The organism is Azospirillum formosense (assembly GCF_013340925.1).
Classification (GTDB): Bacteria; Pseudomonadota; Alphaproteobacteria; order Azospirillales; family Azospirillaceae; genus Azospirillum; species Azospirillum formosense.
Window position 1 is genome coordinate 1 of sequence record NZ_WHOR01000008.1, and the last position, 50,270, is coordinate 50,270.

Genomic DNA, 50,270 nt, shown 5'->3' on the forward strand with positions numbered 1-50,270 from the left:
AGCAGCCCGACGACCGCCTCCCGCCCCTCGCGGTCGAGATCGTTGGTCGGCTCGTCCAGCAGCAGGACATCGGGCTCCGGAAAGATCGCCGCCGCCAGGGCGGCGCGCGTGCGCTGACCGCCGGACAGGCGCGTCAGCGGCGTCTCGGGCTCCGCCTCCAGCCCCACCCGGCCGAGCGCCGACCGGATGCGGCCTTCCAGCGTCCAATCCACCTCGGCCAGCGCGTCGGCGTCCGCGTCGCCCCGCTCGGCGCGGCGCAGAAGGTCCAGCACGGCGGTCGCGCCGAACAGGCCGGCGACCGTGTCGTCCGGTGTCACCGACAGGTTTTGATTCAGGATTCCCAGGCTGCCGCGGACCGACACCGTCCCGGATTGCGGACGCAGCGCGCCCGTCATCAGCTTGAGAAGGGTCGATTTCCCGGTGCCGTTGCGTCCGACGAGCCCGGTCCGTTCAAGGCCGAACCCCAGGCTGATGTCGGATAGGACGGAACGCCCGTCAGGCGTGGACCAGGACAGGTTCGCCAGGGTGATGGCGGGCGGTGTGATGGAAGCAGGCATGGACGCGGATTTCCCCGAAGACGAAACGAACGGACGTTGCGGTCGGGTTGAAATCCATCGGTCTGCGCTTCCTGCCGTGGTGAGACGCCGGCCATCCTAAGGCCAGCCGGGCCGCCGATCAAGGCGGGTGAGGAAAAGCGCCGCGGGGGACCGCCCCGCGGCGCCGTAGGAGGGCTTACAGAATGAACTTCGACAGGTCGGCGTTCTTGGCGAGGCCACCCACCTGGGCGCGGACGGTTTCCGCGTCGATGGTGACGGTCTGGCCGGCCTTGTCGCTGGCGGTGAAGCTGATGTCCTCCAGCAGCCGTTCCAGGACGGTGTGCAGGCGCCGCGCCCCGATGTTCTCCACCGTCGCGTTGATCTCGGTGGCGAGGCGGGCCAGCTCGTCGATGGCGTCGTCGGTGAAGACGAGATCGACCTCCTCGGTCTTCAGCAGCGCCTTGTACTGCTTGATCAGGCTGGCTTCCGGCTCGGTCAGGATGCGGCGGAAATCCTCCCGCTCCAGCGCCTTCAGCTCGACGCGGATCGGCAGGCGGCCCTGCAGCTCCGGCAGCAGGTCCGACGGCTTGGACAGGTGGAAGGCGCCCGAGGCGATGAACAGGATGTGGTCGGTCTTCACCGCGCCATGCTTGGTGCTGACGGTCGTGCCCTCGATCAGCGGCAGCAGGTCGCGCTGCACGCCCTCGCGGCTGACGTCGGCGCCGCCCTTGTAGTCGGAGCGGGCGGAGATCTTGTCGATCTCGTCGAGGAAGACGATGCCGTTCTGCTCCACCGCCTGGATCGCTTCCGAAACGACCTTTTCCTGATCAAGCAGCTTGTCCGACTCTTCCGCCATCAGAACGGTGTAGCTCTCGGCAACGGACATGCGCCGGGACTTGGTGCGCCCGCCCATCGCCTTGCCGAAGATGTCGTTCAGGTTCAGCATGCCCATCTGGGCGCCCGGCATGCCGGGGATGTCGAAGGTCGGCAGGCCGCCGGCGGTGTCGGCCACCTGGATCTCGATCTCGCGGTCGTTCAGCGTGCCCTCGCGCAGCATCTTGCGGAACTTCTGCCGCGTTTCCGGGCTGGCGTTCTCGCCGCACAGCGCGTCGACCACGCGCTCCTCGGCGCGCAGCTCGGCCTTGGCGGCGACCTCCTTGCGCAGCCGCTCCTTGGTCAGGCCGATGGCCGCCTCCACCAGGTCGCGGACGATCTGCTCGACGTCGCGGCCGACATAGCCGACCTCGGTGAACTTGGTCGCCTCGACCTTCAGGAAGGGCGCCTGCGCCAGCTTCGCCAGACGGCGGGCGATCTCCGTCTTGCCGACGCCGGTCGGGCCGATCATCAGGATGTTCTTGGGCAGAACCTCCTCGCGCAGCCCCTCGGGGAGCTGCTGGCGGCGCCAGCGGTTGCGCAGCGCGATGGCGACCGCGCGCTTGGCCTCGTGCTGGCCGACGATGTAGCGGTCGAGCTCGGAGACGATCTCGCGCGGGCTGAAGGCGGCGGTGGCGGCGGCGATGCTGGGGGCGGACATGGCGTGGGACCCGGTCTGAGGGTTAGAGCTTTTCAAGCGTGACGTTCTCGTTGGTGTAGACGCAGATGCCGGCGGCGATCTTCATCGCCTTGCGGGCCACGGCCTCCGCGTCCAGACCATCGACGTCGACCAGCGCGCGCGCCGCCGACAGGGCGTAGGCGCCGCCGGAGCCGATGCCGATCAGCCCGTCCTCCGGCTCCAGCACGTCGCCGTTGCCGGTCAGGATCAGGCTGACGTTGCGGTCGGCCACGGCCATCATGGCCTCCAGCCGGCGCAGGTAGCGGTCGGTGCGCCAGTCCTTGGCCATCTCCACGCAGGCGCGCAGCAGCTGGCCGGGGTGCTTCTCCAGCTTGGTCTCCAGCCGCTCGAACAGGGTCAGCGCGTCGGCGGTGGCGCCGGCGAAGCCGCCCATCACCGTGCCGCCGGCGAGCCAGCGCACCTTGCGGGCGTTCGATTTCATGACCGTCTGGCCGACGGACACCTGGCCGTCGCCGGCAATGACCACCTGCCCGTTCTTGCGGACCGAGAGGATGGTGGTGCCGTGCCACTGGATGGGATCGTGGGAAGTCATCGGGACCGTGTTCGGAGAAAGAAGCGCCCGTGCCCGAACGGCCCGGCGCGAACCCGGCCGATATAGGCACATCGGAACACGGGTCTATGTGGGGGGACGGCGGGTCCCGTCAAGTCTGGCGTCATGGGGCGGCCTACCATGTGGTGGAAATGGCCGGGGAGCGAGCTGCGTCACCTCCACCCCCAGGCGGGCCAGCGCCTCCATCACCGGGACGAAGGCGGACAGGCCGTGCGCGCCACCCGGCGGCGGACCCGGACGGGCGACGCCCAGCAGGTTGCCCGCCTCGTCCACCAGCGGGTCGCCCGGCGCCGGCGCCGGCCCGGTCAGGTCGGCCTGGAGCAGCGTCGCCTCCACCCCCGGTGCGGCGTGCGGATCGGGGCGCCGGGCCGCCAGGATGCCCGGCGCCGTGTCGTCGCCCCGCTCCAGAACCGCCATCACCGGCTCGCTGATTGCCGGGTCGCCGAGCCGCAGCGGCGCCGCGCGCAGCCGGGCCGGCACGCGGACCAGGGCGATTCCGCCCGGAACGTCGCGCGCCATCACCGTTCCGTCCAGCGATACCCCGCGCGACGGCGCGACGGTGACGGTCACGTCCAGCCCGGCGTCGAGCGTCAGCAGAAGCGACTGGCCGTCCAGTTCCCCCAGCACGATCCCCCGGCCCTTGCGCTCCTCCGGTCCGACGCGAACCGTGGCGGCGGACACGCGGGCGGCGGGATCGTCGGCGTAGCCCTGGAGCGGGTCGGCGATGCGCAGAATCAGGGTCGGGGGACGGGTGTCCTCCAGGACGGGCGCCGGTCCGGCGGAGGCGCCGCCGGGATCGACCGTCACCGTTTCGACCGCCGCGGTTGACACCATGGATGGCCCGGTTGACACATCCGGGGCGGCACTTGACACTCCTGCCGCCCCACTTGACACTACCGGGGCCGCACTTGACGCTCCCGAAGGCGCGGTTGACACTCCTCCCCGGCCACTTGACACTATGGCGGGGCCACTTGACACTATCGCCCCGCCCCGTGACACCGTGGCGCGGAAGCCGGGGTCTGCGCCCAGCGCCTCCACCGCCGTGCCGAAGGCCTCTTCGATCAGCAGGACGTCGCCCTGCGGCACGCCGCTGTCCTTGCGGGCCACCCCCGTGGTGGTGACGCGGTGGACGAGCCGCCCCGTCACGGCGTCGTAGACCGCCCAATCCACCCGCAGGCTGCCGACACCCGACACGCCCTCGCCGCCACCCGTCAGCCAGCTCCGGCGGCGGCACAGGTCGCTGTTCACCGCGCGCAGGTCGCCGCGCAGGATGTAGCGGGCGCGCTTGCGGTCGAACTCCGCCTCGTAGTCGCTGCCCTGGACGCCCGCCACGTCGTAGCCGGCGTCGGCCAGAACCTCGGCGAAGCGTTCCTGGAAGGTGGAATTCTCGTGCAGGCTGCGCCCGCTGGTCCAATAGACGTCCTCGTAGGGCGGCCAGCATTCCAGCGCCCAGACATAGCGCCCCGTCACCATGCCCCGCCGCATCGAGCCCAGCGACAGGCCGTCGAAGCGGATCGGCTCCGTCGAACCGCGGGCTACGGGCGGGGATTTGCGGGTCTGCGGCAGCTCCCCGCCCATGCAGCCGGCCAGCGCCAGCAGGGCCGCGAAGGGCAGAAGAAGACGTCCGGGCTTCGGCATGTCCGGTGGCATATCCCATTATGCGCGTTGAGCGTGCACACAACCATGCACACACACGCATTATGCGGCATCGCGACCGACGGTCATAGGCGTTTTCGGAGGCTGCGCCTCTGGCGCGCCCGTGCGCTTCCTGATAAAACCCGGACTCATGGACCAGAGCCTTGCCAATGGCGTCCGCCGCGCCTCGATCGAGCGGAACACCACCGAAACCCGGATCCGGGTCGCCGTGAATCTGGACGGCACCGGCGTCTATGACGTGAAGACCGGCGTCGGCTTCCTCGACCACATGCTGGAGCAGCTGTCGCGCCACAGCCTGATGGACCTGTCGGTGGCGGCGGAGGGCGATCTGCACATCGACGCCCACCACACGACCGAGGACAGCGGCATCGCCATCGGCCAGGCGGTGGCGAAGGCGCTCGGCGACCGCAAGGGCATCCAGCGCTACGGCCACGCCTACGTTCCGATGGACGAGACGCTGACCCGCGTCGCGCTGGATTTCTCCAACCGGCCCTACCTGATCTGGAAGGTGTCCTTCAGCCGCGACAAGATCGGCGACATGGACACCGAGCTGTTCCGCGAGTGGTTCCAGGCCTTCGCCATGGCCGCGGGCGTGACGCTGCACGTCGAATGCCTCTATGGCGAGAACAACCACCACATCGTGGAAAGCTGCTACAAGGCGCTTGCCCGCGCGCTGCGGGCCGGGATCGAAATCGACCCGCGCAAGCGCGACGCCGTGCCCTCGACCAAGGGGACGCTGGGCGGCTCCCTCTGAAAAAACCGGCGGCTTCGAACTCTGAAATACCGGCTGCGCCGAAAAGGCCGGGTCTCTGCTGAAGGCTTTCGTTTCATGGAAACCGTTGCGCTGATCGATTACGGCTCCGGCAACCTGCGTTCCGCCGCCAAGGCTCTGGAGCGCGCGGCGGCGGAGTGCCACGCCTCCTTCCAGGTCCTGGTGACCTCCGACGCCGACGCCGTGCGCAAGGCCGACCGCGTCGTCCTGCCGGGCGTCGGCGCCTTCGCCGACTGCAAGCGCGGCCTGTCGGAGGTTCCCGGCATGCTCGACGCGCTGGAGGAGGTGGTGCACGGCAAGGGCCGCCCCTTCCTGGGCATCTGCGTCGGCATGCAGCTGATGGCGGAGCGTGGGCGCGAGTACGGCGTGACCGAGGGGCTGGGCTGGATCAAGGGCGAGGTGGTGAAGCTGGAGCCCGCCGACCCGACGCTGAAGATCCCGCACATGGGCTGGAACGAGCTGGACATCCGCCGGGAGCACCCGGTGCTGGCCGGCCTGCCGGAGCGGGCGCACGCCTACTTCGTCCACTCCTACCGCTTCGCCGTGGAGCGGCCGGAGGACGTGATCGCCAGCGCCGATTACGGCGGGCCTTTCGCAGCGGTGGTCGGACGCGACAATCTGGTCGGCACCCAGTTCCATCCGGAAAAGAGCCAGGAGACCGGCCTCGCCCTGGTCGCCAACTTCCTGACCTGGCGGGTCTGACGATGACCGACGTCACGGTCGAGCGCATCGACACGCTGAAGACCGGCGATCTGCACGACCTGTGCGACGCCGCCGACGACGCCGTCAAGGCGGGGGGCGGCTTCGGCTGGGTGGCGCCGCCCGCCCGCGAAATCATGGAACGCTATTGGAAGGGCGTTCTGGTGGTGCCGGAACGCATCCTGTTCGTCGGCCGGCTGGATGGCGTCATCGCCGGCTCCGCCCAGCTGGTGAAGCCGGCCCGCAACAACGAGGCGCAGGCCCACGCCGCCACCCTGACCACCAGCTTCGTCGCCCCCTGGGCGCGGGGCCACGGGCTGGCCCGCCGCCTGACCGTGGCGGTGGAGGAGGAGGCGCGGGCGTCCGGCTTCCGCGTGCTGAACCTCGATGTGCGCGAAACCCAGAGCGCGGCCATCACGCTGTACGAGGATCTGGGCTTCCGCCGTTGGGGCACGCATCCCTTCTATGCGCTGGTGGACGGCAAAAGGCTGGCCGGACATTTCTATGTGAAAGACCTCACCCCCGACACGCTTCACGACACGCCATAGGACGAGACACCGCGATGATCATCTATCCCGCCATCGACCTCAAAGACGGTGCCTGCGTTCGGCTGCTGCGCGGCGAGATGAGCCAGGCGACCGTCTTCAACACCGAACCCGCCGACCAGGCCCGCCTGTTCGAAAGCCAGGGCTTCGAATGGCTGCATCTGGTCGATCTGAACGGCGCCTTCGAGGGCAAGCCGGTCAACGGCAAGGCGGTCGAGAGCATCCTGGGCGCCGTGACCATTCCGGTGCAGCTGGGCGGCGGCATCCGCGACCTGAAGACCATCGCCATGTGGCTGGAGAAGGGCGTCAGCCGCGTCATCCTGGGCACCGTTGCCCTGCGCGAGCCGGAACTGGTCCGCGAAGCCTGCCGGGAGTTCCCCGGCAAGGTGGCGGTGGGCATCGACGCGCGGGAAGGCTACGTGGCCGTCGCCGGCTGGGCCGAGACCTCGACCATCAAGGCGCTGGATCTGGCGCTGAAGTTCGAGGACAGCGGCGTCGCCGCCATCATCTACACCGACATCAACCGCGACGGCGCCATGGGCGGCGTGAACGTCGAGGCGACCTCCGACCTCGCCTTCCACCTGACCACCCCGGTGATCGCGTCGGGTGGCGTCTCCTCCATCGACGACCTCATCGCGTTGAAGAAGGAGGAGGACACCGGCATCCAGGGCGTCATCTGCGGCCGCGCGCTCTACGACGGGCGCATCGACCCGAAGACGGCGCTTGATCTCCTCTCCGCCACCCCCGTCACCGGAAAGGCCGGCTGATGCTCAAGATGCGCGTCATCCCCTGCCTGGACGTCAAGGACGGGCGGGTCGTCAAGGGGGTCAACTTCGTCGATCTGATCGACGCCGGCGACCCCGTGGAGCAGGCCCGCGTCTATGACCGGGAGGGGGCGGACGAGCTGACCTTCCTCGACATCACGGCCAGCCACGAGAACCGCGACACCATCTACGACGTGGTGCGCCGCACCGCCGAGCAGGTGTTCATGCCGCTGACCGTCGGCGGCGGCGTGCGCACGGTCGAGGACATCCGCAAGCTGCTGCTGGCCGGCGCGGACAAGGTGTCCATCAACACCGCGGCCATCCACCGTCCGGAGTTCGTGCAGGAGGCGGCGGAGAAGTTCGGCGCCCAGTGCATCGTCGTCGCTATCGACGCCAAGCAGGTCGAGCCGGGCCGCTGGGAGATCTTCACCCACGGCGGGCGCAAGGCCACGGGCATCGACGCCATCGAATGGGCCAAGCGCATGGAGTCCTACGGGGCGGGCGAGATCCTGCTGACCTCGATGGACCGCGACGGCACCAAGAGCGGTTTCGACCTCGCCCTGACCCGCAAGGTGGCCGACGGGCTGCGCATCCCGGTGATCGCGTCGGGCGGCGTCGGCACGCTGGACCATCTGGTGGAGGGCATCCGCGAGGGCCACGCCACGGCGGTTCTGGCGGCCTCCATCTTCCATTTCGGCACCTACACCATCGGGCAGGCCAAGGCGGCGCTGGCCGAGGCCGGCATTCCGGTGCGCCCGGCCCGCATGGCGGAGGCCGCACATGGCTGAGGACAAGATCTCCGCCGCGGTTCTGGACCGGCTCTACGCCACCGTCCAGGCGCGCAAGGGCGCCGATCCGGAGACCTCCTACACCGCCAAGCTGTTCCACCGCGGCACCGCCAAGATCGCCCAGAAGGTCGGCGAGGAGGCGGTGGAGACGGTCATCGAGGCGGTGCGCGGCGACAAGGCGGCGGTGGCCTCGGAATCGGCGGATCTGCTCTATCACCTGATGGTGCTGTGGGCCGACGCCGGTCTGGAGCCCGCCGAGGTCTGGGAGAAGCTGGCCCAGCGCGAGGGCACCAGCGGCATCGCCGAGAAGAAGGCGCGCAAGGCTTAACAAAGTTCAAGGCGGAAGGGGAAACGACGCGATGGCCAAGACCTACGATCCGAACAACGTCTTCGCCCGCATCCTGCGCGGCGAGATCCCGTGCAAGAAGGTCATGGAGACCGAGCACGCTCTGGCCTTCCACGACATCAACCCGCAGGCCCCGACGCACATCCTGGTGATCCCGAAGGGCGCCTATGTCGACATGGACGATTTCAGCGCCCGTGCGACGGAGGCGGAGATCGCCGGCCTGGTCCGCGCGGTCGGCGAGGTGGCGCGCGGCGCCGGAGCCGCCGAGCCCGGCTACCGCATCCTGTCCAACTGCGGCGAGGACGCGAACCAGGAGGTTCCGCACCTGCACATCCACGTCTTCGCCGGCCGCCGCCTCGGCCCGATGATCACCAAGGGGTGAGCCCACCTTTCGGTGTGACGCGACGATCCACGTGAAACATCGTCGTGAAGGGAAAGGGCGCCGGGGAAACCCTCGGCGCCCTTCTTCTTTTGGACCGGTTCTTTTGCCCGGCAGCGCGCTCACACCATGGCGCGGATCTGCCGCTCCGCCGCTTCGCCGTCGATCCGGCAGTAGACGGCCTGGATGACGCTGAAGGCACCGAAGGCGAACAGGCCGGCGGCCACAACGCCGAGCAGCCAGGGGCCATAGGGTTGCTGCTGGAGGAACTGCAGCGCCTTGAGCAGCCCGCCGGACTCCGACGAGTCCGACTGCCACGCCGCCACCATGAAGAAGCTTCCGACCACCGCGAAGACGAGACCCTTGGCGGCGAATCCGAAGCGGCCGATCGGGCAGATCACCTTCATGGTGTTCGGATCGGCGTCCAACTCACGGCGGAAGCTGGCCTTGTAGGCCTTGACGGCGTGGGCGACGGCCGCACCGATGATGGCGACCCCCACCGCGGCGACTAGGACGCGCCCCATCGGTTTGGCGAGCAGCCACGCCGTCCAGTCGTGCGCCGCTGTCTCGCCGTCGCCGCGCCCGCCGCCCTGACCGGCCAGCAGCTTGATGGCGAAGACCGCCAGACCGGCGTGGATCACCCCGGCGACGACGAAGCCGGCGCGGACCACCAGCCCCTTGGGCGAGGTCCCGACATGGTTGACGTCCAGCACCGCCTGCATGACCCGCCACAGCGCGTATCCGGCCAGACCGAGCGCGGTCAGCGCCAGCAGGACCGAGCCGAAGGGGTTCTGGAACAGCTCGACCAGCGCGCCCTTGGTGTCGGTCGGCCGGTTGCTGCCATAGGCCGCCGTGACGGCGAACCAGCCGACGATCAGATAAACGAGGCCGCGCGCGGCGTAGCCGAGCCGCGCCAGCCCTTCGATTTCGTTGAGCCTGTCGATTTGCCGTTGCAGCGGGGTCATGGCCCCCTCCCCCCGTGTGTCAACCAGAGCCGCCGTCATCGGCGGTGGTTGACACAACCGAAGCCGCTGCGCTTCGGTTCCTCGGCGGGGGGAAACAAGCGGCGGTCAGCTGGCGGGCGCGACGGTCTTCGGCAGCAGGACGTAATACTCCCCGGCGCTCTTCATCACGCCGGCCTTCGCCTCCGCCTCCGGACCGTGGCCCCAGAAGACATCGCCGCGGACCGGGCCGCGGATGGCCCCGCCGGTGTCCTGGGCGATCAGCAGGCGGCGCAGCCGCGCCTGGGCGTCCAGCGGATCCTCGGCGTCCAGCCAGACCGGCACGCCATAGGGCAGGAACTTGGAATCGATGGCGAGGCTGCGCCCCGGCGTCAGGGCGACGTTCTGGGCGCCGTTCGGCCCCTCCCCCTTCAGCTCCTGGAAGAAGACGTAGGAAGGGTTCTTGTTCATCAGCGCCGCCGCCTCGCCGGGGTTGGCCCGGAGCCAGGCGCGGATGGTCTGGAGCGACACCTCCTCGCGCTTCAGGGCGCCGCGGTCGATCAGCTCCCGCCCGATGGCCACGTATTTGTGGCCGTTCTGGGCGGCGTAGCCGACACGCGTCTCGGTCCCGTCGGGAAAGCTGACCCGGCCCGACCCCTGGATGTGCAGGAAGAAGGTGGCGATGGGGTCCTGAAGCCAGACCAGCTCCAGCCCCTTCCCGTTCAGCGCGCCGGCCTCGATGGCCGCGCGGTCCTCGAAGGGCTTCAGCCGGCCGGCGGTGACGCGCCCGGCGATGCGCTCACCCTTCCAGCGGTCGGCAAACTCGCCGAGGTCGACCATCACCAGATCGGCGGGGCGCTTGTAGAGCGGCACCGGAAAGGCCGGGTCCGGCGACCGGCTGCCCTTCAGCTCGACCTCGTAATAGCCGGTGAAGAGGCCGCGCCGCTCGGCGTTGTTGGCCGCTGCGTAGGGGGTGAACCACGTCTCGAAATAGGCCCGCGCCGCCGCGTCGTCGCCGGGCGGCAGCTTGGCCAGCTCGGCGCAAGGGGCCTGCCAGTCCGCCGCCTTGCCGCCGACCCCGTCCGGGCCGATGGAGCGGTCGGCGGCCAGCGCCTTGACCTTCGCGCAGGAACGCTGGAAGGCCGGGACGGCCTCCGCCACGCGGTCGGCGCTCCAGCCGGGCAGCGCCGTGAAGGCGACCGGGGTGAGGACCAGCTTTTCGGGCGGCGGGGGCGGCGGCGCCTTGGCCTCCTCCTCCTTGCGCTCGCAGCCAATGAGAAACGCCGCGGCAAGGACTGCCGCGGCGCTGAGACGAACAACCGGAAGAGAGAGCATCAGAACCGATCGGTCATTGAGGGGTGCGGGTTTCGACGAGCGCCCAGTTCGGGTCGCCGGCGCGGGTGTTGCGGGCGAAGGTCCAGACGTCCACGGCCTCGACCACGGCGTCGGGATCGCCATCCACCACGGCACCGGCGCTGTTGCGCACGACGTTCATCTGCTCCGACACGAACTTCACGGTGACCAGCGCGGTGCGGCCGTCCATGCGGGCCTCCACCACGTCGGCGTCGGTGATCGTCTCGATGCGGGTCTCCAGCGTCTCGCCGGCCGCCTGGCGCTCGCGCACCGCACGGGCGAAATTGTCATAGACCTCGTCGGAGAGCAGCGGGCGCAGGGTGGCCGTGTCGCCCTTGGCGAAGGCCTCCACGATCATCTGGAAGGCGCCGCGGGCGCCCTGCAGGAAATACTTCTCGTCGAAGCTGGGGTCGGCAGCCTTGATCTGCTCCAGCGCGGTGGCCAGCGACACCGGCTCGTCCGGCGACGGGGCGGCGTTCGGCAGGGGCCGCTCGCGGTTGGGCATCGCCACCACATTGTCGGGCTGGTTGTTGGGGCGGGCCGTGAAGGGGTTCGGCCGCTGACGTTCCTCACCGGTGCGGCGGCCGAGCACGCTGCGCAGCCGGTACACGAGAAACGCCGCGATCATCGCGAAGATCAGGATCTCGACGAACACAAACCCATCTCCCATCATCCATCCTTCCGGGTGACTGAAGGCCGGCCCCGAAATCACCGGCCCCGCTTGATCCACTACTGGACCCTCCGGCGGGTGAGCATTAAGTGTACCGGAACGGTGCCGGGACCAAGTCCCTGCTCGCTCTCTCCGCCGAGGATTCCACCCGATGACCCGTGCCGGAGCTGTTCTTCCAACCAAAGATCGGGTGCGTACCCTGGTGTAGATAGGCCCTTGGGGTTGAAAGAGCAAGGACGGCCATGAATCCACTGTTGCTGTTGTTCCTTCTGCTGCCGATCGCGGAAATCGCCACCTTCATCGAGGTCGGCGACTGGATCGGCGCCGGTCCGACGGTCGGGCTGGTGATCCTGTCCGCCATCCTCGGGTCCGTCCTGATCCGCTGGCAGGGCCTGTCCGTGCTGAAGCGCGCGCAGCAGGCGGCGGAGCGCGGCGAGAGCCCGGTCGGCGCCGTGTTCGAGGGCTTCTGCGTCGTCGTCGCCGGCCTGCTGCTGATCATTCCCGGATTCCTGACGGACGTCGTCGGAATCCTTCTGTTCGTGCGCCCGATCCGCAACGCTCTGGGCCGCTGGCTGTTCGACCGTATGAAGGGGGTCGCGTCCTACCAGATGGGGGGCCGCATGGGGGGCCGGAGCTGGAGCAGCAGCGGCCCCGCCGGGTCGGACGGTCACCCGCGCAACCGCCCGCCGCCAGGGGTGATCGACGTCGATTACCAGGAGGTCGACCCCGACGGCGGCCGTCCGGGAAACGGCGGTCCGGCGGACCGCGACGGGCCCGACGACATGCCCAAGCTCGGCGACTCCCGCTGGGCGCCGCCCGGTTCGCCCCACCGCAACGACCGCGGGTGAAACGCAGCGGTTTCACTTTGTGGAGCCAGCGTTTCCGTGCTAGCCAGCGGGTCTTGAAGACCTTTCCATCGTGATGCCGCCCAGCGGCCAGGAGTTGTCCATGTCCGATCAGCAGATCAACGGTCAAGATCAGGAAGCCGCCTCGTCGCTGCCGATGCATGTGCTGGCGCAGTATGTGAAGGACCTGTCCTTCGAGAACCCCAACGCCCCGCAGAGCCTGCTGCCCGGCCAGCCGCAGCCGCAGGTCAACATCGGCGTGGACGTGCAGGTTCAGCCGATGGGCGAGGACGTCTACGAGGTCGTTCTGAAGCTCCACTGCGAGGCCAAGCAGGCCGAGGCGACCGCCTTCCTGGTCGAGGTCGCCTATGGCGGCCTGTTCCAGCTTCCGGGCCTGCCGCAGGAGCATCACCGCCCGGTTCTGCTGATCGAGGCGCCGCGGATGCTGTTCCCCTTCGCCCGCGCCATCGTCGCCGGCTGCACCCAGGACGGCGGTTTCCCGCCGCTGATGATCAACCCGATCGACTTCGTCGACCTGTACCGCCGCCAGACCGCCGGCCAGCAGGCCCAGGCCGAAGAGGCGCCGCAGTCGCCGTTCTGATCCGATCCGGTCGCGAGGCGCTGAAAAGAAAAGGCGGGAGGCTCCACTGGGGCCTCCCGCCTTTTTTCGTGCCCTCCCCCGCCCTTGGATCGGACGGGGGAAGAGACAACCGTAGACTACTGATTCATGGAGTCGAAGAATTCCGAGTTCGACTTGGTGTGCTTCAGCTTGTCGACCAGGAAGTCCACCGCGTCGGTCACGCCCATCGGCATCAGGATGCGGCGCAGGATCCACATCTTGGAGATGGTGCCCTTGTCGACCAGCAGCTCCTCCTTGCGGGTGCCCGACTTGGAGATGTCGATGGCCGGGAAGGTGCGCTTGTCGGAGAGCTTGCGGTCCAGCACGATCTCCGAGTTGCCGGTGCCCTTGAACTCTTCGAAGATCACCTCGTCCATGCGGCTGCCGGTGTCGATCAGCGCGGTCGCGATGATGGTCAGCGAGCCGCCCTCCTCGATGTTGCGGGCCGCACCGAAGAAGCGCTTCGGGCGCTGCAGCGCGTTGGCGTCGACGCCGCCGGTCAGCACCTTGCCCGAGGAGGGAACGACGGTGTTGTAGGCGCGGGCCAGACGGGTGATGGAGTCCAGCAGGATGACCACGTCGCGCTTGTGCTCGACCAGCCGCTTGGCCTTCTCGATGACCATCTCGGCGACCTGGACGTGGCGCGTCGCCGGCTCGTCGAAGGTGGAGCTGATGACCTCGCCCTGCACGGAGCGGGCCATGTCGGTCACCTCTTCCGGGCGCTCGTCGATCAGCAGGACGATCAGATAGGCTTCCGGATGGTTGGTCGCGATGGAATGGGCGATGTTCTGCAGCATCACCGTCTTGCCGGTGCGCGGCGGGGCGACGATCAGCCCGCGCTGGCCCTTGCCCAGCGGCGCCACGAGGTCGATGATGCGGCCCGTGTAGTTCTTCTTGGTCGGGTCGTCGACTTCCATGCGCAGCCGCTCTTCCGGGTAGAGCGGGGTCAGGTTGTCGAAGTTGATGCGGTGGCGGACCTTGTCCGGCGCATCGAAGTTGATCGTGTTGACCTTGAGAAGGGCGAAGTAACGCTCGCCGTCCTTGGGCGCGCGGATCTGCCCTTCGACCGTGTCGCCGGTGCGCAGGCTGAAGCGGCGCACCTGGCTGGGGCTGACGTAGATGTCGTCGGGGCCGGGAAGATAGTTGGCCTCCGGCGAGCGCAGGAACCCGAAACCGTCCTGAAGAACCTCAAGCACGCCGTCGCCGTAGATCGGAACGTCGTTTTCCGCCAGCTGCTTGAGGATGGCGAACATCATGTCCTGCTTGCGCAGCGTGCTGGCGTTCTCGATCTGCAGTTCCTCGGCGAACGCCAGCAGTTCGGCGGGGCTCTTGCACTTCAGCTCTTGGAGATGCATGGGGGTGCCTTAAGGGAATCGGTCATGCGAGGGGGAGTGCCAGAGGTCCCGGGCCGGCGCAGGGTGCGTCGGTTGAGCGTCGGACGGCGCTGAAGGCTGGGAATGCCTGTCGGACGTCGCGCCCAGATCGTTGGGGAGGGACGGAACGGCGGATGTGGGATGGGTACCCGCGAGGCTTGCCGCCCCGTGGTGGGAAAGATGGTTAGCGGAACGCCGTCTGCAAGTCAAATGAAAGCGAATTCTTGGAAACGGGCTGGATTCTTGCGCGTCTTCGTCCGGGTCACGATGCCGCATCCCCTGTTATCCAGACCACCGGGGCACGACCTGGGCGTTTAGGACAGAAACGGTTTGGTTGACATCATGAGCCCGCATGACCGTTCCGGACCCGGAACCATCGTTGCTCCCGAAGCCTCCGCCAATCCCCTGCCCTGGCACGCCCAGCCCCCGGACAAAGCCTTGGCCGTGCTGGACAGCCCCGACGACGGGCTGACGCCGGATGAGGCGGCGGAGCGCCGGCGGCGGTACGGCCCCAACCGGCTGACCCCACCGCCCCGCCGATCGGCGCTGATGCGCTTCCTGGCGCAATTCGACAATCTGCTGATCTACGTGCTGATCGGCGCGGGAGTCGTCACGGTCCTGCTGGGCGAGTACGTGGACGCCGCGGTGATCGCCGGCGTCGTGCTGATCAACGCCGCCATCGGCTATGTCCAGGAGGGCAAGGCGGAGCAGGCGCTCGACGCCATCCGCAGCATGCTGTCGCCGCAGGCGGTGGTTCTGCGCGGCGGCCATCAGGTGACCGTCCCGGCGGAGGAGCTGGTGCCCGGCGACCGTGTCCTTCTGGCCTCGGGCGACAAGGTGCCGGCGGATCTGCGGCTGGTCCGCGTCAAGGGCCTGCGCGTGCAGGAGGCGGCGCTGACCGGGGAATCCGTGCCGGTCGCCAAGAGCGCCGACGCGGTGGCCGTGGACGCTCCCCTGGCGGAGCGCGGCGGCATGGCCTATTCCGGCACGCTGGTGGCCCAGGGACAGGCCATGGGCGTCGTGGTGGCCACGGGGGACAAGACGGAGCTGGGCCGCATCGGCACGCTCCTGGCGGGCGTGGAGGAGCTGACCACGCCGCTGCTCGCCCAGATGGCCGTCTTCGGGCGCTGGCTGACCATCGGCATCCTGGCGCTGACCGCGCTGACCTTCCTCTACGGCTCCCTGGTCCAGGGGGAGCCCTGGCCGGACATGGTCATGGCCGCGGTCGGTCTGGCGGTGGCGGCGATTCCGGAAGGGATGCCGGCGGTGATGACGATCACGCTGGCCATCGGAGTCACCCGCATGGCCCGGCGCAACGCCATCATCCGCCGCCTGCCGGCGGTGGAGACGCTGGGCTCGGTCGGGATCATCTGCTCCGACAAGACCGGCACGCTGACCCGCAACGAGCTGGTCGTGCAGACCGTGGTGACCGCGGCGGGCGACTGCTCGGTGACCGGCACCGGCTACCGCCCCGAAGGCGAGTTCCGCCGCGACGGCAAGGCCCTGGACCCCGCCGCCGATCCCGTGCTGACCGAACTGGCCCGCGCCGCCCTGCTGTGCAACGACGCGGAGCTTCAGCGTGGCGAGGAGGGCTGGACGGTGGCCGGCGATCCGACCGACGGCGCCCTGCTGGCGCTGGGCATCAAGGCCGGGCTGGACGTGCGGGAAGAGGCCGCCCGCCGCCCGCGTACGGACGTGATCCCCTTCGAATCCGAACACAAGTACATGGCCACCCTGCACCACGACCATGAGGGGCACGGGCGGCTGTACGTCAAGGGCGCGCCGGAACGGGTGCTGTCCATGTGCACACACGTACGGGCCGCGGACGGCGGCAGCGCACCGCTCGACACCGGCCATTGGCTGGCGCGGGTGGAGGACCTGGCGGCGCGCGGCCAGCGCGTGCTGGCTCTCGCCGGCCGGCCCGCTTTGCCCGGCCAGACCGTGCTGGACATGGACGACGTGCGGGAGGGGTTGACCCTGCTCGGCCTGTGCGGCTTCATCGACCCGGCGCGCGAGGAGGCGGTGGCGGCGGTGGCCGAGTGTCAGGCGGCGGGAATCCGGGTGAAGATGATCACCGGCGACCACGCCGGCACCGCCCAGGCCATTGGGCGGCAGTTCAACCTGTCGGGCGACGCGGTGTCGGGGAGCGAACTGGACCGGCTGGACGACGCGACGCTGGTCGCCGTGGCGCGCGACGCCGACGTCTTCGCCCGCACCACGCCGGAGCACAAGCTGCGCCTCGTCCGTGCGCTCCAGACGGCCGGCTACACCGTCGCCATGACCGGCGACGGGGTGAACGACGCCCCCGCCCTGAAGCGCGCCGACGTCGGCGTCGCCATGGGCTGCAAGGGGACGGAGGCCGCGAAGGAGGCCGCCAGCATGGTGCTGGCCGACGACAACTTCGCCTCCATCGCCCACGCCGTGGAGGAAGGACGCACCGTCTACGACAATCTGCGCAAGACGATCCTGTTCATGCTGCCGACCAACGGCGCCCAGGCGCTGGTGATCCTGGTCGCCGTGCTGGCCGGCTACACGCTGCCGATCACGCCCGTCCAGATTCTCTGGGTCAACATGGTGACGGCGGTGACGCTGGGCCTGGCGCTGGCCTTCGAGCCACCGGAAGCGGCCGTGATGAAGCGCCCGCCCCGCCCGCAGGACGAGCCGATCCTGCCGGGCTTCCTGATCGGGCGCATGGTGCTGGTGATGGCGCTCCTGGTCGCCACCAGCTTCGGATTCTTCCTGCTGCACGAGGGGCACGGCGACCCGGCGCCGGTCGCCCGCACCATGGCCGTCAACGCCCTGGTGATGGGGGAGATCTTCTTCCTGCTGAACGCGCGGGCGGTCACCGCCTCGGTGCTGAACCGGCGGGGGCTGTTCGGCAGCCGCCCGGTGTGGATCTCCATCGGGCTGATGCTGGTCTTCCAGCTCGCCTTCACCTACGCCCCGCCCCTGCAGAGCCTGTTCGGCACGGCGGCGGTGGACTGGACCCAGTGGGTGGCCATGACGGCGGCCGGTCTGGCGATCTTCCTGGCGGTGGAGGCCGAGAAGGCGGTCACCCGCCGGGTGATGGGACGGCGGGGTTGACCGCCGCCCCGTCCCGTCAGAACGGCTTCACGATCACAAAGATGACGATGCCGATCATCAGCAGGGTCGGCGCCTCGTTCCACATGCGGAAGAAGCGCTGCGGGCGGGTGTTGCGGTCCGCCTCGAAGTCCTTGCGCCAGCGCGCCATCATCATGTGCGTGCCGGTGAGCGCCAGGACGAACAGCAGCTTCGCGTGCAGCCAGCCCTGCTTCATCCAGGCCGGTTCCATCACGATCATCGCGATTCCGAAGAGATAGGCGGCGCCCATCGCCGGATTCATGATGGCGCGCAGCAGGCGGCGCTCCATCACCTTGAACCGCTCCGAGGATTCGGAGCCCGGCGCCGTCTCGCAGTGGTAGACGAACAGCCGCGGCAGATAGAGAAGCCCGGCCATCCAGGCGATGATGCTGATGACGTGCAGAGCCTTGACCCAGAGATACAGCACTGGAATCCCCTTCCCTTCCCGTTGCGCGCTTTTTTGACCCTCCGGTGCCTCAGCCCCGGTTCGGCCAGTCCTTGATCAGACGGGCCAGCTCGGCAACATGCTCCGGCGGGGTGGTCTGGATCACGCCGTGGCCCAGGTTGAAGACGAAGGGCTTGCCGGCGAGCGTCTCCAGAATCTCCGAGGCGGCGGTGCGCAGGGCCTCGCCACCGGCGGCGAGCATGATCGGGTCGAGGTTGCCCTGCACCGGCAATCTGGATTGCAGATTCCCGGCCGCCCAAGCCACCGGGACGGTGGTGTCGAGCCCGACGGCATCCACCCCACTGCCCGTGACGTAAGCCTCATAGGAGAGGCCCGCACCGCGCGGGAAACCGATGACCGGAATCGCGGGGTGGCGCGCCTTGATGAGATCCACGATCCGCCGCGTCGGCTCGATCACCCAGCGGCGGAATTCGCCCGCCGGCAGGACGCCCGCCCAGCTGTCGAACAGCTGGACCACCTCGGCCCCGGCCTCGATCTGGGTGCACAGGTAGTCGGCCGTCACCTCGACCAGCAGGTCCATCAGCGCGCCGAACCCGGCGGGATCGCCGTAGGCCCAGCGCTTGACATGCGCGTACTCCTTGGAACCCGCCCCTTCGACCATGTAGCAGGCGATGGTCCAGGGCGCCCCGGCAAAGCCGATCAGCGTGGTGTGCGCCGGAATCGCGCGGGAGAGGCGGCGGACCGTCTCGTAGACCGGCTCCAGCCGTTCGTGGAAGCGGTCGCGCGACAAGCGCTTGAGGTCTTCCACGCTTCTCACAGGGTCCAGCTTCGGCCCCTCGCCCTCCAGGAAGGCCAGCGGCTGGCCCAGGGCGTGCGGCACCACCAGGATGTCGGAGAACAGAATCGCGGCGTCCATGTCGTAGCGGCGCAACGGCTGCAGGGTCACCTCGACCGCGTGGTCGGGGTTGTAGCACATGTCCAGGAAGCTGCCGGCCTTGGCGCGCAATTCCCGATATTCCGGCAGGTAACGGCCGGCCTGGCGCATGAGCCAGAAGGGCGGGCGCGGACGCACCTCGCCGGCAAGGGCGGCAAGCATCGGCTTGGCAATCTTGGACACGGCCTCGGACACGGCGGATCGTTCCCCTGTAGGTGAATCAGGTCTGCGGGTTCTCACCCCCTACTCAGTATTCTTTTTAAAGAGAGAAAGGAAGAAGGGGTGGTGGGAGCCTGTGGAAAACGGGAATCCCCGCTTTGCGCGGAATCGTCCACAGGCCGGACGGCGCGCTGTGGACGAAAATCGGATTCTGTGGACGACTCCGGACGCTTTCGCCGGAAACGGCGGAAATGCTATATCGGGAAGCCTGGGAATCCCGTGGATAACATGGTCCGCGGGAGTCATTGTACCCATGTTCCGGAGAGGGCGCGCGGATTGTCCCGAAGGGGGCGCCAGCGGGGGCGACGAGTCCCGCCCGGAGGGACAGAATCCAGGAGATCCCCGTTGTCCACAGATTCGGACGGGTTCTCCACAACACGTTGGGGACGGATGAGACAGTTCCACCTGCATCTTGTGTCGGACGCGACCGGCGAGACGATCAACAGCGTCGCCCGCGCCTGCGTCATCCAGTTCGACGATGTTCGCCCGGTCGAGCATTTCTGGAATCTCGTGCGGACCGAGCGACAGCTCGACATGGTTCTGGAGGGCGTCCAGGAGAATCGCGGCCTCGTCATGTTCACGCTGGTGGACGAGAAGCTGCGCCGCCGCCTCCAGGATTTCTGCCGCGAGGTGCAGGTGCCCTGCATCCCGGTGCTCGACCCGCTGATCAACGCGCTGGCCGCCTTCCTCGGCGTGGAATCGCAGCGCCAGCCCGGCCGCCAGCACGCCTTGGACGCCGAGTATTTCGGGCGCATGGACGCGATGGACTTCGCGCTGGCCCACGACGACGGCCAGTCGAGCTGGGACCTGCACGAGGCTGACGTGATCCTGATGGGCGTGTCGCGCACGTCGAAGACGCCGACCTGCATCTATCTGGCGAACCGCGGCATCAAGGCGGCGAACATCCCGATCGTCCCCGGTTGCCCGATGCCGCCGGAGATCGAGAAGCTGACCCGGCCGCTGGTCGTCGGCCTGACCAAGGACCCGGACCGCCTGGTGCAGATCCGCCGCAACCGGCTGAAGCTGCTGAACCAGAACGAGTCCTCGACCTACGTAGACCCCGAGGTGGTGCGCGCCGAGGTCACCGACGCGCGGCGCATGTTCACCCGGCGCGGCTGGCCGGTGATCGACGTGTCGCGCCGCTCCATCGAGGAGACGGCGGCGGAGATCATGATGCTGCTCGCCCGCCGCCAGAGCGGCGGCCTGCACGGCGTCGTCCCCGAGGGACCCCTGACGTGAGCGGAGCGGTTCCCACCGTCGTCCTCGCCTCCGGCTCCCGCACCCGGGCGGAGATGCTGGAGCGCGCCGGGGTGCGGGTCACCCTCGCCCCCGCCGCGGTGGACGAGGAGGAGATCAAGCTGGCCGCCCGCGCCGAGGGCGCCCCGGTCGAGGATGTGGCCGAGGCTCTGGCCGAGCTGAAGGCGCAGCGCGTCACCCGCAAGCATCCCGGCGCCCTGGTGATTGGCGCCGACCAGATGCTGGAGTGCGAGGGCCGCTGGTTCGACAAGCCGGCCGACCGCGACGCCGCTCGGGCTCAGCTTCAAGACCTGCGCGGCAAGACGCACCGGCTGGTGAGCTGTGCCGTGGTGAGCCGCGACGGCGAGCGGCTGTGGCACCATGTCGACCGCGCCCGCCTGACCATGCGCCCCTTCAGCGACGCCTTTCTCGACTCCTACCTGAACGCGGCGGGCGACGACGTGCTGGGGTCGGTCGGCGCCTATCACCTCGAAGGCTTGGGCGCGCAGCTCTTCCACCGGGTGGACGGCGACTTCTTCACGATCCTCGGGCTGCCGCTGCTGCCGCTGCTCGGGTTCCTGCGGGTGCATGGGGTGATTGCGGAATGACGATCAGCGGCAAGGCAAGGCTGGCCGGGGTGATGGGCTGGCCGATCGGCCATTCGCGCTCGCCCCGGCTGCACGGCTATTGGCTGGAACAGTACGGCATCGACGGCGCCTATGTGCCGCTGGCCGCGCCGCCCGACCGCATCGAGCAGGCCATCCGCGCCCTGCCCGCACTCGGCTTCCGCGGCTGCAACGTGACGGTGCCGCACAAGGAGGCCGCCTACCGCGCGGTCGACCGGCTGGACGCCACCGCCAAGCGGATGGGCGCCGTCAACACCATCGTGGTGGGCGAGGACGGGTCGCTGGAAGGCCGCAACACCGACGGCTTCGGTTTCATCGAGAATTTGAGGAGCGGCGCGCCGGGCTGGAAGGCCACGGACGGTCCGGCGCTGGTCATCGGTGCCGGTGGTGCCGCGCGGGCCGTCGTTGCCTCCCTCCTCGACGAGGGTGCTCCGCGCGTCTGGCTGGTCAACCGCACGCGGGCGCGGGCGGACGAGCTGGCGACGGATATTGGCGGCAACATCGAGACCGCCGACTGGGTTTCACGTGAAACGCTCCTGGAAGGGGCGGCGCTGGTGGTGAACACGACGACCCAGGGCATGGCCGGCCAGCCGCCGCTGGAGCTGGACCTGCGCGCCCTGCCCGGTTCGGCGGTCGTCACCGACATCGTCTATACGCCCCTGATGACCCCGCTTCTGGCCGCCGCGCAGGCCCGCGGCAACCGCGTTGTGGACGGCGTCGGCATGCTGCTCCATCAGGCCCGCCCCGGCTTCGCCGCCTGGTTCGGCCGGGAGCCGGAGGTGACCGAGGGGCTGAAGGCCGCCGTTCTCCAGGGCTGAGGTCGCGTGATGATCGTCTTGGGACTGACCGGCTCCATCGGCATGGGCAAGAGCACGGCGGCGCGCATGCTGAAGCGCATGGGCGCCCCGGTGTGCGACAGCGACGCCGTGGTGCACGGCCTGCTGGGGCGCCACGGCGCCGCCGTGCCAGCCATCGAGGCGGCCTTTCCTGGCGTGGTCGTGGATGGCGCGGTGGACCGGCGGGCGCTGGGTGCCGCGGTCTTCGGCAACCCAGCGGCGCTGAAGCGGCTGGAGGCGATCCTCCACCCGGCGGTGCAAGCCGCGCAGCGGCGCTTCCTGAGGCAGGCGGCACGCCGCCGCGTGCGCGTGGCGGTGCTGGACATCCCCCTGCTGTTCGAGATCGGTGGGGAGCGCAAGGTGGACCGCACCGTGGTGGTCACCGCCCCCTTCCTGGTGCAGAAGTCACGGGTCCTGGCGCGGCCGGGCATGACGCCGGACAAGTTCGCCGCTATTCTGGCCCGGCAGATGCCCGACGCGGAGAAGCGGCGGCGCGCCGACCACGTCGTCAACACCGGCGATGGGCGGCGGGCCACCCGGCGGGCGCTGCGCAACATCCTCGCCGACGTGAAGCGGCGCCGCGGATGGCAGTGGCCGCCGCGGGGATACCAGCCCGGACAGGTGGTTCATGCGTGAGATCGTCCTCGATACGGAAACGACCGGCTTCAAGCCCGAGGAAGGGCACCGGCTGATCGAAATCGGCTGCGTCGAGCTGCACAACCACGTCGCCACCGGCAAGACCTTCCATTGCTACGTCAACCCGGAGCGCGACGTGCCGCCGGACGCGGTGGCGGTGCACGGGCTGACGACGGAGTTCCTGTCGGACAAGCCGCTGTTCAACGACGTGGTGGCGGAGTTCGTGGCCTTCATCGGCGACGCGCCGCTGGTGATCCACAACGCGGCCTTCGACATGCACTTCCTGAACTGGGAACTGCGGATCGCCGGCTATCCGGTGATGCCGAAGGACCGGGCCATCGACACGCTGCTGATGGCGCGGCAGAAGTTTCCCGGCGCGCCGGCCACCTTGGACGCGCTCTGCAAGCGCTTCGGCGTCGACAATTCCAGCCGCACCTACCACGGCGCGCTTCTCGACGCCCAGCTTCTGGCCGAGGTGTATCTGGAGCTGCGCGGCGGGCGTCAGGCCGGTCTGGCGCTGGCCTCCGGCCCGGCGGCGGGCGGCCCCGCGGCGATCCGCATCGACCGCCCCTACCGCGCCCCGCGCGCCCACGCGCCGAGCGAGGAGGAGCTGGCGGCCCATGCGGAGCTTCTCAAGAAGCTGAAGAACCCGCTCTGGGCCGCCGAGTGAGTTGTTATTCCCTCTCCCGCCCCGGGAGAGGGCTCTGAACCTTACGGCAGCAGCACCGTCGACCCGGTCGTGGCGCGGGACTCCAGCGCCCGGTGGGCCTCGGCTGCGTCGCGCAGCGCGAAGGTCTGGCCGACGTTGATGGTCACGCCGCCGGTGTGCACCACCTCGAACAGGTCGGCGGCGCTGGCCATCAGGTCGTCGCGCTTGGCGACGTAGCTGAACAAGGTCGGGCGCGTGACGTAGAGCGAGCCCTTGACCGCCAGGACCTGCAGGTCCAGCGGCGGGACCGGCCCCGACGCCGCGCCGAACAGCACCATGAAGCCGCGGGGACGCAGGCAGTCGAGGCTGTCCATGAAGGTCGTCTTGCCGACGCCGTCATAGACCACCGGCACGCCCTGCCCGTCCGTCAGGTCCTTCACGCGGTTCACGAAATTCTCGCGTGTGTAGACGATGGGATGGTCGCAGCCGGCGGCGCGGGCCAGCTCCGCCTTCTCGTCGCTGCTGACCGTGCCGATCACGGTGGCTCCCAGATGCTTCGCCCATTGGCAGAGGATCTGGCCGACGCCGCCCGCGGCGGCCTGGACCAGGATGGTGTCGCCCGGCTGCACCGCGTAGGTGGAGCGCAGGAGGAATTGCGCGGTCATGCCCTGGAGCAGCATGGCGGCGGCCTGCCGGTCTTCGATCCAGCTCGGCAGCGGAATCAGCCGGTCGGCGGGGGCGAGGCGGGATTCGGCGTAGGCGCCGATCAGCGGCGCGTAGCCGACCCGGTCGCCGGGCTTCAGCGTCGTCACGTCCGGCCCCACGGCCTCGACCACGCCGGCGCCCTCGGTCCCGATGATGGCGGGAAGCTGCGGCAGCTTGTAGGCGCCGGAGCGGTGATAGGTGTCGATGTAGTTCAGCCCGACCGCGGTCTGGCGCAGCCGCACCTGACCGGGGCCGGGGTCGCCCACCTCGATCTCGTCCCAGCGCAGCGCTTCGGGTCCGCCGTAGTCGTGGATGCGGATCGCGTGAACCATGGTGGTCGGTCCCTTCCCTTTTTTACAGAAGCTGAAGCTCCAGCGTATCGCCGGCCTGGTCCGCTGTCACCCGGTACCGCCGCTCGTGGCGGAGCAGCCAATCCTTGGTCCGCAGGCCGCCCAGGCCGGAATAGCCGCCGGGCGCCCCGCCGCCCCCGACGATGCGGTGGCAGGGGATGATCAAAGGAATCGGGTTCGCCCCGCAGGCCCCGCCCACGGCCCGCGGCGCCGTCTCCAGCAGCCGCGCGACGTCTCCGTAGGTCAGGACGCCGCCGTAGGGGATGGCCCGCATCGCCGCCCAGACCTTCTGCCGGAAGGCCGTCCCGCGGGGAGACAGCGGCAAGTCGAACTCCAACCGCGTCCCGGCGAAATAGTCGCGGAGCTGGCGGGCCGCCTCCTCCAGCACGGGGTCCGGCTGGTCGTCTCCCAGCCGTCCCCAGTCGAGCGCCACGATGGCGCCGGCGGCGCTGGTCAGGGTCAGCAGGCCCAGCGGGCTGTCGACGGTCAGGCTGCCGGTGGCCGGGTATCTGAGGGTCTGCGTCATGAGGTCATTTCCGGCTCAGGGCGGCGGCCAGCGCGTCGGGTGCGGTCACCGGCGGGGAGCAGGTCATGCCGGTGCAGACATAGGCGGTCGCCGCCCCACCCTGCATGCCCTTGCCGTGCGCCGGATGCCCGGCGGGCAGTTCGGTCCCCGGCGGCAGGACGGTGAGGATGCGGTCGGGAACCGGTCGGTCGAGCACCGCCCGGCGCAGCGCCGCGGTGTCCGGCGCCTGCGGGTCGCCGACGATGACGATTTGCTGGGCCTTCTGGAGAAGCTCCGCCGCGTTCAGATAGGTCGGCAGCGGGAAGAAGTTGCGGCTCAGCTCGCCGGAGAAGGCGGCGGCCAGGGCGTCCGCCCGCTCGCGGTAGGCGGCCTCGCCGGTGCGGTGATGCAGGGACGCCAGAACCGCCAGCATGGTGCCGTTGCCGCTGGGCGTCGCCGCGTCGCCGGCCGACTTGGTGCGGACGATCAGGTCGTCGGCGTCGTCCGCCGTGTAGAAGTAGCCGCCCGCCTGCGCGTCCCAGAAATGCGCGTCGAGCACCTTCACCCAGGCCCGCGCCTGCTCCAGCGGCTCCGCATCGCCGGTCGCCTCGTGCAGGGCGAGTGCGGCGCGCGCCATGTGGGCGTAGTCGTCGAGCGTCGCCCGGTGCTTGAGCTGCCCGGCCCGCCAGCTGTGCAGAAGGCGCCCGTCCTCGGTCATGCGGTCGCGGACGAAGGCATAGGCCCGCTGCGCGGCGGCGACCCACTCCGGCTCGTCGAAGACCATGCCGGCCTGGGCGAGCGCCGCGATCATCAGGCCGTTCCAGTCGGCCAGCACCTTGTCGTCCCAGCCCGGCTTGATCCGCTTTTCGCGCTCCCGCCAGAGGATCGCCCGCTGTTCGGCCAGCGTCGCCTCGGTCTCGGCGTCCAGCGCCTCGATGCGGTGCAGCCGGTTGAGGATGGTCGCCCCCTCCCAGTTGCCCTGCGGGGTGACGCCGTAGGCGCGCTTGAAGACCTCCGCGCCGGGGCCGAGGAGACGGTCGATCTCCTCCTCGTTCCAGATGTAGAAGAGGCCCTCCTCGCCCTCGCTGTCGGCGTCCTGGGTGGCGGCGAAGCCGCCGCCCTCGGCGATCATCTCGCGCAGAACCCAGCCCACCGTTTCCCGAATGCGCGTCTCGAACAGCGGCTCCCGCTCCGCCTGCCAGACCAGTGTCATCAGGTCGAGGAGCTGGGCGTTGTCGTAAAGCATCTTCTCGAAATGCGGCACGAGCCACATCTCGTCCACCGAGTAGCGGGCGAAGCCGCCGCCCAGATGGTCGTAAATCCCGCCCTGGCACATGTGGGCCAGCGTGTTGGCGACCGCCTCCCGGTACGGCTCCTTGCCGGTGCGCAGCCAGGCCCGCCACAGCAGCGTGAAGATCGGCACCTGGGGGAATTTCGGGGCGTGGCCGATGCCGCCGTGGAAAGGATCGACCTCGCGGACCAGCCGGTCGGCGATCTGGTCGAGCATGGCGAGGTCGACCTCCCCCGCCGCCCGGTTCTCCGCCAGCTTGCCCAGCGCGTCCTTCAGCGCGGCGACGTTGCGGGTCACGTTCTCCGGCTTGTTGCGGTAGGTCTCCGCCACGCCGCGCAGCACGTCGGGGAAGCCGGGCCGCCCGTAGCGCGAGGCCGGCGGAAAATAGGTGCCGCCCCAGAAGGGTTCGGCCTCCGGCGTCAGGAACATGGTCAGCGGCCAGCCGCCCTGCTGCCCCAACATGGCCAGGGCCGACTGGTAGATCTGGTCGACGTCGGGCCGCTCCTCCCGGTCCACCTTGATGTTGACGAACAGCTCGTTCATCAAGGCGGCGATCTCCGGATTCTCGAAGCTCTCGTGCGCCATCACATGGCACCAGTGGCAGGCGGCGTAGCCGACCGACAGCAGCACCGGCTTGTTCTCGCGCCTGGCCCGTTCGAAGGCGTCGCGGCCCCAGGCCATCCAATGGACGGAGTTGTCCTTGTGCTGGAGCAGGTAGGGGCTGGTCTCCCGGCCAAGCAGGTTCGCGGGCATGAGAGGCGTTTCCGGTCTGTGGCGTGGTTGGGAATAAACTGGCGCGGCGGTGCCGTTGCGCCAGGGCTTCCTATCTGTATAGTGGGGCATGAGCCGAAGCGGCGCTCAACCCTTAATTTCCTGCGTACCGCGCGCTTTCCAAGGGAATTGGGCCATGAAAATCACCATCGACATCGACTGCACACCCGAAGAGGCGCGCCATTTCCTGGGCCTTCCCGACGTGAAGCCCATGCAGGACGCCATGATGCAGGAGATCCAGGACCGAATGCAGGCCTCCCTGCTCGCCATGGACCCCGAGACGATGATGAAGACGTGGCTGCCGGCGGGAATTCAGGGCATGGAGCAGCTTCAGAAAATGTTTTGGTCCCAGATGGCCGCCGCCATGGGACAGGATGGACGCAAGTGACCGATCCGAAGCCTTACTTCGAAGCCCATGTTTTCTCCTGCACCAACCGCCGCCCCGATGGACACAAGCGCGGCTCCTGCGCCGCCCGGGGGTCCGAAAAGCTCCGCGACTATATGAAGGCGCGCGCCCGCGAACTGGGCCTGGACGGCCGGGTGCGCATCAACGCCGCCGGTTGCCTGGACCGTTGCGAGCTAGGGCCGGTGCTGGTCGTCTACCCCGAGGGCGTCTGGTACACTTACCATTCCTTCGCCGACGTCGACGCCATCCTGGAGACGCACTTGGTTGGTGGTGGCCGTGTGGAGCGGCTCATGTTGAAGCCGGAACAAACGGAACTTCTGCCGGAACAGGTCGGCTGACCGTTTCGGCTCCGGCACGATGATGTTTGGCACGATGATCCCGACCATCTTTGCCCTCGCCACCGCCCCCGGCCGTGCCGGTGTGGCGGTGGTTCGCGTTTCGGGCCCGGCCTCCGGCGACGCCCTCGCCGCCCTGACCGGCAAGCCGCTGCCCGAACCCCGCATGGCCACGCTCGTCCGCTTGCGCGATCCCAAGAACGGGGAGGCGCTGGACGATGCCCTCGTGCTGCGCTTCACCACCCCCCGCAGCTTCACCGGCGAGGACGTGGTGGAACTGCACCTCCACGGTGGGCGCGCCGTGGTGGCCGGCGTGGTGGAGGCGCTCTCCGCCCTGCCCGGTCTGCGCGTTGCCGAGCCCGGCGAGTTCACCCGTCGCGCCTTCGAGAGCGGCAAGCTCGACCTGACCGAGGCCGAGGCGGTCGCCGACCTTGTGGATGCCGAGACCTCCGCCCAACGCCGCCAAGCCCTGCGCCAGATGGAAGGCGCGCTCGGCAAACTCTACGACGGCTGGCGGGAGCGGCTGACCCGGTCGCTCGCCCACATCGAAGCCGACATCGACTTCCCCGACGAGGACTTGCCGTCCGGTGTGTCGGACGCCGCGCGTCCCGTGCTGGACACGCTGGCCGCCGAGATCGACGCCCACCTGGACGACCGTGGCCGTGGGGAACGGCTGCGCGAGGGTCTGCACATCGCCATCGTCGGCGCGCCCAACGCCGGCAAGTCGAGCCTGCTGAACGCCCTCGCCCGCCGCGAGGCCGCCATCGTCTCGGCCCGCGCCGGCACCACCCGCGACGTGATCGAGGTCCATCTCGACCTCGGCGGCTACCCGGTGGTGCTGGCCGATACGGCGGGCCTGCGCGAGGCGGCCGCCGACGAGGTCGAGGAGGAAGGCATCCGCCGCGCGCTCGACCGCGCCGCCCGCGCCGACGTGAAGGTCGCCGTGTTCGACGCCACCGCCCTTCCCACGCTTGACCCGGCGACGGTCGCCCTGCTCGACAAGGACACGGTGGTGGTCCTGAACAAGACGGACGTCGCCGATGCCGCGGTGCCGACGGTCGGCGGCAGGGAAACGGTTGCGGTCTCCGCCCGGACCGGTGCCGGCCTGCCGGAGCTGGAGCGGCGTTTGACGGCGTTTACCGCCGACCGGCTGGCCGGCAGCGGTGCCCCGGCCCTGACCCGTGCCCGCCACCGCTCCGCTCTTGAGGAATGCCGGGATGCCCTGCGTCGCGCCCTGACCGCCCCCCTGCCGGAACTGATGGCTGAGGATGTGCGTTTGGCGAGCCGCGCTCTTGGCCGGATCACCGGGCGGGTCGATGTCGAAGATTTGCTGGACGTGATCTTCCGGGACTTCTGCATCGGCAAGTGAGCCGAGAGGGGCGTGACAAACTTGCCGCGCCGCTCTGTTTCACGTGAAACACGGGCGTCGCGGCGTCGCGGCGCTTGGCGTCCGGCGCTGACTCGGCTATGGTCCGGCCATGCGAACGTTCGACGTCATTGTTGTCGGCGGAGGCCACGCCGGTTGCGAGGCTGCCGCCGCTGCGGCGCGCATGGGTGCGCGCACCCTGCTGCTCACCCACAAGCTGGACACCATCGGTGAGATGTCCTGCAACCCGGCCATCGGCGGGTTGGCGAAAGGGCATCTGGTGCGCGAGATCGACGCGCTCGATGGCGTCATGGCCCGTGCCATCGACCGCGGCGGCATTCAGTTCCGCATTCTGAACCGCAGCAAGGGACCGGCCGTCCGCGGCCCACGCGCCCAAGCCGACCGCAAGCTCTACCGGCAGGCTGTGCAGGCGATCCTGGCCGAACAGCCGAACCTGTCAATCGAGGCCGGTGGCGCCGAGGACCTGACCATCGGCGAGGATGGACGGGTGACGGGCGTGGTGACCGGTTCCGGCAAGACCCTCGCCGCGGGCGCCGTGGTGCTGACCACCGGCACCTTCCTGCGCGGCCTGATCCACATCGGTGAAGAGACCACCCCGGCGGGGCGCGTCGGCGAGGCACCCTCCATCGGCCTGTCCGACACGCTGGCGCGTCTCGGCTTCCCACTCGGCCGCCTGAAGACCGGCACGCCGCCGCGGCTCGACGGCAAGACCATCGATTGGGCCGCCCTGGAGAAGCAGCCGGGCGACACGCCGCCCCCGCCCTTTTCCTATCTGACCGACCGCATCGACACGCCGCAGATCGACTGCGCGATCACTTGGACGACGCCGGAGATGCACGCGCTGATCCGCGGCAATCTCCACCGCGCGCCGATGTATTCCGGCCAGATCCAGAGCACCGGCCCGCGCTATTGCCCATCCATCGAGGACAAGGTGGTGCGCTTCGCCGACAAGGAGCGCCACCAGATCTTCCTGGAGCCGGAGGGGCTGGATGACGACACGGTCTACCCGAACGGCATCTCGACCTCCCTGCCCCGCGACGTCCAGCTCGGCTTCCTGAAGACGATGCCGGGTCTGGAGCGGGCGGTGATGATCCGCCCCGGCTACGCCATCGAGTACGACTTTGTGGACCCGCGGGAACTGAAGCCGACGCTGGAAACCCGCCGGACGCCCGGCCTGTTCTTCGCCGGCCAGATCAACGGCACCACCGGCTATGAGGAGGCGGCGGCGCAGGGTCTGATGGCCGGCATCAACGCCGCTCTGCTGGCCGGAGGCTCGGCGGAGGGCTTCGTCCTCGACCGCGCCGACGCCTACATCGGGGTGCTGGTCGACGACCTGATCACGCGGGGCACCAATGAGCCCTATCGGATGTTCACTTCACGCGCTGAATACCGGTTGATCCTGCGCGCCGACAACGCCGACCAGCGGCTGACGCCGAAGGGTCTTGCCATCGGTTGCGTCGGGTCGGCGCGGCGTGACGCTTTCACCGCGAAGGCCGAGGCGCTGTCCGCCGGTCGCACGCTCGTGCGCGCCCTTCAGGCCACCCCGGCGGAGCTGCAGCGGCAGGGCATCGCCGTCAATCAGGACGGCGTGCGCCGGACCGCCGCCGATCTGCTGCGCTATCCCGATCTCGACCTCACCACCCTCGCCCGGCTGTGGCCGGAGCTGTCGGCAATCCCGGCTGATGTTGTCGAGCAGCTGGAGATCGACGGAAAGTACGCCGGCTATCTCGATCGGCAGGAGGCCGACATTCGCGCCTTCCGCAAAGACGAGGCGCTGGAGCTTCCTGACGATCTCGACCCCGATACCATTGGCAGCCTGTCCGCCGAGATCCGGCAGAAGCTGCGGCAGGCTCGTCCGGCAACCTTGGGGGCGGCGGCCCGAATTCCCGGTATGACTCCGGCGGCGCTGGTCGCCCTGCTCCGCCACGTGAAACGGCGCGACGTGAAGGTGGCCGTCTGATGAGCCTGTTCGATGCCGCGGCCTTCCAGGCGGAGACCGGTGTTTCACGTGAAACGCTGGACCGCCTCGCCGCTTACGAGGCGACGCTGCGCAAGTGGCAGCCGAAGATCAACCTTGTCGGCCCCTCCACCCTGCCCGACGCTTGGCGCCGGCATTTCCTCGACTCTGCGCAGCTCTATCCGCTGCTGCCCGAGGGCACTCGGGTGCTGGTCGATCTCGGCAGCGGCGCCGGCTTCCCAGGCTTGGTCCTCGCCATCATGGGTGTGCCGGAGGTGCATCTGGTTGAGAGCGACTCCCGCAAATGCGCCTTCCTGCGCGAGGCGGCGCGGGTCGCCGGAGCCTCGGTCACCGTGCACAACAAGCGGATCGACGCGGTGCCGCCGATCGCCGCCGACGTGGTGACCGCCCGCGCCCTGGCTCCGCTGAACGATCTGCTGAATTGGGCCTATTCCTTCCTCCAGGACCGGGGTGCGGCACTGTTTCCCAAGGGGCAAAATGTGGCGGACGAATTGACCGATACCACCAAATATTGGAAGATGCGGACCGAGCGTTTCGACAGCCGCACCGACCCCACCGGAACCATCCTGCGTGTGAGTGGTATCGCCCGTGTCTAAGACCGCGACCCTGATGCATTCCCGCTCCGACGCTTCCCGCGAGGCTGACATGCCCTCCGCCCTTCCTTCCGCGCGCGTCATATCGATTGCCAACCAGAAAGGCGGCGTGGGCAAAACCACGACCACCATCAACCTGGCAACCGCTCTGGCCGCCATCGGCAAGCGCGTCCTGGTGATCGATCTCGATCCGCAGGGCAACGCCTCCACCGGCCTCGGCATCCCGCGCGCCGAGCGTCGTGTCGGCATCTATGACGTGCTGTTCGACGGCATGCCGCTGGAGGATGCCGCGACGGTGTCGACGGTGCCGAACCTGTCGATCATCACCTCCTCCGTCGATCTGTCCGGCGCCGAGGTGGAACTGGTCACCTCCGAGCGGCGCGAGTTCCGGTTGCGCGAGGCGGTGGACAAGAGCGCTCTGGAGTACGACTACGTGCTGATCGACTGCCCGCCGGCGCTCGGTCTGCTGACGCTGAACGCGCTGGTCGCCTCCCACGCCGTGATGGTGCCGCTGCAATGCGAGTTCTACGCGCTGGAGGGTCTCAGCCACCTTGTCCGCACCATCGAGCGGGTGAAGCGCGCCTTCAACCCCGACCTCGACATCCACGGCGTCGTGCTGACCATGTTCGACAAGCGCAACAATTTGTCCGACATGGTGGCTGCCGACGTCCGCGGCTTCTTCGGGGAGAAGGTCTACGACACCGTCATCCCGCGGAACGTGAAGGTCTCGGAGGCACCGTCCCACGGCAAGCCGGTGCTGATCTACGACATGCGCTGTCCCGGGTCGCAGGCATACATCCATCTGGCGGGCGAGGTGCTGCGCCGTGAAAAGAGGCTGAGCGCGTGATGGAGGATACCAAACGTTCGGACGGCGGTGCCCGCCGCGCCAGCCTGGGCCGCGGCCTGTCCGCCCTGTTCGGCGAAGCGGCGGAGGATTACTCCGCGCTCGACAAGGTGCGCCAGTCCAAGCAGGTGCCCATCGAGTTCATCCATCCCGGCAAGTATCAGCCGCGCCGTACCTTCGACGACGAGGCGTTGCAGGGGCTGGTCGAGTCGATCCGTGACAAGGGCATCCTCCAGCCCCTGCTCGTCCGCCGGGATTCGGAGACGACCAACTCCTACGAGCTGATCGCCGGCGAGCGCCGCTGGCGGGCCGCGCAGATCGCCGGCCTGCACGAGGTGCCGGTCGTCATCCGCGAGCTGTCGGATCGTGAAGCGCTGGAAATCGCGCTGATCGAGAACATTCAGCGCCAGGACCTGACGCCGCTCGAAGAGGCCGAGGGCTATAAGCGGCTGATGGAGGAGTTCGAACACACGCAGGAGGATCTGGCGCGCTCGGTCGGCAAGAGCCGCAGCCATGTGGCCAACATGATGCGCCTGCTCGCCCTGCCCGACCCGGTCAAGGGCATGGTGCAGGAGGGGGCGCTCAGCGCCGGCCATGCCCGCGCGCTGCTGACTTCCTCCGATCCGGTGTCGGTGGCGCGCGAGGTGGTCAAGCGTGGGCTGAACGTCCGGCAGACCGAAGACCTGATGCGCGGCAGCGCGCCGGTCAAGACCAAGAAGCCCGGCGGGCGCGGCGGTGTCGCCACCGACCCGACGCTCAAGGATGTCGATCTGGTGAATCTGGAGGAGGAGATCTCCGCCCGCATCGGGCTGAAGGTCGCCATCACCCCACAGGGCAAGGGCGGCTCGATCACCATCCATTACCAGACGCTGGACCAGCTCGACGACGTGCTGCGACGCCTTGGTGGTGAATAGGAAGTCGCGGAACCAAACTGTCACTTTAGTGAAACGGCGCTAACATGAACTCCCCCTAAACAGGGTCGTCCGGCCGCATCGGCGCGGCCGGAGCCGACACAGAGGGGAGATTCATGAAGTCCATCCACGGCCTGTACCTTGCCGGCCTCACCGCCGCCCTGCTGGCCGGTCCGGCCCTTGCGGACCAGAAATTCCCGGCGGAGCTGGCCGGGCATGGCGTCATCGACGCGGCGACCTTCGTGGCGCCGCCCGCCGACGCGCCGGACCTCTTCCGCACCTCCGGCAAGTTCACGGCCGCCGACCGCAAGCGCGTCGACCAGCCCCGCAGCATCGACGGCACGTCCTTCCTGTCGGCGCCGGGCGCGGCGCGCGGCACTGGCATGGCGCTGCCCTTCGACGGCCAGCCGGTCCAGGGCTTCTCCGGCATCAAGGCTCTGGGTGACGGGAGCTTCCTGGTGCTGACCGACAACGGTTTCGGCAGCAAGGGCAACTCCGCCGACGCCATGCTGACGGTGCACCGGCTGACCATCGATTGGAAGACCGGCAAGGCGGCGGTGGCCGAGACGCTGTTCCTGCGCGATCCCGACCGCAAGGTGCCCTTCCCCATCGTCACCGAGGCGACCGGGGAGCGCTACCTGACCGGCGCCGACTTCGACGTCGAGAGCGTGCAGATCATTGGTGACCGGATGTATTTCGGCGACGAGTTCGGCCCCTACATCCTGGTGACCGACCGGACCGGCAAGCTGCTGTCCCTGCACGAGAGCGCGGTGGACGGCAAGCCGGTGCGCTCCCCCGACCATTACGCGGTGTCCACCCCGGCGGTGCCCGGCGCCGTCGGCTTCGAGGTGCGCCGCTCGCGCGGCTTCGAAGGGATGGCCGCGTCGAAGGACGGGAAGTTCCTCTACCCGCTGTTCGAAGGGCCGCTGTGGACCGGCGGTGCGTGGGAGACCAAGGACGGGCGGGAGTATCTGCGCATCGCCGAGTTCGACGTCGCCAAGGGCGGTTTCACCGGCCGCAGCTTCAAGTACCGGCTGGAGGCCAACGGCAACAACATCGGCGACTTCAACATGATCGACGCCACCACCGGCCTGATCATCGAGCGCGACAACGGCGAGGGCAATCCGGCCCAGGGCTGCACCGGCCAGCCCACCCCGGACTGCTTCAACGTCCCGGCCCAGTTCAAGCGCGTCTACAAGATCGACTTCGCCCAGGCCGACGCGGAGGGCTTCGTGAAGAAGGTCGGTTACGTCGACCTGATGGACATCGACGATCCGAAGGGCGTCGCCCGGCTCGGCGGCGACAAGGGCAAATTCACCTTCCCCTTCGTCACCATCGAGAATGTCGACGTGGTGGATGGCGAGCACATCGTCGTCGGCAACGACAACAACCTCCCCTACTCGTCGGGCCGCGCGCTGGGCAAACAGGACCACAACGAACTGATCCTGCTGCACGTGCCGCAGTTCCTGGCCGCGAAATAAGGACGAGGTTCAGCGCCGCGCCAGCGAGGCCAGCTGGAAGAGAACGCGGGCGCAGAGCGTCTGGTCGGGCATGTTGGTGCGCTTGCAGTCCGCCTCGGCCTCGACCAGCCGTTCCAGAGCCTGACGGACCAGCGGTGCCGGCCAGCGGCGGGCCTGGCCGGTCAGCCGCGGCTTCATTTTGAAGAACACCGGCGGGCGCAGCGCTTCCACCGCGGCGTCCGCCGACTTGCCCGCCGCCACCTGCCCGGCCACCAGTTGCAGGCGCTGGAAATGGCGCTGTGCGGCGCGCAGGATCGGCACCGGGGACATGCCCTCGGCGAACAGCCGGGCCAGCGACCGGTCGAGCGTCGCGAAGTCGCCCTCCGCCGCTGCCCAGATCGGCTCGTCGAGCGACAGGGCCGCGCTGTCGCCGACGCAGGCCTGGGCATCCTCAAGCCGGACACGCGTCTCCATGCCCATGTAGAGCGCCAGCTTCTCCATCTCGCCGCGCGCCACCATGCGGTCGCCGACGAGGTTGCCGGCAAGGAAGGTCAGCGCGTCGGGGTCGGCGGTCAGGCCATGGCCGTGCAGAATGTCGGCGATGACCCGGCCAAGCGCGGCCTCCTCCTCCACATAGCAGGGAATGGCGACGGCGCCGTCCGCCCCTTCGAACAGGGTGCGCAGCTTCGACCGGTTGCCAAGGTCGCCGGCCTCGACGACGACCAGGCTGTCGCCGGGTGGGAGGTCGGCCAGGAAGGCGGTGAAGGCGGCGGCAACGTTGTCCTCCGCCTCGCGCACACGGATCAGTCGGCGGCCGCCGGTGAAGGACAGCGCGGCGGCCTCGTCGGCCAGACGCGCCGGATCGTCGGCGACGGCGCGGCCCAGCATCTCCGTCACTCGGAAGGGGTCGGACAGGTCGGCGACCACGGTGCGGCCCAGACCCATGGCGCGGTCGCGCACCAGACCGGTGTCCGGACCATAGAGCAGGACCGCGCGGATCTTGGGATCGGGGCTGCGCAGGAAGCCGTCGATCGCCCGGGCTTGCAGCTTCACGAAGACCCCGTCGGTGGCGGAGGACCGGCCTCCGTTATCGGATGCGGATCAGGATTTGCGGCCGAGTTCGGCGGCCACGCGGGTGGTGATCTCGTTGGAGATTTCGATAAGCGCGCGGTCGTAGGCGTTCTCGACGGTGGCCAGGGCGCCATACTGCTGCTCCAGCACGTTGTAGCTGGTGAAGGAGCGCGCGTTGGCCTGGAACAAGATCTTGCCCGTCGCCGCGTCTATGAGCTGGTAGGGGGCGTTCACGACCAGCTGGGCGCGGGTGGCGGTCGCGTCCTTCTGAAGGGACAGCTTCTGCTCCGACGCGGTCAGCGCGGTTTCCAGCCGGTAGCGCGGGGCGGCGGGGCGGCCATCGGTGTAGAAGCGGTCGATCAGAAGGTTGCGCAGCTTCTGGCCGTAGCGGTCCTTGATGCCGCCGATCTCGACCTGCTGAAGCTCGGCGCTGCCGATGCTGTTCGCCCCGAGGTTCCCGTACATGGGCTGGAAACCGCAGGCCGCCGTGGCAAGCACGGCCGGAGCGACCAGGGCGAAGGCCAGAAGCCCGCGCCGCCGGACGCCCGCCTTGCCGATACGGCCGTTGTCGTTGGAGAGGTCAGACGACGACATTGATCACCCGGTTCGGGACGACGATGACCTTGCGCACCGGCTTGCCCTCCAGGGCGCGCTGGACGTTGGGATCGGCCAGGGCGGCCTGTTCCGCGGCGTCCTTCGCCATGTCGCGCGGCAGCTCCAGCGTGGCGCGCAGCTTGCCGTTGACCTGGACCGCCATGGTGACCGAATCCTCGACCACCAGGGCCGCGTCGGCCTGCGGCCAGGGCTGGTTCACCAGCAGCGTGGCGTGGCCGAGCTGCGCCCACAGCTCCTCGGCCAGATGGGGCATCATCGGGGCGATCAGGCGCACGGTGGCCTCGAAGCCTTCGCGCAGCACCCAGGCTTCACCTTCACCCGTGCCGTCCAGCTCGGCCAGGGCGTTGGACAGCTCGCGCACGCGGGCGACCGCCTTGTTGAAGCGGAACTTCTCCAGGTCTTCCGAGATGCCGGCGATGGCCTTGTGGACCATCCGGCGTGTGGCTTCGGCCTTGGTGCCGAGGGCTTCGGGCTTCGGCGCGCCGGCGGGCGGCAGAGCGACCGGCGATTCCGTCACCATCCGCCACAGGCGGTTGATGTAGCGCCAGGCGCCGTCGATGCCGGCTTCCGTCCACTCCAGGTCGCGTTCCGGCGGGCTGTCGGACAGCATGAACAGACGGGCGGCATCGGCGCCGTAGGTGCCGATGATGTGCGCCGGGTCCACCACGTTCTTCTTGGACTTCGACATCTTTTCGACGCGGCCGACGGTCACCGGCGCGTCGTTGTCGTTGCGGATGTAGTCGCCCAGATCGTTCTTGCGGATGTCGGTCGGGGCCAGCCAGGCGCCGGTGCCGGCGTCCTTGTAGGTCTCGTGGTTCACCATGCCCTGGGTGAAGAGGCCGGCGAAGGGTTCCTCCACGTTCAGATAGCCGCACTGCTTCATCGCCCGCGTCCAGAAACGGGAATAGAGCAGATGCAGCACGGCATGCTCGATGCCGCCGATGTATTGGTCCACGGACAGCCAGTAGTCCACCGCCTCGCGCGTGAAGGCGACGTCCTCGGCCTTGGGCGAGCAGAAGCGGGCGAAGTACCAGCTCGACTCGATGAAGGTGTCGAAGGTGTCGGTCTCGCGCACCGCAGGCTTGCCGCAGCTCGGGCAGCTCGTGTGCTTCCAGGTCGGGTGGTGGTCCAGCGGGTTGCCGGGCTTGTCGAAGGTCACGTCGTCCGGCAGGACGACCGGCAGATCCTGCGCGGGGACCGGGACGATGCCGCAGCTCTCGCAGTGGATGACCGGGATCGGGCAGCCCCAGTAACGCTGGCGCGAGACGCCCCAGTCGCGCAGGCGGTACTGGGTGGTGCGCTCGCCCTGCCCCTGCTCCTCCAGCCGCTTGCCGACCTCCTGCTTGGCCGGCTCGACCTCCATCCCATCGAGGAAGCGGGAATTGCGCAGCAGGCCGGGGCCGGTGTAAGCCTCGTCGCCCACCGCGAAGGTCGCGGGATCGGCGTCCGCCGGAACGACCACCGGCGTGACCGGCAGGCCGTACTTGCGGGCGAAGTCCAGGTCGCGCTGGTCATGGGCCGGGCAGCCGAAGATGGCGCCGGTGCCGTATTCCATCAGCACGAAGTTGGCGACGTAGACCGGCAGCTCCCAGGACGGGTCGAAGGGATGCACCACCTTCAGCCCGGTGTCGAAGCCGCGCTTCTCGGCGGTCTCAATCGCTTCCTCGCTGGTGCCCAGACGGTTGCACTCGGCGATGAACTCGGCCAGCGCGGGGTTGCCGGCGGCCAGCTCGGCGGCCAGCGGGTGGTTGGCGGAGATCGCCGCGAAGGAGGCACCGAACAGCGTGTCGGGCCGGGTCGTGAAGACCTCCAGCGTGTCCGCCCGCCCGACGAGGTCGAAGCGGAAGCGCACGCCGGTGGACTTGCCGATCCAGTTCTCCTGCATCAGGCGCACGCGCTCCGGCCAGCGGTCCAGCGTGTCCAGCCCCTTCAGCAGCTCGTCGGCGTAGGCGGTGATCTTGAGGAACCACTGCGACAGCTTGCGCTTCTCGACCAGCGCCCCGGTGCGCCAGCCGCGGCCGTCGATCACCTGCTCGTTGGCCAGGACCGTGTTGTCGACCGGGTCCCAGTTGACCCAGGACTCCTTGCGGTAGGCCAGGCCTTCCTTGAGGAAATCCAGGAACATCTTCTGCTCGTGGCGGTAATATTCCACGTCGCAGGTGGCGATCTCGCGGTCCCAGTCGATGGACAGGCCCATCGTCTTCAGCTGGGCGCGCATGGCCGCGATGTTCTCGCGCGTCCATTTGGCCGGATGGGTCTTCTTCTCCAGCGCGGCGTTCTCCGCCGGCAGGCCGAAGGCGTCCCAGCCCATCGGGTGCAGCACGTTGAAGCCGCGGGCGCGCTTGTAGCGCGCGATCACGTCGCCGATGGTGTAGTTGCGGACATGCCCCATGTGGATGCGCCCCGACGGGTAGGGGAACATCTCCAGCACGTAATATTTCTCACGGGAAGCGTCCTCGCGCGCGGTGAAGCAGCCCTGCCGCTGCCACTCGCCCTGCCACTTCGCTTCGGTTTCCTTGACATTGTAACGCGACATGACCGCAGACGCCGTTCCGTGAATTTCGTGGATCTAGACAAATAAGGCGCCGGCGGCGGGGTGACAGGCGGCGGACCGATGCCCGCGCCCTGCCCTGTCCCGCCCTGCGCCCGGCGCCTGCGCTCAGCGCGCCGCGGCCTGCTGGGCGACGCGGATCTGGCGGGCGCGGGTCAGCACTGCGTCCTCCAGCGTCGACGCCGTCTCCGGACCGACCGCGCTGTCGCGCCAGTCCGACCCGGCGCGCTGCTGCTTGAACACCGACACCCGCACGCCGTCGGCGCGGAGCTGGCGGTCCATGATGTACAGGTTGACCTTGAAGCGCTCGTTCGGGGTGTCCGGCGGGGTGTACCAGTCGGTCAGGATGACGCCGCCGAACGGGTCGGCCGAGACGATCGGCATGAAGGACAGCGTGTCCAGCGAGGCGCGCCACAGGAAGCTGTTGACGCCGATGCCGTTGGGGTCGCCCTGCTCGGCGCCGTTGCGCTTGTTCTTGCCGAACAGGCTGAAGCCGCCGTCGGTGCCGAGAAGGCTGCCGAACTTGTATTCCTTCTTGATCTGCTCATCGACGGTTTCCGTCTGGCCGCCCCAGCTGGAGCAACCGGCCACGGCGAGCGACGCCGCGAGCACGACGGGGGCAAGGCGAAGGACACGGGAACGGCGCATGGTCGGAACCTGGATCAATAAATTCGGGGTACCGCGCACGATACCGCGGCGGATGGGGCTGAAAAGACCATAAAAGCCCGGCCGCGGCAACAGGCGATGCGGGGCCCAGCCTGTGCCTTTGCTGTGTCCGCGCCTGGGAGCGGAACCCGCTGCACGGGTCGGTGTGCGCCGCGGAATTGCGACGGCGGTGCACAATCAAGGTGTGTTCCGTCGGACACACTGTTCCTTCATTGCTGCAACTTTGCGATTTCCGGCTTGCTGGCGTCCCTGCATCTGCGTACCACAGAGCCAGCCAGGACGTTAACCGGGCTGAAAATTCTGCTGCCAGGATGGAGGCAACAATCATGAACCGTTATCTGCTCGCGGGCTGCGCCGCTGCCGCTCTGGCTCTGGGTGCCGGCGCTGCCAACGCTCAGGCCAAGTTTGAAGTCAAGGTCGGCGGCGACGCCTACTTCGAAGGCGGCTACGTCAACGAAGACCGCGACCAGGGCGTCCGTTCGGTTGACTTCCGCAACCGCTTCCGCGTCATCGTGACCCCGACCGCCAAGGCCGACAACGGTCTGGAGTACGGCGGCCGCATCCGTATGCGTGCCAACTCGGGCGCCAGCAACAACCGCACGATGGACGCCGACCGCGGCTACATCTTTGCGCAGGGCGCGTTCGGTCAGGTCCAGATGGGCGTGACCAACTCCTTCAACGACGCCACCTACGTCACGGCCCCGCAGGACTACCTGCCGCTGGCCATCTATGACGGCGTCACCGCCTGGATCGGCCAGACCTCCGACATCGCCGGCGGCCTGGGCGGTCTGAACGGCTCGATCCTGAACCAGTCGCTGGTCGTCGAGAACAACGCGACCAAGATCGTGTACTTCTCGCCGCGCTTCGCCGGCCTGCAGGTGGGCGCCAGCTACACCCCGCGCAACGACGACTCGCACGCCTCCGTCAACCGCGCCGACCTGACCCCGGTCGCCGCTGCTGGCCGCGGCTTCTCGACCACGTTCGAGGACATGGTCGAAGTCGGCGCCAACTACAGCAACACCTTCGGTGGTGTCGCTCTGAAGGCGAGCGCTGGCTACTACTGGGGCAACGCCGCTGGCGCCTCCACGCCGGCCACCAGCGTCGAGGACCTGAACGCCTGGCAGGTTGGCGCCCAGGTTGGCTACGCCGGCTTCTCGCTCGGCGGTTCGTACACCGACTTCGGTGAGTCGGGCCAGATCCAGACCGCTGGTTCGGACAACGAGAAGAGCCGCCTCTGGGTTGTCGGCGCTCAGTACACCGCCGGCCCGATCGTCGTCGGCGCCAACTACAAGAACGGCAAGGACGCCGGCAGCCTCTACACCCCGGGCAGCCGCAAGCTCGAAGTCTACGAGTTCGGCGCCGGCTACACCGTCGCTCCGGGCCTGACCCTGCAGGCTCAGTACGACTACTTCAAGGCCGACAGCGACCTGAGCACGGCCGCTGCGGACCTGGACAACGACGGTCACGTCGTCCTGCTCCGTACGGTCCTGGCGTTCTAATCTGCGGTCACCCGTGGATGGAGAAGGGCGGTGGCTTCGGCCACCGCCCTTTTTCTTTGTGCCTTCCTCGTGTTGATCGCGCTGCGCCTTTTCCGTGCGCTTTCGCCTTCCGGTTCGCCGTCCACCATGGCGCCTGTGGGTGCGTAAAGTTTGTTCATCGCGCCCAAAATCTGGACAAGCGATGTGCTATATTTACGGCATACGGGAAAAACTTTTATTCATCAGATACTTATAACTGTGTCGGAATGGCAACTGTGTTACAGTTGCACCGATATCCCTATGAAATCGCTCTTGCCGGGTAGGCGAACGGGTGGCTTAGTAATTGATGGGAAGCACAACCGCACGGCTCCAGTCTCCTTGGGGGCCTGCTAGAAGGATGGACCATCAATGAAGCGTTCTCTTGTTACGGGCTGCGCAGCCGTTGCGATCATCGCCTGCAGTGGCATGGCTTCCGCCCAGACCAAGTTCGAGGTCAAGATCGGCGGCGACGCTTTCTTCCAGGGCGCCTATGTCGAGCAGGACCGTGACGAAGGCACCCGCTCCACGGAGTTCGCCAACCGCTTCCGCGTGATCGTCACGCCGGTCGCCACGGCCGACAACGGCCTGGAATACGGCGGCCGCGTCCGCATGCGCGCCGCCAACGGCGCCGGCAACGTCCGCACGATGGACGCCGACCGCGCCTTCATCTTCGTGAACAGCGGCTTCGGCACCCTGCAGGCCGGCACGATCAACGGCCTGTCGGACGAGTTCGGCATCATCGGCCCGAACGTCGAAGGCATCGCCGGCGGTCCGGACAACAACACGGTGGAGTTCCTCACCGGTTCGCAGACCTACTCGCTGCTGCCGACCACCACCAACAACTTCCGCGCCTTCGCCTCGGGCGACGTCGGCACCAAGGTCATCTACCTGACCCCGACCATCGCCGGCTTCCAGGGCGGCGTCTCCTACACGCCGCGCACGGGCGACTCGCACACCTCGATCAACCGCCGCCAGGACAATGGCGGCTTCCAGGACGTCGTCGAGGCCGGCGCCACCTACACCAACGAGTTCGGCGGCTTCAGCGTCGCGGCCAGCGCCTTCTACCAGTTCGGCGATGCGGTCGATGACGGGGTCGGCGCCGCGGCCACCCGCTTCGAGAAGCTCAGCTCGGTCCACGCCGGCCTGAACGTCGGCTACGGCGACTTCAAGATCGGCGGCAGCTACGCCTACAGCGGCGACAGCGGCTACGACAAGTCGCTGACCGTGAAGGAGAAGCAGGACATCTGGATCGTCGGCGCCCAGTATGCCGCCGGCCCGTTCATCCTGGCCGCCAACTACTCGCAGTCGCGCTCCAACGGCACCAGCCCGAACACCGGCTTCGTGGCCCCGGTAAAGGCCGAGCTGTATCAGGCCGGCGTGACCTACACCATCGCGCCCGGCCTGACGACGGGCCTGGAGTACAGCTACCTCGACCTCGACTCGAAGATGACGACGGTGGACAACGGCGGCATCAACCCCGACGACCGCGCGCACATCATCATGATCGACACCCGCCTGGCCTTCTGATCGGCCTTGCGGCAGGTCTGACGGAAACGGCGGCGGATACCCATCCGCCGCCGTTTTCCTTTGATCGCTGGTTCTTACTTCTTGGTCGCTTGAGCCGCTTCGGTCTCGCAGAGCAGCAGGATTGCGGCGTCCTCCATCGGGGTCCAGACGGCCAGCAGGCGCTGCTTGGCCTTCTCCGCCGTGTAGGCGGTGGTTCCCGGATCGCGGATCGTCCGGACCTTCACCTCACCCATCTTCCAGCCGGCCTTGCGGAAACCGCCCAGTGTGGATTCCAGGATCTGGTCGCGGCGGGCGTCGTCGTCCTTCTTGAACTCCCAGCCGTAGCTTTCCAGCTTGGTGCAGCGCCGGTTGATGTCGGCGGCGGCGGCACCCATGAACTCCTTGTAGGTGCCGTCGTCCTGCAGTGGGAAGGGCTGTTCGGCGAAGGGCACCTGAGCGAGGGCCGATCCCGCGACGGTTTTCGGGACCTCCTTCCCGGCTGCTTCCTTGCTGGGGGCGGGCTTGCCGCCATTCTGGTTCCCGGTGCTTTGGGCAAGGGCGCTGCCGGCCGTGAACGGCGCGGCCCCCAGAATCAGCGCCGACAGGATCAGGGGACGCATCCAACCACGCATGCCGTGTTCTCCTCGGGGTGCTTGCGTTTCGTCGGCCCGTCCGTTACCACGCCCTCCGGTCCCTGTACAGGCAGGCGCCGCAGAAGGGGCCGCACAAGGAGGAGGGCCGGCATGTCCGCTTCGCACACCGATACACCGCCCGGCACGCCGGACGGCACCGTCACGGCCCGGCTGGAAACCGTCCGCCGCTCCATCCTGGAGGGCTGCGCCGCCAGCGGGCGCGCTCCCGACGCGGTGACGCTGGTCGCCGTCTCCAAAACCCACCCGGTCGAGGCGGTGGAGGAGGCCCTGGCCGCCGGCCAGCGCGTCTTCGGTGAGAACCGCGTGCAGGAGGCCAAGGCGAAGTTCCCCGCGCTGCGCGAGCGCTTCCCGGACCTGGAACTGCACCTGATCGGCCCGCTCCAGACCAACAAGGTCAAGGACGCGGTGGCCCTGTTCGACGTGATCCAGACGGTGGACCGGCCCAAGCTGGCCGAGGCGCTCGCCGAGGAGATGGCGCGCAGCGGGCGCCGTCCGCGTTGCCTGATCGAGGTCAACACCGGCGAGGAGCCGCAGAAGGCCGGCATTCCCCCGGCGGAGCTGGACGCCTTCCTGGCCGCCTGCCGCGACACCTGGAACCTGCCGGTGACCGGCCTGATGTGCATCCCGCCGGTGGACGAGGAGCCGGCGATGCATTTCGCCCTGCTCGCCGACATGGCGCGCCGCGCCGGCCTGCCCGAGGTCAGCATGGGGATGAGCGGCGATTACGAGACGGCGATCCGCTTCGGCGCCACCCATGTGCGGGTCGGCACGGCGATCTTCGGGGCGCGCCCCACCCCCGCCGCCGGTTAACCCTTTTACGCCGCCGGATCCGCCACGGTCAGCACGGTGCCCGGCGCGCAATCCTTGAGAAGCCGCAGCAGGTCCGGCAGGGGCAGCGCGACGCAGCCCGCCGTGGGCGCCCGGTCGGGCCGCGCCACATGCATGAACACGGCGCTGCCCAGGCCCGGCACCACTGGGTCGTCGTTGTGCCCCATCACCACGATGACGTCGTAGACATGGTCGTCCCGCCACAGCTCCTCGTGGCTGGCGGCGTAGGGGCGCTTGACCGGGCGGTTGTAGGCGGGATCGGCAGAGTCGTCGCACCAGCCGTCGTCGGGCGCGATGGCCGACGCCGGCAGGCCCGTCTCCGGCCGCTCCAGGCGGTCGGGGCGCCACAGCACGCGGCGCAGCGCGAAGCGGCCGACCGGAGTGGCGCCGTCGCCCTCCCGCTTGTCGGAGCGGATGCCGCCGCGGCCCAGCACGCAGCGGAACGACCCGCCGGGCCAGTCGAGGCGGCCTTCGGACGGCGGGTCCTCAAGACGAACCGTGATCTCCATCGTCCCTTCCCTCACCCAAATCCCGGGATCATCCTGCTCAGCCCGACACCCGCAGGCTGGGCGCCTGGGTCTGTGCGGCCCGCCGGCCCTGCTCGTATTTGGCCAGATTGCGCATCATCGTCTCAGACAGCATGTCCGGTGTCACGGGTGCGAAGGCGTTGCTGTTGGCGGCCGTCGGGGACGTGTTCGCCGGGGCGGCGTTCGCCTGCGCGGCGGCGTTGGTCGGCGCTGCCGCGGCTCCGGTTCCGGCCGCGGCGTCCGGTTGGGCCGCGGACGCCTGGGCTTCCGCGGCCTTCCGGGCTCCGGAAGGGGCCGCCGTCGCGGCGAAACCGATGGTGGAGGGATGCGGCTTGGCGGCGTATTTGGCCATCAGGCTGTTCGCCAGCGGGGTGTCGCGCGCCGGCATGCGCGAGGGGTGCGGCGTGTCCGCCAAGCCGTCGCGCCCCGAGCCGGTCACCGCCGCCCCTACACCATGCGACGGTGCCGTGGACCGCTTGGCGTCCGGCAGTTCCGCCGTGACGGTGCGGGCCGGCTGGGCGTCCACCGCCGCAGCGGCCATGGCCGGCGCCGACGTGCCGGCAGCGGAGTCCGGCAGGGCGGCGACGGCACTGGTGCCGGCGGTGCCGGCGGGCGGATGGCCGGCGGCAGTGTTTCCGTCGAAGCCGAGCGACGCCATGATCTGCTCGCCGATGTCCTTTCCCTGGGCCTGTTCCACCACCGCGTTGGCGATGGACGCCATGCCGCCCAGCGGGCCGCCGAACAGGATGCCGCCGATGACCTTGGACGACGGCTTGATCGTGTCGCCGGTGATCTCGCGGTAGATGGTGTTGACGAGGGGGATGTGCTGAAGCGGGTTGATGATGTCGAGGAAGTCGCCGAAGGACATCTCGGCCTCGGCCTCGTACCGGTCGGGGCTGTCCCGGCTTTCCATCACCGTGAGGGGCGTCGTCGTTTGGGTCGGCGACCGCTCGCGCTGCACCGGCCGTGAAGCGGCTGTGGCGTCGATGGTGGTGGCGTCGATGGCCATGGGCGGTCTCCCGTCGCGGTGTCCAGCCCTGTCCTAAGCAACCGGCGTGCCAGTTCTCTGGGCTGAAATCCCGCCCCATCGGGCGCTGTCAGGCTCGGATGCGACCCGCGACCCGGCAAGAGCTGCCGGGCAGGAGGCGTTTCCTGCACCCCGAAGATTCGATTCTCAGAACATGTGCCCGCTGCGCTCCGCCTTGGTGCGCAGATAGCCTTCGTTGTGGCCGTTGGCCGGGAAGATGTGGGGAACGCGCTCGACCACCTCGATCCCGCAACGGGCGAGCTGGCGCAGCTTCTCCGGGTTGTTGGTCATCAGCCGCACGGCGGTGAAGCCCAGCTGCCGCAGCATTTCCGCCGCCGGCAGATAGACCCGCTCGTCGGCCTCGAAACCCAGGATCTCGTTGGCGTCCACCGTGTCGAAGCCGCGGTCCTGGATGCGGTAGGCGCGCAGCTTGTTGACGAGGCCGATCCCCCGCCCCTCCTGCGCCAGATAAAGCAGGACGCCGCTGCCGTGCCGGGCGATCTCCGCGATGGCGCCACGGAGCTGCTGGCCGCAGTCGCAGCGCAAGCTGCCCAGCAGGTCGCCGGTAAAGCATTCCGAATGCAGGCGGGCCAGCACCGGCTCGCCCGCCACCGGGTTGCCGACGATGATCGCCAGATGCTCCGGCCCGCCGTCGATGGGGCGGAAGGCGGCGATGCTGGTGTTCTCGGCGCCGGACAGCGGGACGCGGGCCTCGGCCACCCGGCGCAGCGTGCGCACCACATGGACGCGGTAGTCGGCGATGTCGCGGGCGCGGACCAGCAGCAGGTCGTGCTCCGCCGCCCATTCCGCGGCGCTGCCCGTTTGTCCGGTGGCCGGGGCGACGATGGCCGCCGGCAGCAGCCGCGCCAGCCGGGCGAGGTCAACCGCCGCGGTCTCGCGCGATCCGGGGTCCATGGCCGTGGCGGTCAGCCCCTCCGGCATCGCTCCGTCCGGGCGGTGTTCCGGGTCGGCCAGCGCGTGGGCCTCGTCCGCGGTCAGGCAGCGGGGAAGCGACAGGGCGACGACGCCCGTCCCCTCCCCCATCAGTTTCAGCACCGTGGCGCGGCGGCGGGTGACCGCCAGGACCGGCGCGGCGCCGGTCAGCTGCACCAGCCGCTGCACGGCGTCGATCGCCACGGATTCCACCGACACCGCGGCGCCGACGCTGCCGTCGGCGGTCTCGATGGCGACGGCCTCGCCCCGGCGCAGGGCGGCCGTGGCCCGGTCCACCGCGCGCATGGCGGCTTCGTCCATGGGCAGGACGGCTTCGGGCGGGGCGGAGTCGGAAGGGGCGTCGGCGTACATAACGGAGGCTTCGCGTGCTGCGCCCCGAAGGGCGAAAATCCCGACATGGGTCGGAGAGCGCCGGAAGCAAAGCGCAGGTGGCGCACCCCTGTCCAGCAAATCCCGCGCGCCACACCGTTGCCGGCGGCGCAACGATGGCGCAAACCGCCGCCGGCGCGGGAGAAACCGGGTTGCGCCATGCCCAGGTCCTTCCGATAAGTCTAGGGCAATCCCCCGCGGGCCATGATAAGTTCCGCGCCCGGAGCCACCGGTGAACGCCCCCGAATGACGCTTGCGAAACGCATCCTTCTGATCGACGACGACACCGCCCTCCGGCAGTCCCTCGCCGAACAGCTCCAGCTTCTGGAGGAATTCGAGACGGTGGAGGCCGGGGACGGCGCCTCGGCCCTGGCCGTGGCGCGCGAGGGCGGTTTCGCCGCCATCCTGCTCGACGTCGGGTTGCCGGACATGGACGGGCGCGACCTCTGCCGCCTGCTGCGGCGCGAGGGGGTGCGCTGCCCGGTCATCATGCTGACCGCGGCGGCCTCCGACGCCGACACCATCCTGGGGCTCGATTCCGGGGCCAGCGACTATGTCACCAAGCCCTTCCGCATGGGGGTCCTGCTGGCCCGGCTGCGCGCCCAGCTCCGCGTCCACGAGCAGAGCGAGGACGCCGTCTTCGCCATCGGCCCCTACAGCTTCCGCCCGGCGGGCAAGCTGCTCCTGGCCGACGGCGGCGCCCGCAAGATCCGCCTGACCGAGAAGGAAACGGCGATCCTGAAATACCTGTACCGGGCCGGCGGTGCCGTGATCGGGCGGGAGACGCTGCTGGGCGAGGTGTGGGGCTACAACGCCGGGGTCACCACCCACACGCTGGAAACCCACGTCTACCGCCTGCGCCAGAAGATCGAGCGCGATCCGTCCAACGCCGAGATCCTGGTGACGGAGCCCGGCGGCTACCGGCTGGTGCCCTGATCCCCGGTTCACCGATCCCCGGCCCGCCGCCGCGTGGAACCATCTTCCTGCTTGCCCATTGAAAAGATTGATTTCCGCGCCGCTCCGGCGCGGACCCCCGTTGGGCAAGGAGATGACGTCTTGGTAGCCATCGTCGATCACGGCAGACCGGCAAGGGCCATCCATCCCTTGCACGCGGTGCTGCTCGCCGCCTCCCTTCCGCTGTTCCTGGGCGGCCTGCTCTGCGACATCGCCTATTCCAGGAGCTTCGAGATCCAGTGGAGCAACTTCGCCGCCTGGCTGATCGCCGGCGGCATGGTTTTCGCGGGCTTCTCGCTTCTCTGGGCCTTCATCGACCTGTTCCGCGCCGGCCGGCGCCGTGGCCGTGGCCTCCCCTACTTCGTGCTACTGGTCATCACGGTCGCGCTTGGCCTCGTCAACGCCTTCGTGCACGCGCGGGACGCTTGGGGAACCATGCCGGAGGGCCTGATCCTGTCGGCGGCCGTCACGCTGACCGCCCTTCTGGCGACCTGGTTCGGCTTCTCCAGCTTCCGCATGGGCCTGCGCATGGGAGACACGCGATGACACGCTCCAGCCTGCTGGCCGCCGCCGCGCTCGTCGCCCTGCTGACCGCCTGCGACGACGGCAACACCCCATCGCAGCCGGTCTATGGCGCCAACCCGCCGCTGCCGGAGCAGCAGCGCGGCCTGCTGCCCAGCATGAACATCGCCAAGCCCGCCAATTGGGGGGATCGGAAGCCGACCGTGCCAGAGGGCTTCACCGTCACGGCGATTGCCACCGACCTCGGGATCCCGCGCCAGACCCTCGTCCTTCCCAACGGCGACATCCTGGTCGCCGAAGGCCGGGGCGGCTCGGCCCCGCCGCTGCGGCCCAAGGACATCATCGCGGGCGTCATCAAGTCCAAGGGAACGACTTCGGTCCCCAGCGGCAACCGCATCACCCTGCTGCGCGACGCCGACGGCGACGGCCGCTACGAGGAGCGCACGGTCTTCGCCGACCAGCTGAACGCCCCCTACGGGCTGGCCTTCGTGAACGGCCAGATCTACGTCGCGAACCAGGACGCGCTGGTGCGCTTCCCCTACCGCGACGGCCAGACCCGCGCCGAGGGGCCGCCGGAGAAGGTCACCGACCTGCCCGCCTACATCAACCATCACTGGACCAAGTCGCTGGCCGCCAGCCCGGACGGGCGCTTCCTCTATGTCGGCATCGGCTCCAACAGCAACATCACCGAACGCGGGATGCCCGCCGAGGCCGACCGCGCGATGGTCTGGGAGATCGACGCGCAGACCGGCGCGCACCGGCCCTACGCCACCGGCCTGCGCAACCCCACAGCGCTGGCCATCCAGCCGGGGACCGGCACGCTGTGGGCGGTGGTCAACGAGCGCGACGAGCTCGGCCCCAACCTCGTCCCCGACTACCTGACCTCGGTCCGCGAGGGCGGCTTCTACGGCTGGCCCTACAGCTACTGGGGGCAGAACGTCGATCCGCGCGCCCAGCCGCAGAAGCCGGAGCTGGTCGCCGCGGCGATCAAGCCGGACTACGCCCTGGGCTCGCACGTCGCGGCCCTCGGCGTCGCCTTCTCCTCGCCGGTGATGGGCGAGCGCTTCGCCGACGGCGTGTTCGTCGGCGAGCATGGCAGCTGGAACCGCAGCGTGCCCAGCGGTTACAAGGTGATCTTCGTCCCCTTCCGCGACGGTGCCCCCGCTGGCGATCCGGTCGAGGTCGTGACCGGCTTCATGGGCGAGGACGGCAACACCTACGGCCGGCCGGTCGGCGTCACGGTGGATCCGAAGGGCGCCCTGATCGTCGCCGACGACCTGTCGAACACGGTCTGGCGCGTTGCGGTGACCGATCGCTCGCCCACGGCGCAGGCTCCGGCCGAAGCGCCGGCCGACATGGGCAGCGCGACGTCCGGCGGGAACGGATCGTCCAATTGATGCAGGAAGGCTGTGTCAGGACCGCTTGCCGGGCGGTCCCGACCGGTCGGAGATGATGACGGCGACCGGATAGCCCATCCAGCGCTGGCGCTTGCCCTCCAGCGCCGCTCCGCCGCGCGCCGGACGACCGCCGCCCCATAGGCCGCGGCCGCGCGGCACGACGGGCAACAGGCGGATCTTCCGCCCGACGATGGCCAGCCGGCGGCGCCAGTGGGCGACCAGCTTGGGCGAGGTGCCGACCCGCCGCGCGATCTCATGGTCGGCCAGCAGGGCGCTGCCGGGGTCCTGCAGCAGATCGAGGATGGCGCGGCGCTTGTCCAGGCTGGTGTGACGGCTGTGCTTGCGCTCCAGCGCCTTGCCGAGATCCCAGAGCTTTTCGGCGGTTTCGCGGGCGAGGCCGCGCCAGCGGTCGGCCTCCTCGCGCTGGCGCTCCATGTCGCCGTTGCTCTTCTCAAGCTGCCGCTTCAGACCGGCGACCTCCAGTTCCAGGTCGCGCACCTGTCGGCGCAGCCCCTGGACGAGCT

General features: G+C 69.0%; 51 protein-coding genes. 29 read left to right on the plus strand and 22 right to left on the minus strand.

Annotated features, from left to right (window positions below; translation table 11 throughout):
- From GBZ26_RS02140 to GBZ26_RS02155, 4 genes are all read right to left on the minus strand, one after another.
- On the minus strand, nt 1–557 hold a 557-nt coding region (locus tag GBZ26_RS02140), incomplete at its 3' end, for an ATP-binding cassette domain-containing protein (RefSeq protein ID WP_174437392.1).
- Nucleotides 558–732: 175 nt separating this feature from the next.
- The gene (gene hslU / locus GBZ26_RS02145) at nt 733–2,070 is read right to left on the minus strand and encodes an ATP-dependent protease ATPase subunit HslU (RefSeq protein WP_174437393.1); all 1,338 of its coding nucleotides are present in this window, start codon (nt 2,068–2,070) and stop codon (nt 733–735) included.
- Between the two features lie 22 nt (nt 2,071–2,092).
- Nucleotides 2,093–2,641 carry an ATP-dependent protease subunit HslV gene (hslV, locus tag GBZ26_RS02150; protein WP_014238902.1) on the minus strand — a complete coding sequence of 183 codons (549 nt, stop codon included), beginning with the start codon at nt 2,639–2,641 and terminating at the stop codon, nt 2,093–2,095.
- Nucleotides 2,642–2,725: 84 nt separating this feature from the next.
- The gene (locus GBZ26_RS02155; RefSeq protein ID WP_174437394.1) at nt 2,726–4,297 is read right to left on the minus strand and encodes a S1 family serine peptidase; all 1,572 of its coding nucleotides are present in this window, start codon (nt 4,295–4,297) and stop codon (nt 2,726–2,728) included.
- Between the two features lie 148 nt (nt 4,298–4,445).
- Here GBZ26_RS02155 and hisB point away from each other — a divergent pair, with 148 nt between their 5' ends.
- From hisB to GBZ26_RS02190, 7 genes are all read left to right on the plus strand, one after another.
- Nucleotides 4,446–5,069 carry an imidazoleglycerol-phosphate dehydratase HisB gene (gene hisB / locus GBZ26_RS02160; protein WP_035670281.1) on the plus strand — a complete coding sequence of 208 codons (624 nt, stop codon included), beginning with the start codon at nt 4,446–4,448 and terminating at the stop codon, nt 5,067–5,069.
- Nucleotides 5,070–5,144: 75 nt separating this feature from the next.
- Nucleotides 5,145–5,789 (plus strand): imidazole glycerol phosphate synthase subunit HisH, encoded by a 645-nt coding sequence (gene hisH, locus GBZ26_RS02165; RefSeq protein WP_149165386.1) that lies wholly within the window; start codon nt 5,145–5,147, stop codon nt 5,787–5,789.
- 2 nt (nt 5,790–5,791) lie between these two features.
- On the plus strand, nt 5,792–6,334 hold the full coding sequence (locus tag GBZ26_RS02170) for a GNAT family N-acetyltransferase (protein ID WP_035670288.1): 543 nt from the start codon (nt 5,792–5,794) through the stop codon (nt 6,332–6,334).
- A 14-nt stretch (nt 6,335–6,348) separates the two neighbouring features.
- Nucleotides 6,349–7,098, plus strand: a complete 750-nt coding sequence (gene hisA / locus GBZ26_RS02175; RefSeq protein WP_174437395.1) for a 1-(5-phosphoribosyl)-5-[(5-phosphoribosylamino)methylideneamino]imidazole-4-carboxamide isomerase — start codon at nt 6,349–6,351, stop codon at nt 7,096–7,098.
- Nucleotides 7,098–7,883: an imidazole glycerol phosphate synthase subunit HisF gene (hisF, locus tag GBZ26_RS02180; protein WP_174437396.1), complete on the plus strand. Its 786-nt coding sequence runs from the start codon at nt 7,098–7,100 to the stop codon at nt 7,881–7,883. Before hisA ends, hisF begins: the two co-directional genes overlap by 1 nt.
- On the plus strand, nt 7,876–8,211 hold the full coding sequence (locus GBZ26_RS02185; protein WP_174437397.1) for a phosphoribosyl-ATP diphosphatase: 336 nt from the start codon (nt 7,876–7,878) through the stop codon (nt 8,209–8,211). Before hisF ends, GBZ26_RS02185 begins: the two co-directional genes overlap by 8 nt.
- A 31-nt stretch (nt 8,212–8,242) precedes the next feature.
- Nucleotides 8,243–8,611 (plus strand): histidine triad nucleotide-binding protein, encoded by a 369-nt coding sequence (locus GBZ26_RS02190; protein ID WP_174437398.1) that lies wholly within the window; start codon nt 8,243–8,245, stop codon nt 8,609–8,611.
- A gap of 119 nt (nt 8,612–8,730) precedes the next feature.
- Here GBZ26_RS02190 and GBZ26_RS02195 read toward each other — a convergent pair whose 3' ends face one another.
- From GBZ26_RS02195 to GBZ26_RS02205, 3 genes are all read right to left on the minus strand, one after another.
- Nucleotides 8,731–9,573 carry a DUF1206 domain-containing protein gene (locus tag GBZ26_RS02195; RefSeq protein ID WP_174437399.1) on the minus strand — a complete coding sequence of 281 codons (843 nt, stop codon included), beginning with the start codon at nt 9,571–9,573 and terminating at the stop codon, nt 8,731–8,733.
- A gap of 105 nt (nt 9,574–9,678) precedes the next feature.
- Entirely contained in the window at nt 9,679–10,884 is a 1,206-nt protein-coding gene (mltA, locus tag GBZ26_RS02200) for a murein transglycosylase A (RefSeq protein ID WP_174437400.1), read from the minus strand.
- Nucleotides 10,885–10,897: 13 nt separating this feature from the next.
- A complete protein-coding gene (locus GBZ26_RS02205; RefSeq protein WP_174437401.1) occupies nt 10,898–11,572 on the minus strand; it encodes a Tim44/TimA family putative adaptor protein in 675 nt (224 codons plus the stop codon).
- A 242-nt stretch (nt 11,573–11,814) separates the two neighbouring features.
- Between GBZ26_RS02205 and GBZ26_RS02210 the strand changes: the two genes are divergently transcribed.
- Entirely contained in the window at nt 11,815–12,420 is a 606-nt protein-coding gene (locus GBZ26_RS02210; protein ID WP_174437402.1) for an FxsA family protein, read from the plus strand.
- A gap of 100 nt (nt 12,421–12,520) precedes the next feature.
- Nucleotides 12,521–13,018 carry a protein-export chaperone SecB gene (gene secB, locus GBZ26_RS02215; RefSeq protein ID WP_035670309.1) on the plus strand — a complete coding sequence of 166 codons (498 nt, stop codon included), beginning with the start codon at nt 12,521–12,523 and terminating at the stop codon, nt 13,016–13,018.
- A 116-nt stretch (nt 13,019–13,134) separates the two neighbouring features.
- Here secB and rho read toward each other — a convergent pair whose 3' ends face one another.
- Entirely contained in the window at nt 13,135–14,391 is a 1,257-nt protein-coding gene (rho, locus tag GBZ26_RS02220; RefSeq protein ID WP_174437403.1) for a transcription termination factor Rho, read from the minus strand.
- Nucleotides 14,392–14,751: 360 nt separating this feature from the next.
- Here rho and GBZ26_RS02225 point away from each other — a divergent pair, with 360 nt between their 5' ends.
- Complete coding sequence (locus GBZ26_RS02225) at nt 14,752–17,493, plus strand: cation-transporting P-type ATPase (RefSeq protein WP_174437404.1); 2,742 nt, start codon at nt 14,752–14,754, stop codon at nt 17,491–17,493.
- A 16-nt stretch (nt 17,494–17,509) separates the two neighbouring features.
- On the opposite strand, the gene hemJ is transcribed toward GBZ26_RS02225, so the two are convergent.
- Together hemJ and hemE are read right to left on the minus strand one after the other, a co-directional pair.
- Nucleotides 17,510–17,938, minus strand: a complete 429-nt coding sequence (hemJ, locus tag GBZ26_RS02230; protein ID WP_038530217.1) for a protoporphyrinogen oxidase HemJ — start codon at nt 17,936–17,938, stop codon at nt 17,510–17,512.
- Nucleotides 17,939–17,987: 49 nt separating this feature from the next.
- Complete coding sequence (gene hemE / locus GBZ26_RS02235) at nt 17,988–19,013, minus strand: uroporphyrinogen decarboxylase (protein WP_174437429.1); 1,026 nt, start codon at nt 19,011–19,013, stop codon at nt 17,988–17,990.
- A gap of 447 nt (nt 19,014–19,460) precedes the next feature.
- On the opposite strand from hemE, the gene GBZ26_RS02240 reads away from it, so the two are divergent.
- From GBZ26_RS02240 to dnaQ, 5 genes are read left to right on the plus strand one after another with little or no spacing between them, the layout of a single operon-like run.
- A complete protein-coding gene (locus tag GBZ26_RS02240; RefSeq protein ID WP_174437405.1) occupies nt 19,461–20,309 on the plus strand; it encodes a pyruvate, water dikinase regulatory protein in 849 nt (282 codons plus the stop codon).
- Nucleotides 20,306–20,914, plus strand: coding sequence for a Maf family protein (locus GBZ26_RS02245; RefSeq protein ID WP_174437406.1), 609 nt, complete (start codon nt 20,306–20,308; stop codon nt 20,912–20,914). The genes GBZ26_RS02240 and GBZ26_RS02245 overlap by 4 nt, the downstream gene beginning before the upstream one ends.
- The gene (locus tag GBZ26_RS02250) at nt 20,911–21,750 is read left to right on the plus strand and encodes a shikimate dehydrogenase (RefSeq protein ID WP_174437407.1); all 840 of its coding nucleotides are present in this window, start codon (nt 20,911–20,913) and stop codon (nt 21,748–21,750) included. Before GBZ26_RS02245 ends, GBZ26_RS02250 begins: the two co-directional genes overlap by 4 nt.
- 9 nt (nt 21,751–21,759) lie before the next feature.
- Nucleotides 21,760–22,404, plus strand: a complete 645-nt coding sequence (coaE, locus tag GBZ26_RS02255; RefSeq protein ID WP_174437408.1) for a dephospho-CoA kinase — start codon at nt 21,760–21,762, stop codon at nt 22,402–22,404.
- Complete coding sequence (dnaQ, locus tag GBZ26_RS02260) at nt 22,397–23,074, plus strand: DNA polymerase III subunit epsilon (protein WP_094301386.1); 678 nt, start codon at nt 22,397–22,399, stop codon at nt 23,072–23,074. Before coaE ends, dnaQ begins: the two co-directional genes overlap by 8 nt.
- A 41-nt stretch (nt 23,075–23,115) precedes the next feature.
- Here dnaQ and GBZ26_RS02265 read toward each other — a convergent pair whose 3' ends face one another.
- The 3 genes from GBZ26_RS02265 to GBZ26_RS02275 are packed head-to-tail and all read right to left on the minus strand — an operon-like array spanning nt 23,116 to nt 26,657.
- On the minus strand, nt 23,116–24,090 hold the full coding sequence (locus tag GBZ26_RS02265) for a quinone oxidoreductase family protein (RefSeq protein WP_174437409.1): 975 nt from the start codon (nt 24,088–24,090) through the stop codon (nt 23,116–23,118).
- 22 nt (nt 24,091–24,112) lie between these two features.
- Nucleotides 24,113–24,634 carry a methylated-DNA--[protein]-cysteine S-methyltransferase gene (locus GBZ26_RS02270; protein ID WP_174437410.1) on the minus strand — a complete coding sequence of 174 codons (522 nt, stop codon included), beginning with the start codon at nt 24,632–24,634 and terminating at the stop codon, nt 24,113–24,115.
- A 4-nt stretch (nt 24,635–24,638) separates the two neighbouring features.
- Nucleotides 24,639–26,657: a thioredoxin domain-containing protein gene (locus tag GBZ26_RS02275; RefSeq protein ID WP_174437411.1), complete on the minus strand. Its 2,019-nt coding sequence runs from the start codon at nt 26,655–26,657 to the stop codon at nt 24,639–24,641.
- A gap of 154 nt (nt 26,658–26,811) precedes the next feature.
- Here GBZ26_RS02275 and GBZ26_RS02280 point away from each other — a divergent pair, with 154 nt between their 5' ends.
- From GBZ26_RS02280 to GBZ26_RS02315, 8 genes are all read left to right on the plus strand, one after another.
- Nucleotides 26,812–27,063: a DUF6489 family protein gene (locus GBZ26_RS02280; RefSeq protein WP_014238933.1), complete on the plus strand. Its 252-nt coding sequence runs from the start codon at nt 26,812–26,814 to the stop codon at nt 27,061–27,063.
- Nucleotides 27,060–27,419: a (2Fe-2S) ferredoxin domain-containing protein gene (locus GBZ26_RS02285; protein WP_174437412.1), complete on the plus strand. Its 360-nt coding sequence runs from the start codon at nt 27,060–27,062 to the stop codon at nt 27,417–27,419. Before GBZ26_RS02280 ends, GBZ26_RS02285 begins: the two co-directional genes overlap by 4 nt.
- 34 nt (nt 27,420–27,453) lie before the next feature.
- Nucleotides 27,454–28,785, plus strand: coding sequence for a tRNA uridine-5-carboxymethylaminomethyl(34) synthesis GTPase MnmE (gene mnmE / locus GBZ26_RS02290; protein ID WP_174437413.1), 1,332 nt, complete (start codon nt 27,454–27,456; stop codon nt 28,783–28,785).
- A 109-nt stretch (nt 28,786–28,894) separates the two neighbouring features.
- Nucleotides 28,895–30,763, plus strand: coding sequence for a tRNA uridine-5-carboxymethylaminomethyl(34) synthesis enzyme MnmG (gene mnmG, locus GBZ26_RS02295; protein ID WP_174437414.1), 1,869 nt, complete (start codon nt 28,895–28,897; stop codon nt 30,761–30,763).
- A complete protein-coding gene (rsmG, locus tag GBZ26_RS02300; RefSeq protein WP_174437415.1) occupies nt 30,763–31,377 on the plus strand; it encodes a 16S rRNA (guanine(527)-N(7))-methyltransferase RsmG in 615 nt (204 codons plus the stop codon). Before mnmG ends, rsmG begins: the two co-directional genes overlap by 1 nt.
- A gap of 49 nt (nt 31,378–31,426) precedes the next feature.
- Nucleotides 31,427–32,221, plus strand: coding sequence for a ParA family protein (locus tag GBZ26_RS02305; RefSeq protein ID WP_103039972.1), 795 nt, complete (start codon nt 31,427–31,429; stop codon nt 32,219–32,221).
- Nucleotides 32,221–33,132, plus strand: a complete 912-nt coding sequence (locus GBZ26_RS02310) for a ParB/RepB/Spo0J family partition protein (RefSeq protein ID WP_174437416.1) — start codon at nt 32,221–32,223, stop codon at nt 33,130–33,132. The genes GBZ26_RS02305 and GBZ26_RS02310 overlap by 1 nt, the downstream gene beginning before the upstream one ends.
- Before the next feature lie 113 nt (nt 33,133–33,245).
- On the plus strand, nt 33,246–34,610 hold the full coding sequence (locus GBZ26_RS02315; RefSeq protein WP_174437417.1) for an esterase-like activity of phytase family protein: 1,365 nt from the start codon (nt 33,246–33,248) through the stop codon (nt 34,608–34,610).
- A 9-nt stretch (nt 34,611–34,619) separates the two neighbouring features.
- On the opposite strand, the gene holA is transcribed toward GBZ26_RS02315, so the two are convergent.
- The 4 genes from holA to GBZ26_RS02335 form a co-directional block, all read right to left on the minus strand.
- Nucleotides 34,620–35,642, minus strand: coding sequence for a DNA polymerase III subunit delta (gene holA / locus GBZ26_RS02320; protein WP_174437418.1), 1,023 nt, complete (start codon nt 35,640–35,642; stop codon nt 34,620–34,622).
- Between the two features lie 48 nt (nt 35,643–35,690).
- Complete coding sequence (lptE, locus tag GBZ26_RS02325) at nt 35,691–36,254, minus strand: LPS assembly lipoprotein LptE (protein WP_174437419.1); 564 nt, start codon at nt 36,252–36,254, stop codon at nt 35,691–35,693.
- The gene (gene leuS, locus GBZ26_RS02330; protein WP_174437420.1) at nt 36,241–38,811 is read right to left on the minus strand and encodes a leucine--tRNA ligase; all 2,571 of its coding nucleotides are present in this window, start codon (nt 38,809–38,811) and stop codon (nt 36,241–36,243) included. The genes lptE and leuS overlap by 14 nt, the downstream gene beginning before the upstream one ends.
- A gap of 123 nt (nt 38,812–38,934) precedes the next feature.
- A complete protein-coding gene (locus tag GBZ26_RS02335) occupies nt 38,935–39,474 on the minus strand; it encodes a DUF3576 domain-containing protein (RefSeq protein WP_038531557.1) in 540 nt (179 codons plus the stop codon).
- A 329-nt stretch (nt 39,475–39,803) separates the two neighbouring features.
- On the opposite strand from GBZ26_RS02335, the gene GBZ26_RS02340 reads away from it, so the two are divergent.
- Together GBZ26_RS02340 and GBZ26_RS02345 are read left to right on the plus strand one after the other, a co-directional pair.
- Nucleotides 39,804–40,991 (plus strand): porin, encoded by a 1,188-nt coding sequence (locus tag GBZ26_RS02340; RefSeq protein WP_247884749.1) that lies wholly within the window; start codon nt 39,804–39,806, stop codon nt 40,989–40,991.
- A 387-nt stretch (nt 40,992–41,378) separates the two neighbouring features.
- Entirely contained in the window at nt 41,379–42,536 is a 1,158-nt protein-coding gene (locus tag GBZ26_RS02345; protein WP_174437421.1) for a porin, read from the plus strand.
- A gap of 74 nt (nt 42,537–42,610) precedes the next feature.
- Here the strand turns inward: GBZ26_RS02345 and GBZ26_RS02350 are convergent, their stop codons facing one another.
- Nucleotides 42,611–43,147 (minus strand): hypothetical protein, encoded by a 537-nt coding sequence (locus GBZ26_RS02350; protein ID WP_174437422.1) that lies wholly within the window; start codon nt 43,145–43,147, stop codon nt 42,611–42,613.
- Nucleotides 43,148–43,258: 111 nt separating this feature from the next.
- Between GBZ26_RS02350 and GBZ26_RS02355 the strand changes: the two genes are divergently transcribed.
- Nucleotides 43,259–43,978: a YggS family pyridoxal phosphate-dependent enzyme gene (locus GBZ26_RS02355; RefSeq protein ID WP_174437423.1), complete on the plus strand. Its 720-nt coding sequence runs from the start codon at nt 43,259–43,261 to the stop codon at nt 43,976–43,978.
- A gap of 5 nt (nt 43,979–43,983) precedes the next feature.
- On the opposite strand, the gene GBZ26_RS02360 is transcribed toward GBZ26_RS02355, so the two are convergent.
- The 3 genes from GBZ26_RS02360 to ribA all read right to left on the minus strand — a co-directional run bounded on the left by GBZ26_RS02360 (nt 43,984) and on the right by ribA (nt 46,855).
- Nucleotides 43,984–44,505, minus strand: a complete 522-nt coding sequence (locus tag GBZ26_RS02360; protein ID WP_174437424.1) for a L,D-transpeptidase family protein — start codon at nt 44,503–44,505, stop codon at nt 43,984–43,986.
- A 37-nt stretch (nt 44,506–44,542) separates the two neighbouring features.
- Nucleotides 44,543–45,532: a hypothetical protein gene (locus GBZ26_RS02365; RefSeq protein WP_174437425.1), complete on the minus strand. Its 990-nt coding sequence runs from the start codon at nt 45,530–45,532 to the stop codon at nt 44,543–44,545.
- A 165-nt stretch (nt 45,533–45,697) separates the two neighbouring features.
- Nucleotides 45,698–46,855, minus strand: a complete 1,158-nt coding sequence (gene ribA / locus GBZ26_RS02370) for a GTP cyclohydrolase II (RefSeq protein WP_174437426.1) — start codon at nt 46,853–46,855, stop codon at nt 45,698–45,700.
- 264 nt (nt 46,856–47,119) lie between these two features.
- Between ribA and GBZ26_RS02375 the strand changes: the two genes are divergently transcribed.
- From GBZ26_RS02375 to GBZ26_RS02385, 3 genes are all read left to right on the plus strand, one after another.
- A complete protein-coding gene (locus GBZ26_RS02375; RefSeq protein WP_109069931.1) occupies nt 47,120–47,809 on the plus strand; it encodes a response regulator transcription factor in 690 nt (229 codons plus the stop codon).
- A 120-nt stretch (nt 47,810–47,929) separates the two neighbouring features.
- Nucleotides 47,930–48,373: a DUF2231 domain-containing protein gene (locus GBZ26_RS02380; protein WP_211104539.1), complete on the plus strand. Its 444-nt coding sequence runs from the start codon at nt 47,930–47,932 to the stop codon at nt 48,371–48,373.
- Nucleotides 48,370–49,746, plus strand: a complete 1,377-nt coding sequence (locus tag GBZ26_RS02385) for a PQQ-dependent sugar dehydrogenase (RefSeq protein WP_174437427.1) — start codon at nt 48,370–48,372, stop codon at nt 49,744–49,746. The genes GBZ26_RS02380 and GBZ26_RS02385 overlap by 4 nt, the downstream gene beginning before the upstream one ends.
- A 15-nt stretch (nt 49,747–49,761) precedes the next feature.
- On the opposite strand, the gene GBZ26_RS02390 is transcribed toward GBZ26_RS02385, so the two are convergent.
- On the minus strand, nt 49,762–50,270 hold a 509-nt coding region (locus GBZ26_RS02390; protein WP_174437428.1), incomplete at its 5' end, for a hypothetical protein.

Excerpts from the sequence above, each read along its gene's own strand:
- mltA (WP_174437400.1), bottom strand. The coding sequence starts at position 10,884 with ATGCTCTCTCTTCCGGTTGTTCGTCTCAGCGCCGCGGCAGTCCTTGCC.
- GBZ26_RS02365 (WP_174437425.1), bottom strand. The coding sequence starts at position 45,532 with ATGGCCATCGACGCCACCACCATCGACGCCACAGCCGCTTCACGGCCG.
- leuS (WP_174437420.1), bottom strand. The coding sequence starts at position 38,811 with ATGTCGCGTTACAATGTCAAGGAAACCGAAGCGAAGTGGCAGGGCGAG.
- hisH (WP_149165386.1), top strand. The coding sequence starts at position 5,145 with ATGGAAACCGTTGCGCTGATCGATTACGGCTCCGGCAACCTGCGTTCC.
- secB (WP_035670309.1), top strand. The coding sequence starts at position 12,521 with ATGTCCGATCAGCAGATCAACGGTCAAGATCAGGAAGCCGCCTCGTCG.
- mnmE (WP_174437413.1), top strand. The coding sequence starts at position 27,454 with ATGATCCCGACCATCTTTGCCCTCGCCACCGCCCCCGGCCGTGCCGGT.
- hisA (WP_174437395.1), top strand. The coding sequence starts at position 6,349 with ATGATCATCTATCCCGCCATCGACCTCAAAGACGGTGCCTGCGTTCGG.
- GBZ26_RS02170 (WP_035670288.1), top strand. The coding sequence starts at position 5,792 with ATGACCGACGTCACGGTCGAGCGCATCGACACGCTGAAGACCGGCGAT.
- coaE (WP_174437408.1), top strand. The coding sequence starts at position 21,760 with ATGATCGTCTTGGGACTGACCGGCTCCATCGGCATGGGCAAGAGCACG.
- GBZ26_RS02385 (WP_174437427.1), top strand. The coding sequence starts at position 48,370 with ATGACACGCTCCAGCCTGCTGGCCGCCGCCGCGCTCGTCGCCCTGCTG.
- hslU (WP_174437393.1), bottom strand. The coding sequence starts at position 2,070 with ATGTCCGCCCCCAGCATCGCCGCCGCCACCGCCGCCTTCAGCCCGCGC.
- GBZ26_RS02375 (WP_109069931.1), top strand. The coding sequence starts at position 47,120 with ATGACGCTTGCGAAACGCATCCTTCTGATCGACGACGACACCGCCCTC.
- GBZ26_RS02315 (WP_174437417.1), top strand. The coding sequence starts at position 33,246 with ATGAAGTCCATCCACGGCCTGTACCTTGCCGGCCTCACCGCCGCCCTG.
- GBZ26_RS02280 (WP_014238933.1), top strand. The coding sequence starts at position 26,812 with ATGAAAATCACCATCGACATCGACTGCACACCCGAAGAGGCGCGCCAT.
- dnaQ (WP_094301386.1), top strand. The coding sequence starts at position 22,397 with ATGCGTGAGATCGTCCTCGATACGGAAACGACCGGCTTCAAGCCCGAG.
- mnmG (WP_174437414.1), top strand. The coding sequence starts at position 28,895 with ATGCGAACGTTCGACGTCATTGTTGTCGGCGGAGGCCACGCCGGTTGC.
- GBZ26_RS02265 (WP_174437409.1), bottom strand. The coding sequence starts at position 24,090 with ATGGTTCACGCGATCCGCATCCACGACTACGGCGGACCCGAAGCGCTG.
- GBZ26_RS02225 (WP_174437404.1), top strand. The coding sequence starts at position 14,752 with ATGAGCCCGCATGACCGTTCCGGACCCGGAACCATCGTTGCTCCCGAA.
- GBZ26_RS02355 (WP_174437423.1), top strand. The coding sequence starts at position 43,259 with ATGTCCGCTTCGCACACCGATACACCGCCCGGCACGCCGGACGGCACC.
- GBZ26_RS02340 (WP_247884749.1), top strand. The coding sequence starts at position 39,804 with ATGGAGGCAACAATCATGAACCGTTATCTGCTCGCGGGCTGCGCCGCT.
- hslV (WP_014238902.1), bottom strand. The coding sequence starts at position 2,641 with ATGACTTCCCACGATCCCATCCAGTGGCACGGCACCACCATCCTCTCG.
- hemE (WP_174437429.1), bottom strand. The coding sequence starts at position 19,013 with ATGCTTGCCGCCCTTGCCGGCGAGGTGCGTCCGCGCCCGCCCTTCTGG.
- GBZ26_RS02190 (WP_174437398.1), top strand. The coding sequence starts at position 8,243 with ATGGCCAAGACCTACGATCCGAACAACGTCTTCGCCCGCATCCTGCGC.
- GBZ26_RS02350 (WP_174437422.1), bottom strand. The coding sequence starts at position 43,147 with ATGCGTGGTTGGATGCGTCCCCTGATCCTGTCGGCGCTGATTCTGGGG.
- GBZ26_RS02310 (WP_174437416.1), top strand. The coding sequence starts at position 32,221 with ATGGAGGATACCAAACGTTCGGACGGCGGTGCCCGCCGCGCCAGCCTG.
- GBZ26_RS02305 (WP_103039972.1), top strand. The coding sequence starts at position 31,427 with ATGCCCTCCGCCCTTCCTTCCGCGCGCGTCATATCGATTGCCAACCAG.
- GBZ26_RS02240 (WP_174437405.1), top strand. The coding sequence starts at position 19,461 with ATGAGACAGTTCCACCTGCATCTTGTGTCGGACGCGACCGGCGAGACG.
- GBZ26_RS02345 (WP_174437421.1), top strand. The coding sequence starts at position 41,379 with ATGAAGCGTTCTCTTGTTACGGGCTGCGCAGCCGTTGCGATCATCGCC.
- GBZ26_RS02270 (WP_174437410.1), bottom strand. The coding sequence starts at position 24,634 with ATGACGCAGACCCTCAGATACCCGGCCACCGGCAGCCTGACCGTCGAC.
- GBZ26_RS02185 (WP_174437397.1), top strand. The coding sequence starts at position 7,876 with ATGGCTGAGGACAAGATCTCCGCCGCGGTTCTGGACCGGCTCTACGCC.
- GBZ26_RS02250 (WP_174437407.1), top strand. The coding sequence starts at position 20,911 with ATGACGATCAGCGGCAAGGCAAGGCTGGCCGGGGTGATGGGCTGGCCG.
- GBZ26_RS02275 (WP_174437411.1), bottom strand. The coding sequence starts at position 26,657 with ATGCCCGCGAACCTGCTTGGCCGGGAGACCAGCCCCTACCTGCTCCAG.
- GBZ26_RS02155 (WP_174437394.1), bottom strand. The coding sequence starts at position 4,297 with ATGCCGAAGCCCGGACGTCTTCTTCTGCCCTTCGCGGCCCTGCTGGCG.
- rho (WP_174437403.1), bottom strand. The coding sequence starts at position 14,391 with ATGCATCTCCAAGAGCTGAAGTGCAAGAGCCCCGCCGAACTGCTGGCG.
- GBZ26_RS02195 (WP_174437399.1), bottom strand. The coding sequence starts at position 9,573 with ATGACCCCGCTGCAACGGCAAATCGACAGGCTCAACGAAATCGAAGGG.
- GBZ26_RS02360 (WP_174437424.1), bottom strand. The coding sequence starts at position 44,505 with ATGGAGATCACGGTTCGTCTTGAGGACCCGCCGTCCGAAGGCCGCCTC.
- GBZ26_RS02205 (WP_174437401.1), bottom strand. The coding sequence starts at position 11,572 with ATGGGAGATGGGTTTGTGTTCGTCGAGATCCTGATCTTCGCGATGATC.
- lptE (WP_174437419.1), bottom strand. The coding sequence starts at position 36,254 with ATGTCGTCGTCTGACCTCTCCAACGACAACGGCCGTATCGGCAAGGCG.
- rsmG (WP_174437415.1), top strand. The coding sequence starts at position 30,763 with ATGAGCCTGTTCGATGCCGCGGCCTTCCAGGCGGAGACCGGTGTTTCA.
- ribA (WP_174437426.1), bottom strand. The coding sequence starts at position 46,855 with ATGTACGCCGACGCCCCTTCCGACTCCGCCCCGCCCGAAGCCGTCCTG.
- GBZ26_RS02335 (WP_038531557.1), bottom strand. The coding sequence starts at position 39,474 with ATGCGCCGTTCCCGTGTCCTTCGCCTTGCCCCCGTCGTGCTCGCGGCG.
- hisF (WP_174437396.1), top strand. The coding sequence starts at position 7,098 with ATGCTCAAGATGCGCGTCATCCCCTGCCTGGACGTCAAGGACGGGCGG.
- hisB (WP_035670281.1), top strand. The coding sequence starts at position 4,446 with ATGGACCAGAGCCTTGCCAATGGCGTCCGCCGCGCCTCGATCGAGCGG.
- GBZ26_RS02210 (WP_174437402.1), top strand. The coding sequence starts at position 11,815 with ATGAATCCACTGTTGCTGTTGTTCCTTCTGCTGCCGATCGCGGAAATC.